Here is a 55,808-nt window from a genome sequence, read left to right on the forward strand (position 1 = left end):
GCGCTTCTGGACCAAGGTCATGCGTGACCTCGGCCTCATCGAGGCCAGCGAGCCCTTCGAGAAGCTGCTGACCCAGGGCATGGTGCTCAAGGGCGCCTTCTTCCACAAGCCCGAGGGCGGCGGCAAGGACTACTACTGGGACCACGAAGTCGACGTCATCCACGACGACAAGGGCGGCATCACCGGCGCCAGGCTGAAGAAGGACGGCACGCCGCTCGAGTACGAGATGACGACCATGTCCAAGTCCAAGAACAACGGCGTGGACCCGCAGGCCCTCATCAACCAGTACGGTGCCGACACGGCCCGCCTGTTTGTCATGTTCGCCAGCCCGCCGGAGCAGACGCTGGAGTGGAACGACGCCGCTGTCGAAGGCGCCCACCGCTTCCTGAAGCGGGTGTGGAACTTCGGCGCGCGCAATGCCGATGCGATCAAGACTGGCGGCGTTGACTTTGCAGCGCTGAACGGCGACGGCAAGGCCTTGCGCCGCGAAGTGCACAACGTGCTCAAGCAGGTCAGCTACGACTACGAGCGCATGCAGTACAACACCGTCGTCTCCGGCGCGATGAAGCTGCTGAATGCGCTGGAAGGCTTCAAGGCCGAAGGCCAGTCGGCCGCCATCCGCGACGGCTTCTCGGTGCTGCTGCGCGTGCTCTACCCGGCCACGCCCCACATCGCCCACCAGCTCTGGCAGGACCTCGGCTTCGCCGCCGAACTCGGCGACCTGCTCGACGCGCCCTGGCCCACGGTCGACGAGGCCGCCCTGGTGCAGGACGAGATCGAGCTGATGCTGCAGGTCAACGGCAAGCTGCGCGGCTCGGTCAAGGTGCCGGCCGCCGCCGACAAGGCGGCCATCGAGGCTGCCGCCCTGGCCAATCCGGAGTTCATCAAGTTCGGCGAAGGCAAGGCGCCGAAGAAGGTCGTCATCGTCCCCGGTCGCCTGGTCAACATCGTCGTCTGATGATGCAGCGTCGCGCAGTACTTCTCGGGCTGACCGCCCTCACCGGCTGCGGCTTCGAGTTGCGTCATGAGCCGGTGCTGTCCTTCCAGACCCTGGCCCTGACCGGCTTCCCGCCCGAGTCACCGCTGGCGGCCGGCCTGAAGCGCCAGATCAAGCGCACGCCGGTGCAACTGGTCGAGGACCCGGCACGCGCCCAGGTCGTGCTGGAAGCCCTGCGCGAATACCGCGACCGCACCGTCGTCGCGTCCACCAGCGTCGGCCAGGTGCGCGAATGGTCGCTGCGCCTGCAGTTCGACTACTTGATCCGCACCGCAGCCGGTGAGCTGCTGGTGCCCAAGGTCGAGCTGCGCCTGAGCCGCGACATGAACTTCACAGAGACCGACGCCCTGGCCAAGGAGCAGGAAGCCGCCAACCTCTACGGCGCCATGCATTCCGACGCCATCGCCCAGGTCATGCGCCGCCTGGCCGCCGTCAGGCTGCAGAACTGATGCAACTGCGCGCCGAAGGCCTCAGCGCCCATCTGAGCAAGGGCCTGGCCCGCATCTACACCGTGCACGGCGACGAGCCCCTGCTCGCCCAGGAGGCGGCCGACCAGATCCGCGCCGCGGCCAAGGCCCAGGGCTTTGGCGAAAGACAGATCTTCACCGTCGCGGGCGCCTATTTCGACTGGGCCCCGGTGATGGCCGCCGCCCAGGCCATGAGCCTGTTCTCCGAGCGCCAGTTCATCGAGATCCGCATTCCCAGCGGCAAGCCCGGCAAGGACGGCTCCGAAGCCTTGCAACGCTATGCCGAGGCCGCGCCCGACGACGTGCTGACCCTGGTGACCCTGCCGCGTCTGGACAAGACCCAGCTCTCGAGTGCCTGGTTCACGGCCCTGGACGGCAACGGTGTGTCCCTGCGCGTCGAGCCCATCGAGCGCCGCCTGCTGCCGGCCTGGCTGGCCCAGCGCCTGAAAGCCCAGGGGCAATCGGTGCCCGAGGGCGAGGACGGCCAGAAGGCCCTGGCCTTCTTCGCCGACCGCGTCGAGGGCAATCTGCTGGCGGCCCACCAGGAACTGCAGAAGCTCGCCCTGCTGCACCCCAAGGGCGAACTGAGCCTGGCCGACATCGAAGCCGCCGTGCTGGACGTGGCGCGCTTTGACGTCTTCAAGCTCAGCGAGGCTGTCTTGTCCGGTGCCGTGCCGCGCATCCTGCGCATGCTGGACGGCCTGGAGGCCGAGGGCGAGGCCGCCGTGCTGGTGCACTGGAACCTCGCCGAGGACGCACGCGCCCTGGCCCGCGTGCGCGCCGCGCTGGACGCCGGCCGCCCGCTGCCCATGGCCATGCGCGAGGCGCGAGTCTGGGGCGCCAAGGAGAGGCTCATCGAGCGCATTGCGCCGCGTCTGGACAGCGCCCAGGCCGGCGCCCTCGTCCAGGCCGCGCAGGTGTGCGATGGCCTGGTCAAGGGCCTGCGCCACCCCGACTGGCCCAGCGACCCCTGGGCCGCGCTGCGGCGGCTGGCCTTGATGCTGGCCGAGACCGCCACCGGCAGGAGCGGCACGGTTCTGGCCGCGCGCTGACTGAGACACCGGGCTGCCGCCGGCGCCAACCCCACCCTCACTTTCCTCACCTGGGATTCAGCCTGGGTGATTGCACGTGTCAATGCTTGTATATTGGATCCAATCATTGGATCCAATCAAGTCTGACATGGACGACAGCGCGCACATCATCGATTCCCACACCGGCGGCGAGCCCACGCGCGTGCTCGTCAGCGGCGGGCCCGATCTCGGCTCCGGCAGCATGGCCGAGCGGCTGGCACGGCTGCGCGACGAGCACGACGCCTGGCGCCGCGCGCTGATCCTGGAGCCGCGCGGCTCCGAGGTGCTGGTGGGCGCTTGGCTATGTCCGCCACGCCAATCCAATGACGATTGGGGCGTGATCTTCTTCAACAACGTCGGCTACCTCGGCATGTGCGGCCACGGCACCATCGGCGTTGTCGCGACGCTGCGCCATCTCGGATTGATCGAACCCGGCACGCTACGCTTGGCCACACCGGTCGGCCCGGTGCAGGCCACGCTGCACGAGGACGGTGCGGTGACGGTGGCCAATGTGCCGTCCTACCGCCTGGCGCGGCAGGTGGCGGTGACGTTCGAGGACGGCCAGACTTTGCATGGCGACATCGCCTGGGGTGGCAACTGGTTCTTTCTCTGCAGTGACCATGGCCAGGCGCTGACGTCGGATCGCACGCAGCCACTGACCTCCTATGCGCTGAAGCTGCGCGTGGCCTTGCAACAGGCCGGCATCACCGGCGCTGACGGCGCGGAGATCGATCACATCGAACTGCTGGGCCCGCCGGCCGACGCTGCCAACGACGGCCGCAACTTCGTGCTCTGCCCCGGTGCGGCCTATGACCGCTCGCCCTGCGGCACCGGCACCAGCGCCAAGCTGGCCTGCCTGGCGGCAGACGGAGCGCTGGCCCCCGGCGCCGTGTGGCGCCAGGAGTCGGTGATCGGCTCGGTGTTCGAGGCGCGCTACGAGCCCGCCGAGGACGGCAGCATCCACCCCTTCATCCGTGGCCGCGCCCATGTCACGCTGGATGCCCGGGTCGTGTTCGACCCGGCGGATGCCATGAGCTGGGGCATCTGAGGCGACGGTATGTCAGCCGAACGGCCGATCAATGCTGAGGCTGGGCTGGGTGAACCAGCGCGGCCCCTGCCCCGTCATGTAGAAATGGTCTTCCAGCCGCACGCCGAAGGCGCCGGGCACGACGATCATGGGCTCGTTGCTGCAGCACATGCCGATCTCCAGCGGCTGGGTGTTGCCGCGCACCAGATACGGGTGCTCATGAAGGTCCAGGCCCACACCGTGGCCGGTGCGATGCGGCAGGCCGGGCAGCTCATAGCCCGGTCCCAGGCCATGGCTCTCCAGCACCGCGCGGGCCGCATCGTCCACGGCCTCGCAAGGCGTACCGAGCTGGGCCGCCGCAAAGGCCGCGGCCTGGGCCTCGTGTTCGATGGCCCAGATGCGCCTCACTTCGGCGCCGGCCTGGCCGTGCACATAGGTGCGCGTCAGGTCCGAGGCATAGCCCTCGACGGAACAGCCGCAGTCGATCAGCACCACGTCGTCATCGGCCAGCGTCTGTGCGTGCTTCACCCCATGCGGATAGCTCGTGGCCTGGCCGAACAGCACGATGCAAAAGCGCGAACCGCCGCCGCCTATGCGCTTGTGGGCCCGGTCAATGAAGTCCTCGACCTCGCACGTGTCCATGCCCGCGCGCAGCACCGAGCGCGCCGCTTGCTGCACGCACAGCGTCATGTCGAAGGCCCGCTGCAGCAACGCGATCTCCGTGGCCGACTTGCGCATGCGCAGCGTGGCGATGAGGTCGCTGCCGTCCACCAGCGGCCAGCTGGGCGCAGCCCGCTGCAGCCGCCAGGCGAAGTTGAAGGGCAGACTGCCGTCCAGCGCGAGACCGTGGCCGCCGCAGGGCAGCGCCTGAGTCACCCGCGCCAGCAGCGCCCACGGATCCTCATGTTCGTCCCACAGCTGCAGCGGCGCGGGCAGCCCCCAGCGGTCCATCAGCGCGTCGCGCTCGAAAGCGGGGGCGATGTAGAGCGCCTCGCCCTCGGCCGGCACCAGCGCCCCGAGCAGGCGCTCGCTGGGATACCAGGGCGTGCCCATGAAATAGCGCAGCGAGCTGCCGGCATGCAGATAGAGGGCCTGCAGCCCTTGGTCGCGCAGCAGCGCCTGCAGCCGCCGCAGCCGCTGGCGGTATTCGTCGGGCTGGATGGGCTGCACGCCGGCGCGCAGGTCGGCCAGGGCGCTCAGCGCCGCGTCAAAGGAAGTCATGTTGTCCATGGGGTGGTGGGATGAGTGAAGCCGCCGAACTGCTGACGCTCGATGAAGTGGCCTACCTGGGGCAGGACGCACTGCGCCTGCTCGAGCATCTGTTCGAGCCGCTCGACGACGTGGTGTATTTCGTCAAGGACGGTGCGGGCCGCTACCGCAGCGCCAACCGCAGCCTGTGGCGGCGCTGCGGCTTGGGCGGCCGCGAGGAGCTGCTGGGCCGCACCGCACGCGACCTCTTCCCGGCGACCATGGGCGAGGCCTTCCTCGACCAGGACCGCCAGGTCATGGCCAGCGGCCAGGCCCTGCACCGCCAGCTGGAGCTGCATGTCTACCCGGACCTGCGCGCCGGCTGGTGCCTGACGCACAAGCTGCCCATCCGCGACACGGCGGGCCGCGTGGCCGGCGTGGCGGGCCTGTCGCGCGACCTCGGCCTGCCCGACCACAGCCACCCGCAGTACCAGTGCATCGCCCACATCGCCGCCTGCATCCGCACGCGCTTCGCCGAGCCGCTGCAACTGGGTGAACTGGGGCGCGAGGCCGGGCTGAGCCCGGACCGCGTGGAGCGCATGTTCCACCGTGTCTTCCAGCTGACGCCGCGCGAGATGCTGGTGCAGGTGCGCGTGAACGCGGCACGGGCCCGGCTGGCTGCGCCTGAGGCCGTCAGCATGGCCGAGCTGGCGCTGGATTGCGGCTATGCCGACCAAAGCGCCTTCACCCGGCAGTTCAAGGCCGCAGTCGGTTTGACACCGTCGCACTACCGCCAGCTCCACGCACTTGGAGAGCGGCCGCCGCCGCCCTCCAAGCGCGAGCGCTGAACATCCAGCTCCCCCCAGCCCCCTCCAAGAAGGGGCTCTAGCAGGAGGTGGGCTCCCTCCAGCCTCCCTCCGAGAGGGAGGCTCCAGCGAGTTTGACGAGCCGGCCTCGCAGCCGGCACGGCCGCATCAACGAACACGCTAGTGCCCTCCTCTCGGAGGAGGGCTAGGAGGAGTCGTCGGACTCGCTGGAGCCCGCTCTCGGAGGGGGCCGGGGGGAGCAGCATGAACCGCAGACGCGGTGCTGGTGGGCTGCTGGAGCAGTCCACCAGCCAACCGCTGCTGCAGAAAACCATAGCTGAGCGCCCACAGCCGCGCCTGCTGCGCCGGCGTCGAGGCACCGGCATGGCCGCCCTCGGTGTTCTCCCAGTACAGCACCTCGTGGCCTTGCTCCTGCAGCCGCGCCACCATCTTGCGGGCGTGGCCGGGGTGGACGCGGTCGTCGCGCGTCGAGCTGGTGTAGAGCACCGGCGGATAGCGCTTGTCGGCGGTCGCGTTGTGGTACGGCGAGTATTTGCCGATGTAGTCCCACTGCGCGGGGATGTCGGGGTTGCCGTACTCCTCGATCCACGAAGCACCGGCCAGCATCTCGTGGTAGCGGCGCATGTCGGTCAGCGGCACCTGGCTGACGACGGCGCCGAACAGCTCCGGCCGCTGCACCAGGGCCACCGAGGTCAGCAGCCCGCCCAGGCTGCCGCCCATGATGCCCAGCTTGTCGGGCCGCGTGATGCCGCGGCGCTGCAGGTCCTCGGCGACGGCGATGAAGTCGTCGAAGCTGCGCTGGCGCTGCTCGCGCAGGGCCGCCTGGTGCCAGCGCGGGCCGAACTCGCCGCCGCCGCGCAGATTGGCCAGCACGTAGACGCCGCCACGCGCCAGCCAGGCACGGCCCAGGATGCCGTTGTAGGCCGGCCGCATCGAGATCTCGAAGCCGCCATAGCCATAGAGCAGCGTCGGTCGGCCACCGTCGGGCACGGGGCCACGTGGGGCGACGATGAAGTAGGGAATCGAGGTGCCGTCGGCGGACCTGGCATGCAGCTGGCGCACTTCCAGGCCCTCGGTGTCGAAGAAGGCCGGCAGCTGCTGCAGGGCGGCGCGCTTGGCCTGGCCGACTTGTGCCGCCTCCAGCCGCGCGGGCTGCAAGAAGCTGCTGCGCGTCAGCAGATAGCGGTTGGAGGTCTGCCCGGCCAAAGCCATGACGGACAGGCTCTCCAGCTCGCCGGTGGGCACGGCGCGGCGCTGCCATTGCTGGCCGGCGGGCCGCCATTCGGCCAGCTGCTGGCGCACGTCCTGCATGCTGACGATGAGCAGCGCGTCGCGCAGCGGCACCAGGCTTTGCAGGGCGCCGTCACGCGCCGGGTCGTGCAGCAGCGTGAACTTCGGTCTACCGTCCAGCCACGCCTGCAATGGCGTGGCGATCACGGCACCCGCCGGGTAGGCGCCCCAGTCCGAGCGCAGCTCCACCAGCGCCTGGCCACCGAACAGCTGGGCTTGGGCATCGTCGGGCTTGGGCAGCTCGACAAGCTTGCCGTCGCGCAGCAGGTATTGCTTGCCGGCGAAGAAGCTGGTGCGGCGCTCCAGCACGAACTGCTGGCGGCCACCCAGGTGCTCGCCCCAGGCCCAGAAGCCGACCTCGTCGACATCGCCTTCCAGCAGCAGGTTGGCGTCCGCCAGCGACGTGCCGCGCTTCCACAGCTTCAACTGGCGCGGGTAGCCCGAGCGCGTCAGGCTGCCGGCGCCAAAGTCGGTGTAGACGCCCAGCGTGTCGGCATCGACCCAGCCCGCGCCACCCTTGGCCTCGGGCAGCGCGAAGCCACCCTCACCGGCCGTGACGAAGCGGCCCTCGACGGTGTCGAACTCGCGCAGCACATGGGCATCGCCGCCGCCGCGGCTCAGGTTGACGAGGCAGCGCCGGGCCTGGGGCGCGAGGCAGTTCGCCCCGGCCCAGACCCAGCGCTCGTCCTCGCTTTTGGCGAGCCGGTCCACGTCCAGCACGGTTTCCCACCGCGGCTGGCCTTTCAGATAGTCCTCGGGCGCACTGCGGCGCCAGATGCCGCGCGGGTGCTCCGCATCGCGCCAGAAGTTGTAGACATGGCGGCCGAGTTGCTCGGCCGGCGCCAGCCGCGCCGGCGAGGCCATGACCTCGGCCAGTTCGGCCTCCAGCTTGGCGAAACCGGGCGACTGCAGCACGGGCGACAGCGTCGGCTGCTGGGCGCGCACCCAGGTCAGCGCGCGCTCGCCGTCGACGTCCTCCAGCCAGCGGTAGGGGTCGGCCATGTCGGCCGGCGGCGTGGCCGCGGCGGCGAGGTTGGCCGCCAGCATCAGGGCAAGCGCACGCATCAGAACTTCACCTCGGCGCTGAGCTTGAGCACGCGGCCATTCAGATTGGGCAGGCCGGCCGGGCGGCGGAACACGGCAGGCTGCTCGTTGAAGGCATTGAAGAGATTGGCCGACAGCGTCCAGCCCTTGATGCCGCTGTACTGCAGCCACATATCGGTGCTGGTCCAGCTGCTGACGCGGCAGTGGCTCTCGGGCTCGCCGCGGTCGGCGCAGCCCTGGGACTGGTAGTAGCCGTCGTCCCACTCGTCCCAGGCCAGCTTGGTGGAACTGCTGTAGTTGACGCGGCTGCCCAGCTTCCAGTCGCCGCGGCTCCAGTTGGCCTTGAGCACGGCGCGCTCGCGCGGCACGCCGTTGTAGCCGATGCGGTTGACGCGCCAGGCCTGCGCATCCGTGTCCCAGTACAGCAGCTTGGACTGGATGTTGGCCTCCAGGTTCAGGTCCAGCTTGCCCCACTCGCCCAGGCCCCAGCGGCTGCGCAGGTCGATGTCGAAGCCGCTGACCCGGGTCCTGTAGAGGTTGCGGTATTGCAGCCGCATGGTGCGGATGGAGCCGGACTGGAAGGCGATGGTCTGGCCGGTCAGCTCCTTGGCGCGCTGCGACCAGAGCTGGTCCTGCACGGAGACGGCGTCGCGCGGCACCAGGCTGGGGTTCTGGTCCTCGTTCTGCAGGATCTGCGTGATGTCGGGCGTGCCGATCTCGTCGCGGCGCTTGATGTTGTAGTAGTCGATGGAGACGCTGACGTTGTCCAGCGCCTGCACGACGATGCCCACCGACGCATTGTTGGAGCGCTCGGGCTTCAGGTCGGGGTTGGGCGTGACGCTGGACGGGAAGCTGACCGAGCAGCCGGAGTTGAAGGCCAGGTTGGCTTCGATCTGGTCGGCGGCGTTGCCGGTCTTGAGCGCGTCACGCAGGGCGCGGGCGGTCTCGCAGCGCTTGGGGTCGTTGAGGCTGTTGTTGAACCAGGAGGCGCCGCCGTTGCCGGTCTCGGGCAGGCTGGGCGCGCGGAAGCCCTGGGTCAGAGTGCCGCGCAGCAGCAGGGCCTTCGTCGGCCGGTAGGCCAGCTGCAGCTTGGGCGTGATGGCACCGAAGCCGTCGAAGACCTTGTCGCCGCGCAGGGCCAGCGTGGCCTCCAATTGCTTGGTGATGGGCGCCGCGAACTCGGTGAAGACGGCCGCCGTGTTGCGCTTGCCCCCGATGTTGACGCCCGAGAAGCCGACGATGCGCGCCTGCAGGATGTTGTCCATGCTGCGATGGAAGAAGTCCTCGTGGCGCAGTTCGGCACCGACGGCCATCATCAGCGGGCCGGCCGGCAGCTGATAGATCTCGCGCGAGCCCTTGAAGTCGGCGAACTGCTGGCGGTAATGGCCCGTGGAGCCCATCTCCGGGAACATCTTGTTCAGCACCTCGGCCGAGTTGACCTGGCCGAACTTGTACTGGCCGCTGGTGACGGCGTCGGTATAGCCATAACGGTCCAGATAGAGGTGCTGGCGCTGCGTCGCGCGCGAACCCATGTCGCCGACGGCGGTGTCGATGTCCCAGCCGCCCAGCGTGCCTTCGACGCCCACCACCAGCCGGTGGTCGAAGGAGGCGCCGACGTTCTTGAACATGTCGGGGTTGTCGACGTAGCGATAGGCCAGCGTGACCGGGAAGTCATAGGGATTCTGCGGATGGCCCACCGGCAGCGCCGGATGGCTGAAGCTCTGCAGTTCGCCCTTCAGCGAGTCGTACCAGGTCGACGTCGTGCCCGCGGCCTGGCTGCGCGGCACATTGGTGTAGTACTTGGCCTGGATGTCGGCGAACTGCAGTTCTGTGAAGGCCGTCAGGTCGTTGCTGAGCTTGTAGCGGCCGCCGAGCATGCCGGTCAGGCGGTCGGCGGCGGGGCGGGCGTCGCTGTCCTTCCAGTAGTCGTAGAGGCAGACGCCGCCGACCAGGTTCTCCGGCGCACAGCGCGGGGCCGGCGTCGTGAAGCTCTTGCCCGCCAGCGCCGGGTCCTTGTAGTTGGCCGGGTAGCGGCCGGTGTAGTTGCCGGGGAATGAGCCCGACGACAGCTGCAGGCGGGCGGGGTTCTGCTCGACATACCAGCCGGGCAGCAGCGGGCGCACGTCGGCGTCCTTGTAGCTGCCGCGCTGGTACATCTCGAGGTGGCCGTAGAGGTTGTAGCCGTCGTCGTCCAGGCTGCCGTGGCCCACGGTGACCGAGCCCGACCTGTCGTGCGCCAGGAAGCTGCGCCGCAGCGACTGCTGGGCGCTGACGGCCAGGCCGACGCCGCGGAAGTCCTTGGTCGTGATGATGTTGATGACGCCGCCGATGGCGTCCGAGCCGTAGATGGCCGAGGCGCCGTCCTTCAGCACCTCCACGCGCTCGATGAGGTTGGCGGGGATGGCGTCGATGTTGCTGAAGTTCAGCTGCAGGCCGTCGGCGAAGCCGTAGCTGGTCAGGCGCCGGCCGTTGAGCAGCGTCAGCGTGCCGCCGGTGCCCAGGTTGCGCAGCGACACGCCCGAGGCACCGCTGGCCCAGGAGTTGGCGCCGCCGAGGTCGCTGATGGCACGGCCGTCGTTGTCGGTCAGGTTGCCCAGCACGTCGCCGACCGTCAGGGCGCCCGAAGCCTTGATCTCGTCGCGCGAGATCGTCAGCAGCGGCTGCGAGCTCTCGGCGTCGGTGCGCTTGATGTTGGAGCCGGTGACGACGATGCGGTCCAGCTTCTCCTTGCTGTCCTTGGCGTCGGTGGGAGCGTCGGCGGCCTGGGCAGCAAGCGCCTGCAGCGCGAGGGCAATGGCGACGGTGCTGCGCGTGAGTTGCGGTGTCTTCAAGAGGACCTCTTAGTCTGGTGGGTCAAAGTGCCACCAGAAACCCCCTGGCAGCTGACCCACCGAACGTTAGAAATCCGTCACGCAAACGTCTTGAAGCCCACCGCAGCCGCGGCGCGGAAATCGGCACAAGGGCCGCGGTCTTCGGGAAGTCCCCGAGGCGAAATCAGGCAGTGCGAGCGCGGCGCTTCTTCGGCGCGGCCTGCTCTGCCTCCTGCGCCTGCATATACGCCGAGTAGCGCTCGCAGGCACCCAGGATGTGCTGGCGCGTCAGGCGTGCCGCCGCCTTGGCGTCGCCCGCCACGCAGGCTTCCAGGATGGCCAGGTGCTCGGCCCGCGCCTGGGCCCGCCCATCGGTCAGCTGCAATTGGTCGACGAGATAGCGCTCGGTGCGGTCCAGCGCCGCCACGGCGGCCTGCAGGTGGTGAGGCATGTCGGCCTCGGCGTACAGCGCGCAATGGAAGTCGCGGTTCAGCTCGCCCCAACGTACCGGGTCGGTCTCCTTGGAGAAGGCCTGGCAGCGCTTCTTGGCCTCGGCCAGGGCGCCGGCCTGCAGACGCGGCACGGCGTTCAGGATCAGCTCACCCTCCAGCAGCGCGCGGAAGCGGCACAGCTCCTCGACCTCGGCGCGGCTGTGCCCCGCCACGGTGTAGCCGTGATAGCGCTTGATCTGCACCAGGCCATGCTGCTCCAGGCGGTTCAAGGCCTCGCGCACGGGGATGCGGCTGGTGTGCAGCTGGCGCGCCAGTTCCTCCTGGCGCAGCGGTTCGCCGTCCTTGAACTGGCCCGTGATGATGGCGCGGTGCAGGGCCTCGTAGACCTGATCGCCCGCCGAAGGGCCGGGCGTGGTGCGGGCAAGCGTGAGAGGCGTGTCGGGCATGGCGTGGCGCGGGCAAAGAGATCATCATTTTGAACCGGCGCCAGCGCCTCGCTCAGGATTGGATCCAAAATCTTGCAGATTGGATCCAATATGCAATATGCTGCGCACCAGTTTCAACCGAACCGGAGCATCACCACCATGTGGCAAGGCGTCTTTCCCGCAGTCACCACCAAGTTCAACGCAGACGGCAGCCTGGACGCCGCCGAGATGCAGCGCTGCTTTGCGCTGCAGATGGCGGCCGGCTGCGACGGCCTGATCGCCTGCGGCTCGCTGGGCGAAGGCCCCATGCTCAGCCATGACGAGCGCCTGCAAGTGTTCCGCCTGGCCAAGGAAGTGGCGGGCAGCAAGCCCGCCCTGCTGACCGTGGCCGAGGCCGGCACGCGCGAGGCCTGCGCCCTGGCCGAGAAGGCCGCCCGCGCCGGCGCCGACGGCCTGATGGTGGTGCCCAGCACCATCTATCACACCGATGTGCGCGAGACCGCCATCAACCTGCGCGCCATCGCGGCCGCGGCCGACCTGCCGGTGATGATCTATTCCAACCGCATCGCCTATCGCGTCGACGTGACGACCGACCTGCTGGAGGAACTGGCCGACGACCGCCGCTTTGTCGCGGTCAAGGAAAGCAGCGACGACATCCGCCGCAGCACCGAGATCCTGACGCGCCTGGGCGATCGCTACGCCGTCTTCACCGGCGTCGACAACCTGGCCTTTGAGGCCTTGTGCGCCGGCGTGCAGGGCTGGGTGGCCGGTCTGGTGGTCGCCTTCCCGGCCGAGACGGTGGCCGTCTACCGCCTCGTCAAGGCCGGCCGCCTGGCCGAGGCGCTCGCCATCTACCGCTGGTTCCGCCCGCTGCTGGACCTGGACGTGTCGAGCTATCTGGTGCAGAACATCAAGCTCGCCGAGGCCCTGGCCATCCAGTCCAACGAGCGCGTGCGCGCGCCGCGCCTGCCGCTGGCCGGCGAGCGCCGCGCCCAGGTCGAGGCCGTCATCCACAAGGCCCTGGCGACACGCCCGACATTGCCCGTCCTCTGAGCATGCAGTTCCGCAGTCTGATTGCCGGCCAGTGGTGGCCGGGTGGCACCGCCGTGCCCAACGACAACCCTTCGGATCAAAACGATCCCGTCGGCACCGCCTTCGAGATCGATGCCGCCGGCATGCAGGCTGCGATCGACGCCGCCGCCGAAGCCGCACCCGCTTGGGGCTTCAGCGGCCCGCAACAGCGCTTCGACGTGCTGGACCGCATCGGCGCCGAGATCCTCGCCCGCCGCGAGGAACTGGGCCGGCTGTTGGCCCGCGAACTCGGCAAGACCCTGGCCGAGTCCACTGCCGAGGTCGGCCGCGCCGGCCAGATCTTCAAATTCTTTGCCGGCGAGGCACTGCGCCAGGCCGGGCAACTGCTCGACTCGGTACGGCCGGGCGTGCGCGTGGAGGTCACGCGTGAGCCGCTCGGCGTCGTCGGCCTGATCACGCCCTTCAACTTCCCGCTCGCCATTCCGGCGTGGAAAGTAGCGCCCGCCCTCGCCTTCGGCAATGCCGTGGTGCTCAAACCCGCCGAGCGCACGCCGGCCAGCGCTTGGGCCCTGGCCGACATCGTGCAGCGCTCGGGCCTGCCGCCCGGTGTCTTCAACCTGGTGCTGGCACGCGGCGCGGTGGCCGGCCCGCTGCTGGTGGACAGCCCGCAAGTGGCGGCCATCAGCTTCACCGGCTCGCAGGCCGTGGGCCGGCGTCTCGCCGCGGACTGCGGCTTGAGGCTGAAGAAGCTGCAGCTCGAGATGGGCGGCAAGAACCCGCTGCTGGTGCTGGACGACGCCGACCTCGATCAGGCCGTGCACTGCGCCGTGCAAGGCGCCTTCTATTCGACCGGCCAGCGCTGCACGGCATCGAGCCGGCTCATCGTCACGGCCGGCATCGCAGCGCGCTTTCGCGATGCTCTCGTCGAAGCCACACGGGCCCTGCGCGTGGGCCATGCGCTGGAGGCGCAGACGCAGATCGGCCCCTGTGTGGACGCCGCGCAGCGCGAGGGCGTCGAGCGCGAGATCGAGGCCGCGCTGGCCGAAGGCGCCGAGGTGCTTTGCGGCGGCGAGCGCCCAGTGCGGCCCACCGTCGGCCATTTCCTCGCCCCGGCCCTGGTGATGCCGGCTCGGCCCGGCACGCGGCTGGACCGCGTCGAGGCCTTCGGCCCGCTGGCCAGCCTGACGGTGGTGTCGGACTTCGAAGCCGGCCTGGCCCTGGCCAACGACACGGAGTTCGGCCTGGCCGCCGGCGTCTGCACACAATCGCTCAAACACGCCGAGGCCTTCCGCCGCCGCGCGCGGGCCGGGCTGGTGATGGTCAACCTGCCGACGGCCGGCGTGGACTATCACGTGCCCTTCGGCGGCCGCAAGGCCAGCAGCCTGGGCTCGCGCGAACAGGGCAGCATGGCGGCCGAGTTCTACACGACGGTCAAGACGGGCTATCTGCTGGCATGACGGACGAGGAGTGGGAGCAGCTGCCGCCGCTGGAGGCAGGCTGCATGCGCGCGGTGCAGACACTGGTGATCGGTGGCGGCATCGTCGGCCTGGCCTGCGCGCTGCGCCTGCAGGCCGCCGGCCAGCAGGTGCTGCTGATCGAGCGCGAGCGCCTCGCCGCGGGCGCCAGCCGCGGCAACGCCGGCGCCCTGGCCTTCTCCGACGTGCTGCCGCTGGCCTCGCCCGGCATCCTGCGCCAGGCGCCACGCTGGCTGCTCGACCCCCTCGGCCCGCTGAGCCTGCGGCCGACCTACGCGCCGGCCATGCTGCCCTGGCTGTGGCAGTTCTGGCGCGCCAGCCAACCGGCCCGCGTGGCCGCCAGCACCCAGGCCCAGGCCGCCTTGCTGGCGCAGTCGGCCGCCGAGTGGCCGGCCCTGCTGCGCCTGGCCGGTGCCCAGGACCAGCTGCACGATGGCGGCAATCTGCATCTCTACGACTCCGAGGCGCAGTGGCGGGCCGCGCAGGCCAGCTGGGCGCAGCGGGCCGAATACGGCATCGCCTTCCAGAACCTCGAGGGCGCAGACGCCCTGGCCGCGCTGCAGCCCGGCCTGAACCCGGCGCTGCGGCACGGCGTGTTCGTGCCGCACTGGCAGACCGTGGACGACCCGCTGCGGCTGTGCCACAGCCTGGCCCAGGCCTTTGTCGCACGCGGCGGGCGGCTGGCGCGCGCCGAAGCTCAAACACTGTTGCGCGAATCGCGCGGCCTGATGCTGCAGTTGGCCGACGGCAGCCTGCTGCTGGCCCAGCGCGTGCTGCTGTGCGCCGGGCCCTGGTCGCACCGGCTGGCGGCCAGCCTGGGCGAGCGCTTTCCACTCGAAGCGGAGCGCGGCTACAACACCACGCTGCCGCCCGGCGCCTTCCCCTTGCAGCGCCAGCTGACCTTTCCCGGCCATGGTTTCGTCGTGACGCCGATTGCCGGCGGCGTGCGCGTCGGCGGCGCGGTGGAGTTCGCCGGACTGGAGGCAGCACCGAACTACGCCCGCGCCGACGCCATGCTGGCCAGGGCCCGGCGCTTTCTGCCGGGGCTGCGCACCGAGGGCGGCACGCAGTGGATGGGCTGTCGCCCTTCGCTGCCGGACTCGCTGCCGGTCATCGGCCCCTCGCCGGCCGACGACCGGCTGTTCTATGCCTTCGGCCACGGGCATCTGGGGCTGACGCAGGCGGCGGCGACGGCCAGGTTGGCCGCGGACTGGGTCCTCGCCCAAGGCAGGCCGCCAGCGGCCTTCGCGCCGTCGCGCTTCCTCTAGGCCACGCCGCAGCCGCAAGCGGTAAAACTGGGGCCGTTCTGGCTGCCCCTTGAGCGCGATTCGGCTATCGTGGGGGCTGGAGCCCCGCCCACATGACGACCGTACGCCGCCTCTGCCTCCTAGCCTTTGCGTTGAGCCCGCTCGCGGCCGCGGCGGTGCCGGTGACTGTGCAGTTGCGCGGCCCCAATGGCCAGCCGCTGGCCGATGCCGCCGTGGCCGTCGAGGTCAAGGGCCGTACCGGCAAGACCAGCAGCGCCAAGGCCGAGATGGGCCAGCGCGACCGCCAGTTCACGCCCCAGCTGCTCATCGTGCAGACCGGCACCTCGGTCAGCTTCCCGAACTTCGACACCGTGCGGCATCACGTCTACTCGTTCTCGCCGATCAAGGTCATCGACATCAAGCTCTACTCGGGCACGCCGGCCGAGCCCATCGTCTTCGACAAGCCCGGCGTCGCCACGCTGGGCTGCAATATCCATGACCGCATGAGCGCCCATATCGTCGTCGTCGACACGCCCACCTTCGGGCGCACCGACCCCAAGGGCCAGCTGTCCCTGGACCTGCCTGCCGGCGAGCATGTCGTCAAGGCCTGGCACGGCGACCAGAAGTCGCCCAGTCTGCAGAGCGCCAAGCTCGACGTGCCGGCAGGTGGGGGCCCGCTGGCCCTGACCCTGGCCGAGTAGCGCATGAACCGCACCCCTCGCCGGCTTCGCCCGCGGTCCCCCGAGGGGACGCTTCAGCGGCTTCGGGCGGCCGGGCGCCACTGACGATGCGCTGGCCAGCCTGGCTGAACCTGCGCCGCCTCGAGGGGCGCATCGTCGCCCTCTTCCTGGCGCTGCTGCTGGTGGTGCAGTTGATCAGCTTCGGCGCCATCCACGCCAGCATCACGCACAACGCCGAGGACTCGCTGGCGGCCGAGCTGCAGACCGGTGAGCGCGTGCTGCGCCGCCTGCTCGACCAGCGCGCCGGCAAGCTGCGCGACGCCGCCGAGCTGCTCGCCAAGGACTACGGTTTCCGCAGCACGGTCGGCCTGTCCCTGGCCGAGGCCGGCACCGTCGAGACCATCAAGGACGCCCTCGTCAACCAGGGCGAGCGCGTCGGCGCCTCGGACGTCGCCTATTTCGATGAGCAGCAGCACCTCGTCGCGGCCACGCGCGACGGCGCGGCCGCCTTCGGCGCGGCCCTGGGCCAGCTGGTGCGCAGCAAGGACGGCGCCGCCCTGGCGGTGCAGGGCAACCGGGTCTACCAGGTCGTCGCCGTGCAGGTGCGCACGCCGGCGCCGGTCGGCTGGGTGCTGATGGCCTTTGCGCTGGACCGCGAGGTGCTCGACGACCTCAAGGCCCTGTCCGAACTGCAGGGCGTCGTGCTGCTGCAGACGCCTAACCAGCCGTGGCTGGGCACGGTCAGCAACCTCGACGGCAATGCCACCGCCGCCCTGCCCGCCCGCCTGGGCCGGGAGGCTCCCGTCGACGGCGTCTTCGAGCTGGCCGGCGAGCGCATGCGCGCCCGCTTCGTGTCCCTGCTCGACGGCGAGCAGCACCTGGGCGTGCTGCTGCTGCGCTCCCTGGACGCCGCGCTCGCGCCCTATCAGCAGCTGCAGCTCATCCTGCTCGGCCTGACGGTGCTGGGCGTGGCCATCTTCGCCCTCGTCAGCGTGCTGCTGGCGCGAGGCATCAGCAACCCCATCACGGCTCTCTCGGCCTCAGCGCGCCGGCTCGAGGGCGGCGACTACGACACCCCCGTGCCGGCCACCGCGCGCCTGGAGGAAGTGCACAAGCTGGCCCTGGCGCTGGAGAGCATGCGCGAAGGCATCCGCCGCCGCGACGCCCTGGTCAACAACCTGGCCTATGTGGACCAGCTGACCCTGCTGCCCAACCGCGCCCGCTTCGCCGAATTCCTGCAGCACCATCTCGCCAACAGCGACACGCCTGGCGCCGTGCTGATGCTGGACCTGGACCGCTTCAAGCATGTCAACGACGTGCTCGGCCATGACGTCGGCGACCGCCTGCTGCAAAGCGTGGCCGAGCGGCTGCAGGCCCTGTGCGCGCCGGCCCACTCGGTGCTGGCGCGCCTGTCGGGCGACGAGTTCGCCATCCTGCTGGCCCATACCGACGCCCATGCCGCCAGCGAGGCGGCGCTGGCCATCCTGAAGGACTTCGAGCGCCCGCTGCAGATCGACAACGAGACCATCGACCTCGGCGCCGGCATCGGCATCGCCCTCTTCCCCGAGCATGGTCACGACGTCAACCTGCTGCTGGGCCGGGCCGAGCTGGCCATGTATGCGGCCAAGAGCCGCCAATGCGGCAGCCTCATCTATCACGCCCAGCTGGATGCCGGCAGCCAGGAGTCGCTGTCGCTGCTGACCGAGTTGCGCCACGCCGTCGAGGACAACGAGCTGCGCCTGTTCCTGCAGCCCAAGATCGACTTGCAGAAGGGTCACGTCGTCGGCGCCGAGGCCCTGGTGCGCTGGCAGCACCCGACGCGCGGCCTGGTGCCGCCCATGCAGTTCATCCCCTTCGCCGAGCAGACCGGTTTCATCCGCATGCTCAGCGCCTGGGTGCTGTCCGGCGCGGCCAGGTTCGCACGCGAGGCCGCGGACGCGGGGCTGGCGCTGCGGCTGTCGGTCAACCTGTCCACCCGCGACCTGATGGACCAGGACCTGCCGGCCAAGATCGAGGCCATGCTCACGCCGCTGCAGGTGGCGCCGGCCTCGCTGTGCCTGGAGATCACCGAGAGCGCCATCATGGACGACCCCGAACGGGCCCTGTCCACGCTGGAGCATCTGCACGCCATGGGCTTCAAGCTGTCCATCGACGACTTCGGCACCGGCTATTCCTCGCTGGCCTACCTGAAGCGGCTGCCGGTGGACGAGCTCAAGATCGACAAGAGCTTCGTCATGGCCATGGAGCGTGATCTCGACGATGCGCGCATCGTGCGCTCGACCATCGAGCTGGCCCACAACCTCGGCCTGAGTGTCGTCGCCGAAGGCCTGGAAACCGTCAAGGCCTGGGCCATGCTGGCCCACCTGGGCTGCGACGAGGGCCAGGGCTATTACATCGGCAAGCCCATGCCGCAGGAGCAGTTCATCGCCTGGGCCAAAAGCTGGCAGCCACCCGACACCTCGGCCGTCACGACCGAGAGCGTCATCGCCAAGCTGGGCTGAGCCCGGACCGAGGGCAGCCCACTGCGGGCTGCCCGACGCCCGGTGAAGGACAAGCCGCTCGCCAGCGGCTTGGCTTAGTTGTCCCGGTCTTCCAGCGCTTCACACAACGCCATCAGCCCCGCCGTCACCGTTTGCAGGCGCACCGCCTGGCGGTCGCCGCTGAAGTTCTCGCGCCAGACCTGGGCCGGCCGACCCGCATGAACAAGAGCCAGCCAGACCGTACCGACCGGCTTGGCCTCGCTGCCGCCCGTGGGGCCGGCCACGCCGGTGACGGCCAGGGCCCAGTCGATGGGCGCATGGGCCAACAGGCCGCGGGCCATGTGCTCGGCCACCTCGGCGCTGACGGCGCCGTGCAGCGCGATCAAGCCCTTGGGCACGCCCAGCAGCTCGGCCTTGGCCTCGTTGCTGTAGCTGACGACGCCGCGCTCGAACCACTGGCTGGAGCCGGACAGGCTGGTGCAGGCCGCGGCGATGAGGCCGCCGGTGCAGCTCTCCGCCGTGCCGATGCGCTCACGCCGCTGCATCAGGGCCACGGCGATGCGGTTGATCAGCTCGAAGTCGTCGGCAAACATGGCATCACCCCAGCAGGTAGCGGTAGAGCGCGATGACGGCAAGCGTACAGCCGGCCGCCACGAAGTCATCGAACAGGATGCCAAAGCCCTGGGCCCAGGTGACCGGAGCGCCGCGCTCGCCCTTGAAGAGACGGTCCGCCCAGCCCACCGGCCCCGGCTTGGCCGCATCGAAGCAGCGGAACAGGCCAAAGGCGATCAGCTGGCCCAGCCAGCCCACCGGGCTGATCAGCCACAGGATGAGCCAGAAGGCCAGCACCTCGTCCCAGACGATGGAGCCGGGGTCGGGCGTGTTCATGTCGCGCGCCGTGCGCGTGCAGGCCCACCAGCCGACAAGAGTGCCGACGCCTATCAGCAGCGCCCAGGCCAGGTCATACATCCACGGCGCGACGACGATAAAGACCAGCCAGGCCCATAGCGTGCCGACGGTGCCGGGCGCCTTCGGGCTGAGGCCGCTGCCAAAGCCCAGCGCGATCCAGCGCGCCGGATGACGCAGCATGAAGGCCGCGGTCGGCCGAATGGGTGCACCGTTCATGAGGCGAAGTGGTCAAAGCTGCGCAGACCGTGCTCGACGCTCAGGCCATGCGCGTCGACGACGCGCAGCCCCGGCTCGGCCTCGATGACACCGATACGCGTCAAGGGCACGCCGACATCGGGCAGCACGGCGCCAGCTAGGGCCGTGAAGACGAGTTCATAGTCATCGCCGCCGGCCAGCAGGCATTCCTGCTGCAGGGCCATGGGCTGGGAAGCCAGCACGCTGCTGCGCGGCAGCGCGTCGACATCGAGCTGGGCCCCCACGCCCGAGGCCGCGAGAATGTGCCCCAGGTCGCCGAGCAGGCCGTCGGAGATGTCGATGGCCGCCGTCGCGATGCCGCGCAAGGCCTGGCCAAGAGCCAGGCGCGGCGTCGGATATTCCATGGCGGCGCGCACGATGTCGAAGCCCGCGCCATCCAGGGCCACCGTGCCGCGAAAGACCTCCAGCGCCAGGCGCGCATCGCCCAGGCGCCCGGAGACCCAGATCTCGTCGCCGATGCGGGCCCCGCTGCGCAGCAGCACCTGCCCCGGCGGCGCCTCGCCGAAGACGGTGATGCAGATGTTCAGCGGCCCCTGCGTCGTGTCACCACCGATCAGCGGGATGCCGCTGGCGTCGGCCAGGGCCCACAGGCCGCGGGCAAAACCCGCCAGCCAGGCTTCGTCAACACGCGGCAGGGCCAGGGCCAATGTGAAGCCTCGTGGCGTGGCGCCGCAGGCGGCCAGGTCGCTGAGGTTGACGGCCAGGGCCTTGTGGCCGAGGCGCTCGGGTGCCACCGTGGAGAGGAAATGCCGGCCTTCGACCAGCATGTCGCTGGAGACGAGCCAGCGCGCGCCCGGCGTGGGGACGAGGACGGCGCAGTCGTCGCCGACGCCGACCTCCACGCCTGGCGCCGCGGGGCGCTGGAAGAAGCGCCGGATCAGATCGAATTCACCCATGGCGGTGATTGTCTCCGTGTGGACATCCACAGCACCCAGGCGCAACCGCGGTGGCATGATTCCCACCCCTCGTCGGCCTTTGTGATGTCCGCCATGACCAGCTCAGAAGAAAAACGCGCCCAACTCCGCCAGGCCGCCCTCGAATATCACGAGTTCCCGACGCCGGGCAAGATCGCCATCGCGGCCACCAAGTCCCTGGTCAACCAGCGCGACCTGGCCCTGGCCTATTCGCCGGGCGTGGCGGCGGCCTGCGAGGAGATCGTCGCCGACCCGGCCAATGCCTTCCGCTACACCTCGCGCGGCAACCTCGTCGCCGTCGTCTCCAATGGCACCGCCGTGCTCGGCCTGGGCAACATCGGCCCGCTGGCGTCCAAGCCCGTCATGGAAGGCAAGGGCGTGCTGTTCAAGAAGTTCGCCGGCATCGATGTCTTCGACCTCGAAGTGGCCGAGAACGACCTCGACAAGCTGGTGGACTGCATCGCCGCACTCGAGCCGACCTTCGGCGGCATCAACCTCGAGGACATCAAGGCGCCGGACTGCTTCTACGTCGAGCGCAAGCTGCGCGAGCGCATGAAGATCCCCGTCTTCCACGACGACCAGCACGGCACGGCCATCGTCGTGGGCGCGGCCTTCCTGAACGGCCTCAAGGTGGTTGGCAAGGACATCAAGAAGGTCAAGCTGGTCACGTCGGGCGCGGGCGCGGCCGCCCTCGCCTGCCTGGGCCTGCTGGTCAAGCTCGGCCTGCCGCGCGAAAACATCTGGGTCACCGACCTGGCCGGTGTCGTCTACGAAGGGCGCACCGAACTGATGGACCCGGACAAGGCGGTGTTCGCGCAGCCGACGGCGCAGCGCAGCCTGCGCGAAGCCATCGCCGGCGCCGACGTCTTCCTGGGCCTTTCGGCCGGCGGCGTGCTGAAGGCCGACATGGTGGCCACCATGGCCGCGCAGCCGCTGATCTTCGCGCTGGCCAACCCGACGCCCGAGATCCTGCCGGAGGAAGTGCAGGCGGTGCGCGGCGACGCCATCATGGCCACGGGCCGCACGGACTACCCCAACCAGGTCAACAACGTCCTGTGCTTCCCCTACATCTTCCGCGGCGCACTGGACTCGGGCGCGACGACGATCAACGTCGAGATGGAAATCGCGGCCGTCCACGCCATCGCTGACCTGGCCCAGGCCGAGCAGAGTGAAGTGGTCGCGGCGGCCTATGTGGGTGCGACGCTGAGCTTCGGCGCCGAATACCTGATCCCCAAGCCCTTCGACCCGCGGCTGATGATGCGCATCGCGCCGGCCGTGGCCAAGGCGGCCGAGGACTCCGGCGTGGCCGCCCGACCCATCAAGGACTGGGACGCCTACCGCGAGAAGCTGCAGAGCTTCGTCTACGCCTCGGGCAACACCATGAAGCCCATCTTCACCGCGGCCAAGCGGGCGCCCAACAAGCGCGTCGCCTATGCCGAGGGCGAGGAGGAACGCATCCTGCGCGCCGCCCAGGTCGTTGTCGACGAGAACCTGGCCCGCCCGACACTGATCGGCCGCCCCGAGGTCATCGCCGAGCGCTGCGAGCGCTTCGGCCTGCGCCTGCAGCAGGGCCGCGACTACGACGTCGTCAACGTCGAGCACGACGACCGCTACCGCGACTACTGGCAGACCTATCTGCGCATGACCGAGCGCAAGGGCGTGACCCAGCAGCTTGCCAAGATCGAGATGCGCCGCCGCTTGACCCTGATCAGCAGCATGCTGCTGCACAAGGGCGAGGTGGACGGCATGCTGTGCGGCACCTGGGGCACGACGGCCACCCATCTGCAATACATCGACCAGGTCATCGGCAAGCGCGCCGGCGTGAAGACCTATGCCTGCATGAACGGGCTGATCCTGCCGGGCCGCCAGGTCATGCTGGTCGACACCCACGTCAACTATGACCCCAGCGCCGAGCAGCTGGCCGAGATCACCATCCTGGCCGCCCAGGAGATGTGCCGCTTCGGCCTGACGCCGAAGGCCGCCCTGCTGTCGCACAGCAATTACGGCACCAGCAACTGCCCGTCGGCCGTCAAGATGCGCGACACCCTGGCCCTGATCCAGCAGCTGGCCCCCTGGCTGGAAGTCGATGGCGAGATGCACGGCGACACCGCCCTGGACGCCGCCTACCGCAAGCAGATCATGCCGCACAGCCCGCTGACGGGCGAAGCCAACCTGCTGGTGCTGCCCAACATCGACGCCGCCAACATCTCCTACAACCTGCTGAAAACGGCTGCCGGCGGCGGCATCGCCATCGGCCCGGTGCTGCTCGGCGCAGCCAAGCCGGTGCATGTCCTGACGCCTTCGGCCACGGTGCGCCGCATCGTCAACATGACGGCCCTGACAGTTGCCGACGCCAACGCCGCGCGCGCCTGATCCTGCTGGCGGCTCCAGCGGGGAACAGGGTAAAAGCGCCCTGACTCCCCCAATTGACAGAAGTTTTCACTGCGAAAACTTCGTCATACACCGGTCATGCAGCGAGAAAAAACAAGCACTTAGCCGAATGTGAGCGCAGGCTCACATGAGCCTATTCCATAGTTCGGCGCCAGGGTCCGGCTTGAGCTTTTCGGGTCGCTTCGGTACCATTACGGTTTCGAATTCAGGGTTAACCCGTGTTTTTGCTCTCGTGGCTGGCGCGCTCTGGCGCCTCGGCGGTCACCACCGCCCTGCTGCTTTCCGGCCTGGCCGGAGGCGTGCAAGCCAAGGAAGCTGTCAATGATAGGCAACCCACCACAACGCCCGTTCTGGCTGAAATCCAGCTGAGCGAGCTGCCCGCCCAGGCCCAGGAAACGCACCGGCTCATTCTCGCCGGCGGCCCCTTTCCCTATGCCAAGGACGGCGTGGTGTTCGGCAATCGCGAGCGCCTGCTACCCCGCAAGGCTCGCGGCTTCTATCGCGAATACACGGTCAAGACTCCTGGCGCACGCACGCGTGGCGCCCGCCGCCTCATCTGCGGCGGCACGCCCCCGACAGCGCCCGAGGTCTGTTACTACACCGACGATCACTATGCCAGCTTCAAGCGCGTCCGCGCCCAAGCGGCCCGGTGAAGGTCGAGGATTCAGCAGTTTTGTGACTTGAAAGGAGGAACGCGACCATGCTTTTGCAGACCGTCCGTCCCAATATCGTGCAGGCCATACGGGCCTACCGGGTCGAGGACTTGATGCAGGCCGCTCATGAGGCGGGCCAGCATTTTCTCTATGCCAACCTGTCGGAGGCGCAGTCCAAGCAGGACGTGCTCGACGGCATTGCGCAGGCCTTCTTGTTTCCAGCGCATTTCGGCAAGAACCTGGACGCCCTGCATGACTGCATGACCGACCTCGTCCACAAGGCCGGCTCCCAGCCGGGCTTTGTCGTGGTGCTGGAGCAGTTGCCCGACAACGTGCGATTCGACCGCGAGGCCCGCGAGCAGTTGCTCGATGTCTTCCGCGATACGGCCGACTACTGGGCCGACAGGAAGATCGCCTTCCGGTGTTTCTATTCTTTTCAGTAGCCCGCTCCCAAGAAAACGGGTCATGGGAGCGGGCTGCTGAGGTGGCCCCGGTGGTTGAAAAGCCTGCGCCGAAAAGCGCGAAGTCGACAATTGGCAACCCCAACTTCGGCATGAACATGCCGATGATGTGCAGTGCCTTCGATACCTCGATGTGGTTGAACGCCGCCTGATGCGGCGCTGACCCTCGAGAACAGGAACGGGACCCTCGGGTCCCGTTTTTCATTTCTGGCCCTGGACTTCCAGGGCCAGCGCGACGAACTCGTCGACCGGCACTTCCTCGGCGCGGCGCTGCAGATTGAAGTGGCCCGCGTAGCCGCGCTCGGTCAGCCAGTGGCCCAGGCTGTGGCGCAGCAGCTTGCGGCGCTGCGAGAAGGCGCTGGCGACCAGTTCGCCGAGCAACGTCGGGTTCACGGCCGGCGGCATTTTCAGCGGCTGCATGCGCACGATGGCCGAATCCACCCGCGGCGGCGGGTCGAAGGCCTCGGGCGGCACGTCCAGCACGGACTCGATGTCATAGCGCCACTGCAGCATGACGCTCAGACGCCCATAGTCCTTGCCGCCCGGCCCCGCGGCCATGCGGTCGACGACTTCCTTCTGCAGCATGAAATGCTGGTCGACGACATCGTCCACCGCCTCCAGCAGATGGAAGAGGATGGGCGTGGAGATGTTGTAGGGCAGGTTGCCGACGACGCGCAGCTTCGCGCCCTTGGTGGCAGCCAGGGCCTTGAAGTCGACCTTGAGCACGTCGCTCTCGATGACCTCGACGTCATCGCGCTTGCGCAGGCGCGCCGCCAGATCACGGTCCAGCTCGATGACGGTCAAAGGCTTGTGGCGCTCCAGCAGCGGCAGCGTCATCGCGCCCAGGCCGGGGCCGATCTCGACCAGGGTCTCGCCCGGCTGCGGATCGATCAGGTCGACGATGGCGTCGATCAGGACCGTATCGGTCAGGAAATGCTGGCCGAAGCGCTTGCGGGGGATGTGTTGGGGCATGGATTGATCCCTATCGGTCCTGCCTCATGCCCGCCGGCTTGCAAGCCGGCGGTCCTTCACTGGGCGTCGTGCAGTGCGCAGGCACTGCACTCGGTCCCAGTTCAGTCCAGCCATTCCCGGACTTCGACGAAAGCCTTGTTGCGGAGGTCCTTGACCCATTCCTGGTAGGCCTCGTCGTACTTCTGCTCGCGCAGTGCGCCGCGGGCCTGGTCGCGCAGCTGCTTCAACTCGACCTCGACGGTGCGGCGCTCCAGCACCTGGATCAGGTGCACGCCGAAGCGCGACACGACGGGGCCGGAGATGCCATTCAGCGGCAGGGCATTCATCGCTTCCTCGAACTCGGGCACGAAGCCGCCGGCCCCCATCCAGCCCAGGTCGCCGCCCTCGGGAGCGCTGCCGTCCTCGGAGTTGTCGCGGGCGATCTGCTCGAACTTGGCCTTGCCGGTCTCGATCTGGCGCTTGTATTCGGCCAGGCGACGGGCCGCGACCTCGGCCGTCAACTGGGCCGAGGGGCGCAGCAGGATGTGGCGGGCATGGGTCTGCGTGCTTTGCGTCAGGGAGGCAGCACCCTGGCGCTCGACCACCTTGAGGATGTGAAAACCCGCACCGCTGCGCAGCAGCTGGGGCGCCACCTCGCCGGTCTTCAGGCCCTTGACGGCATTGACGAAGATATCGGGCAGTCGGTCGGCCGGACGCAGACCGATCTCGCCACCGCGGGCCTTGTTGCCGTCCTCGGAAATCTCGCGGGCGACGCGGGCGAAGTCCTCGCCGTCCTTGATGCGGGCCAGCGCGCCTTCAGCCCGGGCACGGCGTTCGGCGACGATGGCCTCAGTGGCGCCCTCGGGCACGGGCACCAGCACCTGGGCCAGGTTGATCTGGCCGCCCTGCTCCAGCGCGGCGCGCCGCTTGTCGAGGAACTCGTCGATCTCGGCGTCGGTCACCTTGATGCGGCCCTGCACTTCGCGCTCGCGCACGCGCTCCGTCATCATCTGGTCGCGCAGGTTTTCGCGGAAGCTCTTGTAGTCGGTACCGTCCGCCTTGAGCCGCTCGCGCAGCTGGGCCATGGTCAGCTTGTTCTGGGCCGCCACGTTGGCGACGACCCGATCCAGCTCGGCCTCGTCGATGCGAGCGCCGTTCTCGCGGGCATAGGTGACGAGGACGCGATCCTCGATCAGCGCCTCCAGCGCCTGCTTGCGCAGGCCGGCCGTCTCGGGCATGACCTCGCCGCGCTGGCGGGCTTCCTGACGCAGCCTTTCGGTGCGCTGGATGACCTCGCTGGCGGCGACGACGTCCTGGTTGACGACGGCGGCGATGTAGTCCCCCGGCTGCAGCGTGGGCGCGCTCTGGGCCGAGGCAGAAAGGGCGGCCAGGGCCAGCGTCACGGCAAGAAAAGGGGGAGCTAGGCGATGCATCATGGTTGGAAATCTGAACTCGGCGAGCGGTCGGAGCTCAACCTTCGGTAACCGGGCACATTGTCCTTCAAGACCTTGAGGGCGTTCGAACCCAGCTGCGACAGGCCGACGAGCTCGAGCTGCAGCATCAGCCGCGTGTTGGTTTCGGCCCGGCCGGTGGACAGGCGCTCGACGCCCCAGCGCAGCACCCAGCAGCCCGCGTCGTATTCGAAGCCCATGACCGAATCGGTCAGGCGCTTGTCGCGCAGCGAGTACTGCACGCGGCCGGCGCTGTACCAGGCACCACCGCAGGCCTTGCTGTCGGCGCCGCGCGAAGTGACGGGCGTGCCATAGATGGGCCATTGCCAGGCCAGCTCGACCTGTTCGCTCTGGGCCCGCGCCAGGCGGTAGGCGACGCTGACCGTCTTGTAGGGGCCAGGCGAATAGCGCGCGCGCAGCACCGAGCGCACCGAGCGGTTGGTCTCGGAGTTGAATTGCAAGGTGCCATCGGCCCACCACTTCTCATCCAGATGAGCGGCGGCGGCCAGCAGCAGGTCGGAGAAGCGCTGCTGACTGACGGGCTGTTCGTCCGGCGTGATCCTCTGGTCGCGGAACAGGAAGCGCTGCACGGCGCCCAGGCGCAGGATCTCCTCGCCCGTGTTGGTCCCGATCCAGCGGCTGGTCACACCCGCGCTCAGCGCATGCAGGTCCGCCACCCGGTCCACACCCGAGAAGGGGTTGTCGGTGTAGATGGAGTCGAAGTTGAAGTCCTTGGGCGCCGAATCGAACTTGGGCATGTTCGTCTGGTCGCGGAAGGGCGTGTTGACGTAAAGCAGGCGTGGTTCCAGGCTTTGGCGGTAATCGCGGCCCAGCAGCGTCGTGTCGCGTTCGAAGACCCACCCGTGGTCGATGCTCAGCGTCGGGATAACGCGGTGCATGCGCGTGCGTCCATCCGGCTGCGGGCGGTCCAGGTCATAGGCCGCCGCATTGAACGACACGCGCGGGATGAACCACCAGGCCTCGCCCCCCAGCGGCGCGGCCAGATGGCCCAGGGCATGCACGCGCTGGCCGCCGCGCTGCTGGCCGGGCAGGGCCGAGCTGGGCAGGTCGAAACGGTTGTATTCCAGCTCCAGCCCGCCCTCCAGCCTGGCCTTGCGGCCCCAGGGGCGGAAGCTGTCCAGCACCGCCTCGTCGGCCGCCGTCGTCAGGCGCACGCCGATCTGCGGGCTGCGCTGGAAGGGCGAATCGAAAGGCGCGTCGACGCCCTGCAGAACCTGCCAGCGCTGCACGCGGGCATAGGTGTCGATGACGCCCCAGGACAGCTCCTTCTGGCGGTTCAGCGTGAAGTCGCTGGCCAGCAGGCGCGGCGTCTGGCTTTCGACGCGGCGCGACATGTCCTTCCAGTAGTCGTCGTCCGACACCCGCTCGCTCTTGAGGCGATAGCGCCAGTCGCCGAAGACATGGCCGTCGTTGTTGAGCTTGAGGCTCCAACGCGAGCTGCCGAAGACGCGGTCGCTGGGCAGCAGGTCGACGTTGATGCGGCCAGCGTGGCCAGGCTCCAGGTAGCGGAACTCGCTGTCCAGGCCGACGCCGCGCTTGGTCAGCACGAAGGGCGTGAAGGTCGCATCGCGCTGCGGGGCGATGTTCCAGTAGTAGGGAACACCGAACTCGAGGCCGCTGCGGTTGTCCAGGAAGAGGTTGGGCGGCAGCCAGCCCGACTTGCGCGCCGAGCTGAGCGGGAAGCTCAGGGACGGTGCGGCCAGGATGGGCACGCCCAGGAAGTGCAGCACGGCGCCGTCGGCCTGGCCCTCGTTGGCCGCCAGGTCCATGCGCAGGTTCCTGGCAGTGATCTGCCAGGCCGGTTCCTGGTTCTCCACGGCCGGGCAGCTGGTGTAGCTGCCGTCGGTGGCGCTCATGTGCTCGCTGTCCTGGAACTTCAGCAGCTTGGCCTTGCCGGCGCCGCCGGTGGCCGCAAGGAAGAAGCGCGGTGTCAGGAACTCGCCCTCGAAGCGGCTCACATAGAGCTGCAGCAGCGGGCCGGTGAAGACGTTGCCGTTGTGGTTGATGCGCACCTGGCCTTCGGCCCGGGCGAAGTCATCGACGACGCTGTAGTCCAGCTTGTCGGCATTCATCACCAGCTCGCCATAGCGCAACTCGACATCGCCCTGCCCCTCGGCCTTCTGGTCCATCTGGGCCGAGACCTTGTTGGCGCTGATGACCAGGGCCGGCTTGGCGGCCGACTTGGAGGCCGGGCCGAGCACCCGGCTGCCGCGCAAGGGCAGGGACTCCTCGGCGCCGGCCTGCTGGGCTGACGCCTGCCCCCAGGCGCACAAGGCCAGGGCGACGAGGGTGGACAGCGGAGCTTGGGAGAAGGGCAGCGAGCGCGGCACGGGCGGCGGGAGCGGCAAGGGCTCGGAGTCGGTGAGGATGCCGGGGCCGGCGGTTCTTAGAATTTCATTATCCACGAGGGATTTCCTCTCCATGACCTCCACCCTGATTGCCGACCTCCTCGCCCACCCCGCCGATGCCGACCGCCTGATGCGTGAGGCCTGCGCGGCCTTGCGCGCCCGGCCCGCGCCGCTGGTGCCGCCGGACCCCACCACGCTGCGAACTGGCCTGGCGCGCATCGCCCAGAACGGCATCGACAGCGGGCTGGACGCCGTGCTGCACCGTCTCATCGACGACGCCCCCAAGGGTAGCGTGACAGACGAACTGGCCGCCCTGCTGCGCCCGCCCGAGTTGGCCTGGGACGAAGCCCAGGAGATCGACTGGGCCGCGCGCCACTGGGACGCCTGCCGCAAGGAGGGCCAGCTCGACGAGGAGCTGGCCGCAGATTTCGGGGAGTACTGGCGTGAGCTGGAATGGAGTGCCCTGCGCCAGCATCTGGTGCGGATCGGCCACGGCCACGCCGAGGAGCGTCGGCTGCTGGCCCATATCGCCAAGACGTCCAGCCGCTATGTCGCCTTCGGGCCGCTGAAGCGGGCCATGGAGACGCGCTTCCCCGAGTTCTTCGAACCGGGCTTCACCTTGAGATAGCGCTTACCTGTTGCCCCCACTGAGGGCCGGCGCCGGGCCGTTCCCAAGCCGGTCCTCAGGCGATGTGCAGGCGGCTCAATGCCGCTTGCATCGCCGTCCCCTCGGGGGACCGACCAGGTTCGCGCGCGTTCAGCGCAGCGAAACTGGGCGAGGGGCTCACGGACACGTTGCGCATCCCGCCGCGACCAGCCACGGATCCTTGTCCTCACCGCCGAAGATCTCGAGCAGGAAGTCCAGGAAGGCCCGCGTGCGCGCCGGCACGTATTTGCGCGTCGGCATGCCCGCCCACAGCGTCGTGCCAAAGAGGCGCCATTGCGGCATGACGCGCTCCAGGGCCTGCTCCAGCAAAGCATCCTCGACCATGAAGCTGGGCAACCCGGCCACGCCCAGGCCGTGCAGGGCGGCGGCGTAGTTGGTGTCCATATGCGTCGTCGACAGCGTCGCGCGCGAGGGCACGATGGGCAGGGTGATCTCTTCCTGGCCGTCGCCGCGCTGCAGCGTCAGGCCGCGCATCAGGGCGGGCGTGGGGGGCAGCAGGGCGTCGTGCTGCTTCAGATCGCTGGGGTGCTGGGGACGGCCGCGCTGGTCCAGATAGTCGGGCGAGGCGCACATGATGAACTCGCTGCGCGCCAGGCGGCGGGCGATGAAGTCGCCGTCGGGCACCTCCCGGGTCAGGAAGATGGTCAGGTCGTAGGCATCGTCCACCGTCTCGACCGGGCCGGGCGAGGTCAGCTCCAGCGTCACCAGCGGGAACTCGCGGTGGAACTTGGGCAAATGCTTGGCGAGCTGGTGCACGGCAATGGCCGGCGGGCAGAGCACGCGCAGCAGGCCCCGCACCTCCTGCGTCGCCGACGCCGCCAGGGCCGCGGCCTCGTCGACGTCGGCCAGGATGCGCCGCGCCCGCTCGAGGTAGGCCTCGCCGATCTCGGTCAGCGACAGCCGCCGCGTCGTGCGGTTCAAGAGCCGCGTGCCGAGATGCTCCTCCAGCTCGGCCACCAGCCGCGTGACGACGGCCGGCGCCAGGTCCAGCGCCCGCGCTGCGGCGGCGAAGCTGCCCTCGTCGATGACGCGGACGAAAACCTTGATGGCGCGGAGCTGATCCATTCAGTCAGGGATGGGCAGCCATGACCTGGGCGACGGCGGCGGTCAGCCGCTTGCCATAGGGCACATGCAGGAACTCGTTGGGGCCGTGGGCGTTGCTCTTGGGGCCGAGCACGCCGCAGACCATCATCTGCGCCTTGGGGAAGCCCTTTTGCAGCATGCTCATCAGCGGGATGGTGCCGCCCTGACCGATATAGCCGACCGGCGCGCCGAAATGGGCCTGGCTGGCCTCGTTCAGCGCCTGGCTGAGCCAGGGCGACAGCTCGGGCGTGTTCCAGCCCGTCGCGCCATAGGCGCCGGCGCGGCCGTCGGGCGTGAAGGTCACCTTGGCGTTGTAGGGCGCGTTGTCCTCCAGCAGCGTCTTCAGTCGCAGCGCCGCCTCGTTGCCGTCCACCAGCGGCGGCAGGCGCAGCGACAGCTTGAAGGCCGTGTAGGGCCGCAGCACATTGCCGGCGTTCTTCAGCTCGGGGAAGCCATCCGCGCCGACGACGGACAGCGTCGGCCGCCAGGTGCGGTTCAGCAGCACCTCGACCGGGTCGGTCGTCACGGGCAGCACCGGGCCGCCGTCCGCACCGCAGGCCCAGGGCATGCGCTTGTAGACCTCCTCCTTCAGGATGGCCGCCGTCGCCCGGGCCTGCTCCAGGCGGGCACCCGGCACTTCGCAGTGGAAGCTCTCCGGCAGCAGGCGGCCGGTCTTGCTGTCCTCCAGACGGTCCAGCACCTGGCGCAGGATGCGGAAGGACGAGGGCACGACGCCCGAGGCGTCGCCGCTGTGGATGCCTTCGGTCAGCACCTCGACCTTCAGCACGCCCGACACCATGCCGCGCAGCGAGGTCGTCAGCCAGAGCTGGTCGTAGTTGCCGGCGCCGGAGTCCAGGCAGACGACGAGGGAGACATTGCCCAGGCGGGGCTTGAGGATGTCGAGGTAGGCGGGCAGGTCGAAGCTGCCGCTCTCTTCGCAAGTCTCGATGAGGCCGACGCAGCGCGGCCGCGGGATGCCCTGCTTGTCCAGGGCCATGATGGCCGTCAGCGACGCATAGACCGCATAGCCGTCATCGGCGCCGCCGCGGCCGTAGAGCAGGCCGTTCTCGTACTTGGGCGTCCAGGGGCCGAGGTCGCTGCGCCAGCCGCTGAACTCGGGCTGCTTGTCCAGGTGGCCGTAGAGGACGACGGTGTCCGGGGAGGCCGCCTTGGTCGCCGGCACCTCGAAGAAGATGACCGGCGTGCGGCCCGGGATGCGGATGACCTCGAGCTTGAGGCCGGCAACCTTCTTACTCTCCACCCAGGCAGCGGCCTGGGTCAGCACCTTCTCGATATGGCCGTTCTTCTCCCAGTCGGCATCGAACATGGGGCTCTTGGCGGGAACGGCGATGTAGTCGGTCAGCGCGGGGACGATTTCCTCGTCCCAGACACGTTCGGCGAAGGCACCCAGGGCGGTTGCCTCGTCGGCTTGCAGGGGCAGGTTGGGATCACGTGCGTTCATGGCGTACTCCTGGCGCTGGTGGCGCGATCCGCCAGTTTAGGCTTGCACGCCAAGCGCTTCATGCCGCCTGGGATAACTACCGGCAACGTCCAAGGCATCCACCGCTTAGGCTCGCCGGCATGCGCCTGTTACTGATTGTTCTGCTTGCGCTGCTGACCGGCTGCGCCGCCGCGCCCAAGTTCACGGTCGACGACGGCCGCAAGGTCGACGAGACCCTGCTGGCCGGCATGCGCGCCTATGGCGCCGGCGAGCGCCTGATCCGCCCGGCCATCGCGCGCAGCGCGGCGCTGAAGGACAAGGACTGCGACAAGCAGTGGGAGCTGCCCTTCGCCGTCGCCACCAGCGCCGGCTGGAACGACAACGACCGCGTCGCGTGGGCGCGCGCCCTGCAGGTGGACGAGCGCCTGACCGTCATCGCGGTGACCCAGGATTCGCCCCTGCCCATGGGCACGCGCATCAACCATGTGGCCGGCCAGAACAACGACGACGGCGAGAAGCTGCTGGAATGGCTGGCCGAGGCGCGCGACAACGGCAAGCCCTTCACCGTCGGCACGGCGGCTGGCAAGGCGGTGCAGATCAGGCCCTTCGAGGTCTGCCGCGGCTACACGCGCTTCGCGCCGCCCAACACGCCGCAACTGCAGGACTACCACTGGTTGCTCAGCCTGCATCCGCTGGAAGTGACGCTGGCCGAGCCCACGCCCGAGGAGGCGCTGTGGATGGTGCTGTGGACCCAGGGCCTCTCGGAAGAGGGCGGGGCCCGCATGAAGACCTATCACTACGCGCTGAAGATCGGCGGCACCCTCTACAACCTCGCGACCCTGGCCTCGGGCGTCAAGGCCGCGGCTCTGGCTGCCGATGCCGCCATCAGTGCCGCCAAGAGCGCCGCCGCCAACGTGGCCAGCGAGTTGCTCAAGCAGCAGCTCATCGAGCAGGGCAAGGCCATTGCCGCGCAGAAGATCCGCGAGGGCCTGGTCGACGCCGCACAGCAGCTGACCCGCCAGCAGGTCGTCAACGTCATGCAGGCCGCGGCCGCCAACCGCGGTTCGCTGTCTGGCATCTCGCGCATCGCGGCCACCACCTTCGACTACGCCGACAGCTGGGCCTTCACGCGCATGGCGGCCCTGGGCGCATCGCCGCTGGCCGGCTTCTCCCTGCATCAGAAGCTGGTCGAACGCGGCCTGGCCGCCAATGCCTTCCTGTTCGACGCCGAGCGCCTCGCGGCGCTGAACAAGGTCGCCGCGGCGCGCGGCTTCGAGGCCGAGGTCGTCGCTCTGCTCGGCGGCTTCAAGGCCGATTCCCTGGCCCGCGAGATTGGCGCCATGCCGCTGGCCTCGGCCCAGGGCAGCTTCAGCTTCGACAGCCCCGAGGACCCCGGCGCCAGCCGCTTCTCGCGCGGCCTGGTTGACGCCATGCTTGAGATGCCCGCCGAATCTGGGGCCAAGAAGAAATGAGGCTGGCCAACGTTCTGCTGCTGTTCATCACCGGTCTGGCGCAGGCGCAGACCCCTCGTGAAGCCGCCGCCTCGGCTCCGGAGCCGGCCGCCTCAGAACCCGTGCCCGCGCCGGCCCCGCCACCGCCCAGCTGCGCCCAGCTGAGCAGCCGCGCCCTGTCGGCCGACCTGCGCGCCGCCACCGCCCAGTCGCAGAACCAGCCGCTGCAGGCCCTGGTCAAGCTGCACGACGAGGCCGTCGCGGAATGGGGGGCGGCCATCGCCGCCTGCGACGGCCGCGCCCGCGAGCGCGCCCAGCGCAACCTGGCCGACAGCCAGAAGACCCGCGACGCCCTGGCCGAGAAGCTGCAGGCCGGCAGCCAATGCGAGACCGCCCATCGCGACGCCGCCTCCTTGCAGGACCTCGCCCGTGCGGCCTTCGGCGAGCGACGCTTTGCCGACGCCGCCAGCCTCTATCGCAAGGCCGAGGGCATGTGGGAGCTGGCCGGCGAGCAATGCAGCGGCAGCCAGCAGCAGACTGCACAGCGCCGCCGCGAGCAGAGCGAGATCGACGGCCACAACGCCGAGTTCTGCGCCCCGCCCTTCGAGCGCGCCCGCGAGTTCTCGACCAAGCTGCGCAACAGCGGTGCCGCCCTGCCGCTGGCCGAGCGCCAGACCCAGAGCCAGATCGGCGAGACGCTGTGGCGCGACACGGCCAAGGCCTGCAAGGGCAGCGCCCAGGAACTGGCCCTGAACAACGCCCAGGCCCTGGCCCGCGAGCGCGGCACGCCCTGGGTGGCCACACCGCTGCCGGGCACCCCGGTGCCGACGCCCGCGCTGGTCGCCACCGCGCCCAAACCCGGCACCGCTGCGGCGCCCCCGGGCGCCAAGCCGGCCGCTGTCCCGGCCCCGCCGGCGGCCGCGCCGCTGCGCCAAGCGGCCGCCGCGCCGATCACCCCGCTGGCCGCCGCACCGGCGCCCGCGCCCGAACCCAAGCTCTTCGACCGCACCGCCGGCGACACGCGCTATGTCGGCCAGTTCGTGCGCGAGAACGACGACACCGTCAGCGGCACCGGCCGCGTCGAGTGGAAGAACGGCGATGTCTACGAAGGCCCGCTGACGCACAGCCAGCGCCAGGGCGTCGGCGAGATCCGCTGGGCCGGCGGCCAGCGCTACAAGGGTGACTGGGCCGGCGACCGCGCCACCGGCCGCGGCGTGATGACTTTTGCCAACGGCAACCACTACGAAGGCCTGGTGCTGGACGGCCAACCCGAAGGCGAGGGCAAGCTGACCTATGCCTCGGGCGACGTCTACACCGGCCAGCTGCGCCAGGGCCTGCCGCACGGCAAGGGCAGCTATATCTGGATGAGCGGCCAGCGCTACGAAGGTGATTGGGTCAACGACAAGCCCCAGGGCGTCGGCAAGATGCGCTTCGCCAACGGCAACCAATACGAGGGCCAGATGGCCGCCGGCCTGCCCCAGGGCACAGGCCGCATGGTCTTTCCCAACGGCGACACCTACGAAGGCCAGTTCGAGGCCGGCAAGGCTCATGGCCAGGGCAAGTACGCCTGGAAGACCGGCGAACGCTACGAAGGGGCCTGGTCGCGCGGCCTGAAGCACGGAAGCGGCGTTTTCTTCTGGCCCACCGGCGACCGCTGGGAAGGCGTTTTCAAGGAGGATGAGCGCACGGACGATGGCGCCATGATCCGCAAAGGGAGCTAGGCAACAGGCCTCGGAAGGCTGGCTCCGTTACGCTCGCGCCATCTGCTTTTCTTTTGGAGATCCGAGATGAAGACCCTGCTCACCGCCCTCATCACCGCCATCGCCATCGCCGCCCCCGCCGCCGAGGCGCGCGTGCCCACGCATCACAAGACCGGCCAGGTCAGCAGCGGCGTGCACGCCAAGACGGCCGCCAAGAAAAAAACCACGGCCAAGCACAAGAAGGTCGCCAAGAAGGGCCACAAGAAATCGGCCTGATCACGGCCTGACGAAATAGCGCGCCGGGATGGCGCGCGTCGCATCGCTGAGATCGGGGTTGGCGATCTGCAGCACCCGTCGCTCGGCCAGCCGCGCACGGGCCAGCGCTCCATGGGCCACCGGATCGGTGGCAAACATGGCCTGGAAACTGCCGTCCTCGAAGGCCTGGCCCAGGCCCTCGGCGATGGCAGCGCGGCGCGCTTCATCGCCGCGGCGCACGAAGAACAGGCGCGCAAAGGGATAGACCAGGGCCAGATGGGGCTCGATGACGGCGTCCGGCGCCAGCGCCTGGTGCTGGCGCACAAAGCCGTGGGCCTCGTTCAGGCCCAGCGGCAGGTAGTCGAAACGCCCCGCCTGCAGCAGGCGGAACAACAGGTCCAGCCGGTCCGCCGTGACGACCGGCAGGCTCGCGCCGCGCAACAACTGCACATCGGGCCAGTCGCTGCCTTGCCCGGCACGCAACAGCGCCAGCTCCTCCAGGCGCTGCACGGTCGCGAACCTGGCCACCGCGTCAGCGCGGATGACCAGCAGCCGCCAGCCGCTGAGGCCACGGTCGATGGGCAGATGGATGGGCAGGAAGCGCTGCTCCATGGCAGCGCTGCTGCCCAGGTCCATGACGCTCAGCTCCCCGCGCTCCAATGCCCGCAGCGAGCGCGGGATGTTGGTGGGGTCGGGCGCCATCTTCAGCTCAAAGGGCCGCCCCCACTTCTGCAATGCCAAGGCCAGCGCGCGGAAGCCGAAACCCGCCTCGCCCAGACCATTGACGTTGGGGTAGATGAAGCGCAGCCCTGCCGGCTCGCCCCGCACCCACGGCGCCACGCCGGCGGCCAACAGGGAAGCGAGGAAGCGGGCGCGCTGCATGCGCACCAGCCTAGCGACTTGCCGGCCGCCCGGGGCTAGGGTTTGAGTCCGTTGCGCACGGACGACTCGCTCACTCGCGTTCGAACTTGAAGACGGCCACGCTGGCCATCAGGTTGGGCAGCGATCGCACCACGCCGCCGTCCTGCAGGCCGAAGCTGTCCAGGATCTTGAGCCGGTTCTTGCGCGCCAGCACGCCGAAGTCGGCAAAGGTGCCGACGCGGATATTGGGTGTGTCGTACCACTCATAGGGCAGGGCCCGCGTCACCGGCATGCGGCCGAACAGCACCTGCAGGCGGTTGGGCCAGTGGGCGAAGTTGGGAAAGCTGACGATGCCCAGCTTGCCCACCCGCGCCGTCTCCTTGAGCATCTGCTCGGCATTGCGCAGATGCTGCAGCGTCTCCAGCTGCAGCACGACGTCGAAGCTCTGGTCCTCGAAGATGGACAGGCCCTCTTCCAGATTGCGCTGGATGACGTTGACGCCACGCTTCACGCAAGCCAGCAGGTTGGCGTCGTCCAGCTCCACGCCGTAGCCGGTGCAGCCCTTGTGCTTGATGAGGTGCTCCAGCAGCTCGCCGGTACCGCAGCCGAGGTCGAGCACGCGCGAACCCGGTGGCACCAGGGCCGCGATGGCGGGATCAAAGCTCATACCGCCACCCCCTTGATCTGCAGCGGCCGGGCCGCGGGGCACAGATTGCCGGCGATGCGCTCGAAATAGGCCCCCAGCACGCCGTGATAGCGCGGGTCGTCGAGCAGGAAGGCGTCGTGGCCATGGGGCGCATCGATCTCGGCATAGGACACATCCAGCCGGTTGTCGAGCAGGGCCTTGACGATCTCGCGCGAGCGGTCGGGCGAGAAGCGCCAGTCGGTCGTGAAGCTGGCGATCAGGAACTTGGCCCGCGCGCTGGCGAAGGCTCGCGTCAGGTCCCCGCCATGCTCGGAGGCCGGGTCGAAGTAGTCCAGCGCCCGCGTGATCAGCAGATAGGTGTTGGCGTCGAAGTAGTCGCTGAACTTGTCGCCCTGGTAGCGCAGATAGCTCTCGATCTGGAACTCGATGTCCTGGGTCGAGTAGCCCAGGGCGCCCCCCTTGAGCTCGCGACCGAACTTCTCGGCCATGACGTCGTCGGACAGATAGGTGATGTGGCCGATCATGCGCGCCACCCGCAGGCCGCGCTTGGGCACCACGCCGTGGGCGTAGAAATGGCCGCCGTGGAAGTCGGGGTCGGTCACGATGGCGCGGCGCGCCACCTCGTTGAAGGCGATGTTCTGGGCCGACAGATTCGGCGCCGTCGCGATGGCGATGCAGTGGGCCACGCGCTCGGGATAGCGCAAGGCCCAGTCCAGGGCCTGCATACCGCCGAGGGACCCGCCCAGCACCGCGGCCAGCTTCAGGATGCCGAAGCGCTCGATGACGCGGGCCTGGGCATCCACCCAGTCCTGCACCGTGACGACGGGGAAGTCCGCGCCCCAGGCCCGGCCGGTCGCCGGGTTGACGTGCATGGGCCCCGTGGAGCCGAAGCAGGAGCCGAGGTTGTTGACGCCGATGACGAAGAATTTGTCGGTGTCCAGCGGCTTGCCCGGGCCGATGAGGTTGTCCCACCAGCCCTCACTCTTGGCCTGGCCGGCATAGCTGCCAGCGACATGGTGGCTGGCATTCAGCGCATGGCAGACCAGCACCGCGTTGCTGCGCTCGGCGTTCAGCTGGCCATAGGTCTCGACCATCAGGTCGTAGGGCCCGAAGCTGGTACCGCTGCGCAGCGGCAGCGGCTCGTCGAAATGAAAACTCTGCGGCGATACGTCGCCGACGCTACGGCCCGTCATGGCCTACTCCAGAAAAACAAAACCGGCGGCCACTTGCGGGACGCCGGTTGATCTCGGAGCCCTGTTTAGCGGCATTTATTGAGCGCCCGCAATCCGGAACAAATCGGCGCTGTGCGAAGAGTATAGCGATTGGCCACTTAAAACTAGGGATTGCCCGACCCGCGTTTCGAGGTGGCGACTGCAGAACCCCAGGCAGAAACTCGGCCCGGGTTCGTCTACATGCGGCGTCCATGCCGATACAGGCGCACCAACAAGAGCAACCAACCCATCGGGGGACATTCCGCATGAAGATCAAGTCGCAGCTCGCGACCGCTGTGATGGCGCTCGCCTTTCCTTTGGCGACCAGCGCCATGCCGGTCATGTGGCAGTTCAGCGGGCATCTCGATGCCGTGTCGGGCAATGTCGGTGTTCCCATTTCAGCGGGCAACGCCTTCACCATCGATGTGAGTTTCGACACCAGCGCCAACCTTCTTGGCCAGGCCGGCGGACGCTACCGCTACGACCCTTCCTCAATCAACTTCAGCATCATGATCGGCGGCCTCGGCCCCTTCACCTCGGGCTTCAATCCCGCCGCCGGTGGCAGCCTCTTCGTGCGAAACGACGCCGTGCCGCCCGAGGCTTCGGCACCGCCCCTGGTCGACGGCCTGACCTTCGGGTTGAACGACTTCAACGCCGAAGGCGGCATGTCCGCCCTCAGCGTCATCATGCGCAGCGGCGACCTCGGCATCTTCAACAGCGGCGCTCTGCCCACGCTGCCCGATCCGCGCCTGTTGGCGGGCTATGTGCACAGCTTCCAGTTCTGCTCCAGCAGCGCCAACGACCCCAACAGCTGCGACCTCGCCCAGGTCGACGGCACGCTCGAGGCCGTGCGTCTGCTGCCCGAACCCGCCGGCCTGGCGCTGCTGGCGACAGGCTTCGCCGCCCTGGCCGCGACCCGGCGTCGCCGGGCCTGAGCCAGGCGGCGGCCGCGCCCTCAGGCGCGGGCATCCAGCCTGAACTGCGCCACCGCCCCCGTCAGCAGCTGCAGCTGCTGCTTGAGGCTTTCCGCCGCCGCGGCGGACTCTTCCACCAGGGCCGCGTTCTGCTGCGTCATGCGGTCAAGCTGCGTGACGGCACCATTGATCTGACCAATGCGCGAGCTCTGGTCGGCGGCGCCCTCGGCCACCTCGCCGATCATGTCGCTGACCTTCTGCACGTTGTCGACGATCTCCTGCATGGTGTGGCCGGCATGCTGGACGAGGCGGGAGCCGGCCTCGGTGCGCTCCAGGCTGGCGCCGATCAACGACTTGATCTCGCGCGCCGCGCCGGCCGAGCGCTGGGCCAGGGCGCGCACCTCGCTGGCAACGACGGCGAAGCCGCGGCCCTGCTCGCCCGCGCGCGCCGCCTCGACGGCCGCGTTCAGGGCCAGGATATTGGTCTGGAAGGCAATGCTGTCGATGAGGCCGAGGATGTCGCCGATGCGGCGCGAGCTGTCGTTGATCTGGTCCATGGTCGCAACGACCTCGGCCACCTCCTTGCCGCCACGGCGGGCCACCTCGGCCGCGCCCTCGGCCAGCTGGCGTGCCTTGCCGGCCGCGTCGGCGCCATGGCGCACGCCGCTTGTCAGGTCTTCCATGGAGCTGGTCGTCTGCTGCAGGCTGGCGGCCGCCTGCTCGGTGCGCTGGCTCAGGTCCTGGTTGCCCGACGCCACCTCGCTGCTGGCCGTTTCTATGCTCTGGGCCGAATCCTTGACCTGGCGCACCAGCTCGCGCAGGCTGGACTGCATGGCATCCAGCGCGCGCAGCAGCTCGGAGGCCTCGTCGCGGCCTTCGACACGGATGACGTTGTTCAGGTCCCCGCTGGCGATGGACTGGGCCACGGTGCCGGCATAGCGCATCGGGCTGGTGATGGTGCTGGAGTTGACCAGCGTCAGCGGCACGACCAGCACCATGACGAGGACGAGGACGGCCAGCGAGCGCCAGCCGATGCGGGCCATCTCGGCGGCGAACTCGGCCTCGGTGGCCTTGGCCTGCTGGTCGATGAGGCCGCCGATGGCTTCCACGCGCTTCTCGATCTCGCGCATCGCGGCCTTGGGGCGGTTCAGCATGCGGTCGGCCACCTTGGCGGTGTCAAAGCCCCCGGCCTCGATCTGGTTGAGCACCGGCTGGGCTGCCGTGCGGTAGTCCTGCAGGAATTTCAGCGCCTCGGCGGCGACGGCCTTGTTCTCCTCCTGCTTGCCCTCCTGCAGGCCCTGCAGGGGCTGGGTCAGGCGCTGGGCCGCGGCGTCCCAGCGCAGGCGGAACTGCTTGACCTGGTCCGGGTCCTCATAGGCGATGACCATCTGCTTCTCCTCCAGTCTCACATCGGCGAGGGCCTGGCGGATGGCGGCGAGATGGCGAAGATCCTGCATCGCATGCGTCGTGACGTCGACATTGAGCGTCATCAGCTGGCGGCCGCCGAGCAGGCCGGTCAAGCCCAGGGCCGCAAACATCAGCAGCACCAGGGCGATGGCGCCCTGCATGCGGGTGCGGATGGTGAAGCTGCGCATCCAGGTGGCGAGGTTCATGGGCACGTCTCCTAGCTGGGCCGCTAGGGCGCGGCCTTGTTGCCTGCATGCTAGTGAAGCGGCCACTGATGGCAAGCGACCTTTTGCCGCAACTTGTGGTTACTGAACACTTGACCAATAATCGAGAGCATGCCCCGCCCCAGCCAGGATCAGGACCAGGCCTTGCTCAGCGCCGGCGCCGCCCTCTACCCCGCCCTGGGCTGTGCCGGTCTGTCGGTGCGCCGCGTGGCCGAGGCGGCCGGCGTCAACCCGGCCATGGTCCACTACCACTTCGGCAGCAAGGACGCCTTCCTGCGCGCCCTGCTGCAGCAGCACTACGAGGAGATGTTCAGCGCGCTGTCGCTGCACAGCCAGGGCGAGGCCGACGTCATGGAGCGCCTGGCCGCGGCCCTGTTGGGCGTGGCGCGCTTCGTGCGCGAGCACCGGCCGCTGATCGCGCGGGTCTGGGCCGACGCCCAGGGCGGCGAGGCCGTCGCCCAGGATTTCCTGCGTGCCAATGCGCCGCGCCATCTGGGCGTGCTGATGGCCCTGCTGCAGGAGGCCGAAAGCCGGGGCCGCTTGCCGCAGCGCCCGCTGCTGACGCGGTTTTCCTTCCTGATGGGCGCCGTCGTCGCGCCGCTGATCCTGGTTGGCGGCATGAAGTCCATCGATGCCGTCCCGCCCGCCCTGCTGGCTGCCGTGGACGAGGACGTGCTGTCCGACGCCGCGCTGCAGCGCCGTATCGAATGGGCGCTGCTGGGCCTGGCGAGCGGCGTCTGATGGAGAAGCCGATGAGAACCTCCCCCCTCCTGATCCTGGCCCTGCTGGCCGGCTGCAGCGACAAGCCTCCGCAGGGCTGGACGGGCTATGCCGAGGCCGAGCTGGTCTATATCGCGCCGCCGGTGGCCGGGCGGCTCACCCACCTGGCGGTGCGCTCCGGTCAGGCCGTGGCCGCCGGCCAGGCCCTGTTCGAGCTCGACGCCACGCCCGAGCTCGCCGCCGATGCCGAGGCACGTGCACGCGCCCAGAGCGCCCAGGCTCAGGCCCAGGACGCCGACAAGGGGCGCCGCATTCCCGAGCTGGCCGTCACCCAGGCCCAGCTCGACCAGGCCCGCGCCGCCGAGCGCCTGGCCAACATCGACCTGACCCGCCAGCAGGAGTTGCTGGCCAAGGGCTTTGTCGCCCAGGCCCGTGTGGACGACGCCGCGACGGTATTGGCCCAGGCCCGCGCCCGCGTCATGGAGCTGGACGCCGCCCTGCAGGTGGGCCGGCTGCCGGCGCGTGACGACGAGCGCGATGCAGCCCGGGCACTCGCGCAGGCGGCCGAGAGCGGCCGCGCCCAGACGGCCTGGCGCGTCGAGCAGAAGCGCCAGAGCGCGCCTATGCCGGCCCGCGTGCAGGACGTCTTCCTGCGCCCAGGCGAATGGGTGGGCGCCGGCCAGCCGGTGCTGGCCCTGCTGCCGCCGGCCAACCGCAAGGCGCGCTTCTATGTGCCGCAGTCGGCGGTCGGCGGGCTCAAGCTGGACGCGGCCGTCAATCTGCACTGCGACGGCTGCGGCGCGGCCATTCCCGCGCGCATCAGCTTCATTGCCGCAGGGCCGGAGTACACGCCGCCCGTCATCTACTCCAACCAGCAGCGCGACAAGCTGGTCTTTCTTGTCGAGGCAAGGCCGGTGAAGGCCGAGGATGCGGAGAAGCTGCATCCGGGCCAGCCGCTGGACGTCACGCAATGACTGATCTGGCCATCGACGTGAAGGGACTGTCCAAGTCCTACGGCGGCCGCAAGGTCGTCGATGGGGTCGACATGCAGGTCGCCACCGGCCGCATCGTCGGCTTCCTCGGTCCCAACGGCAGCGGCAAGACCACCTCGCTGCGCATGCTCTGCGGCCTGCTGACGCCCGATGCCGGCGAAGGCCAGGTGCTGGGCCTGGACTTCCGCCACCAGGCCGCCGAGGTCAAGCGCCAGGTCGGCTATATGACGCAGAAGTTCGGCCTCTACGAAGACCTGTCCATCCGCGAGAACCTGGACTTCATCGCGCGGCTGTTCTCGATGGAGAACCGCAAGGAGGCCGTCGATGCTGCGCTGGAGCGCCTGGGCCTGAAGACACGCGAAAAGCAGCTGGCCGGCGCGCTATCCGGCGGCTGGAAGCAGCGCCTGGCCCTGGCCGCCTGCCTGCTGCATAGGCCGAAGCTGCTGCTGCTCGATGAACCCACCGCCGGTGTCGACCCCAAGGCGAGGCGCGAGTTCTGGGACCAGATCCACCACCTCGCCCAGGAGGGCATCACGGTCCTCGTCTCCACCCACTACATGGACGAGGCCGAGCGCTGCGACGAGCTGGTCTACATCGCCTACGGCCGCGTGCTGGCGCGCGGTACGGCAGCGGCCATCGTCAAGGAGGCCGATGCCGGCGACCTCGAAGACGCCTTCGTCAAGTTGGTGGGGCAAGCCACCGACAACTTCAGCGAAGCCGCCTGATGCAAGCCCTGGCCCGCATGTTCGCCATCGCGCTGAAGGAAGTGCAGCAGATGCTGCGCGACAAGCTGACCTTTGCGATGGCCGTCGGCGTGCCCATCATGCAGCTGGTGCTGTTCGGCTATGCCATCAACACCGATCCCAAGGGATTGCCGACAGCCATCGTGTCGCAGGACACCAGCCCGATGGCACGCAGCCTCGTCGCGGCCTTGCAGACCAGCGGCTATTTCCATGTCGTCGAAAGCGGCATCGCGGAGTCGCGTGGAGACGCGCTGCTGCAAAGCGGCGACATCCAGTTTCTCGTCGTCGTGCCGGACGACTTCGGTGCCCGCGTCGTGCGCGGCGAGAAACCGGCCGTGCTGATCGCCGCTGATGCCACCGACCCCTCGGCGGCCGGCAATGCCATTGCGGCGCTGAGCCAGCTCGGTCAGACGGCGCTGAACCGCGACCTGCGCGGCGCGCTCGCGTCAAGGGCGCCTCAGCCCCTGCCCTTCGAGGTGCGCATCCAGCGCCGCTACAACCCCGAGGGCCTGAGCCGCTACAACATCGTGCCCGGCCTGGTCGGCACCATCCTGACCATGACCATGGTCATGCTGACGGCCCTGGCGATGACGCGCGAGCGCGAGCGCGGCACGATGGAGAACCTGCTCGCCACGCCGGTGCGGCCCTTCGAGGTCATGGCCGGCAAGATCCTGCCCTATGTGGTGCTCGGCTATGTGCAGCTGGGCGTCATCCTCGGCGCGGCCTTTGCACTGTTCAACGTGCCCATGGTGGGCAGCGTGACGCTGCTGCTGGCCATGATCGGCGTCTTCATGCTGGCCAATCTCGGCGTGGGCTTCACCTTCTCGACGCTGGCCAAGAACCAGCTCCAGGCCCTGCAGCTGACCTTCTTCTTCTTCCTGCCGTCCATGCTGCTGTCGGGCTTCATGTTCCCTTTCCGCGGCATGCCGCGGTGGGCGCAGTACCTCGGCGAGGTGCTGCCGCTGACGCACTTCCTGCGCATCGTGCGCGGCGTCATGCTCAAGGGTTCGGGCGGGGCCGAGCTGCTGCCTGAGCTGTGGCCCATGCTGGCCTTCCTCGCGGTGGCCGGCAGCGTGGCCTTGCTGCGCTACCGGCAGACCTTGGATTAATAGACCGGATCGGCCAGCTTTTCCTTGGCGACGACGCGCTGCACCGCCGGCCGCTCAAAGACCCGCTTCAGATAGGCGCCCAGGGCCGGCCGCGTCTTGGCCGGGTTGGCCTGCATGCGCGTCCAGCGGCACAGCATGAAGGCTAGCGCGTCGACGGCCGTGTACTGCTGGCCCAGGAACCAGTCGCCGCCATGGCGGGCCAGCTCGGCGTCCATCTGGTCCAGCAGCGGGGCGATCTGGGCCTCGGCGCGCGCCTTGACCTCATCGGCGTTGCTGGCCATGCGGTCGGGGTAGAAGTAGTGGATCAGCATGGCCTGCAGGGTGTTGGTCAGCCAGACCATCCATTTGTAATACTGGGCCCGCTCGGCCGTGCCCGGTGCCGGCGCAAAGCCAGGGTGGCAGTCGGCCAGATGCATCAGGATGGCGGCCGTCTCGTAGAGCACCAGGTCGCCGTCGATCAGCACCGGGATCACGCCGTTCGGATTGAGCTTCAGATAGGCCGGCGACTTGTGTTCGTTGTTGGCCCGGTCCACCTGGCGCAGCTGGTAAGGAATGCCCATTTCCTCGAGCAGGATATGGGGCGCGAAGCTGGCGTTGCTGGGGTAGTAAAGCAGTTCGATCATGGCGAGACAGCGGGGCGACAGGAGGAAGCGGCGAACTTTACGTTGCCGCAATGCGCCGGCAGTGCACCCACGCGACGCTGGTGACGTTGGCCATCCACCCTGACTTCGGGTTGAAGACGATGAAGAAGACCTGGTTCCAAGCCTCCGCTGCGGCCGCGCTCGCCCTTTGCGCCGCCTTCAGCGCCCCCGCCGCCCACGCCGATGTGCGCGTGCGCGCCAACATCGGCATGGTGTTCGACAACCGCTACCACCATGACCACTACTACCCCGCCCCCGGCTATGTGGCCCCCCACGTGCCCTATGGCGCCGTCGTCGTGGGCTCAGGCCCCGGCCGCTACTGGTTCCACGGCGGCGTCTGGTACCAGCCCTATGGTCCGCGCTACCGCGTCGTGCTGCCACCGGTCGGCCTGGTCATCCCGCTGCTGCCGCCGGCCTATGTGACGCTGACCCTGGGCGGCCTGCCCTATTACTACGCCAACGGCGTCTACTACCGCGCCGTGCCCGAGGGCTACGCCGTCGTCACGCCGCCACCCGATGTGGCAACGGCGCAGGTCGCTCCGGCCCCGCCCCCGCCCGCGCCCAAGGCCGAGCCCGTCATCTACCCGCGCAACGGCCAGGCGCCCGAGCAGCTGGAAAACGACCGCCGCGAGTGCAACCGCTGGGCGACGACGCAGCCCAACGCACAAGCCGACGCCAGCGTGTTCAACCGAGCGGTGGAGGCCTGCATGGACGGCCGCGGTTACACCATGAAGTGAGTCAAACGGCGCAGCCGGCCTCGGGACGAGCGCCGGCCGCGCGATAGCGCACCGCGGTCATCTCGGCCAGGATGCTGAGGGCGATTTCCGGCGGCGTGCGCGCGCCGATGTCCAGACCCACGGGGCCGTGCAGGCGATCGAGTTCGGCCTCGCTCAAGCCGAAATGCTCGGCCAGGCGGGCGCGACGCTTGGCCTGGTTGACGCGCGAGCCGATGGCGCCAACATAGAAGGCCGCCCCCTTCAACGCCTCCATCAGCGCCAGGTCGTCGAGCTTGGGGTCGTGCGTCAGCGCGACGATGGCCGTCGCGCCGTCGGGCTTGAAGCCGATGACGACGTCGTCGGGCATGTCGCGGGTCAGCGTGACACCGGACAACTTGAAGCCGCCGGCGTATTCCTCGCGCGGGTCGCAGACCGTCACGCCATAGCCCAGGGCCAGGGCCATCTGGGCGAGGTAGTCGGTCATCTGGCCGGCGCCGATGACAAGCAGCCGCCATTGCGGGCCGTGATGGCTGACGAGCTGGGTGTCGGTCAGCGTCAGCGTGTCGGCACCGGGTTCGGCGTCGGACAGCGTGGCGGCGCCGCTGGCCAGGTCCAGGGTGCGGCGCACGCGCTCGCCGCGCTCCAGCCGGTCCAGCAGTGCATCGACGCCCGACTGCGGCCCCAGCGGCTCCAGCATCAGCTCCAGCGTGCCGCCGCAGGGCAGGCCGAAGCGGCGCGCCTCCTCGGCACCGACACCGTAGCGCAGCGGCGTGGGCCTGGCCAGCGTCAGACTGCCGGCGCGCAATTGGGCGACGAGGTCATCCTCGATGCAGCCGCCCGACACCGAACCGGCAATCAAGCCGTCGTCCCGCACCGCCACCAGCGAGCCCACCGGCCGCGGCGCCGAGCCCCAGGTGCGCGTGATGGTGCCCAGCACGACGCCGCGCGCCTCGGCCCGCCAGCCGGCGGCCGTGCGCAGCACGCTGAGATCGAGGTTGTCCATGGACCTGCATCCCCAAACGAAATTTCAACAAGGGTAATCGGCAATCACAAGGCCCGGGTGCGGCCCGAGCATGACCCCACAACCCGACGGAGACAAGCGATGAAGATCCAGCTCACGGTCAACGGCCGTGCGGTCAGCCGCGACGTGGCTCCCGATCAGCTGCTGGTGCAGTGGCTGCGCGAAGACCTGGCCCTGACCGGCACCCATGTCGGCTGCGACACCGCCCAGTGCGGCGCCTGCACCGTCCACCTCAACGGCCGCGCCATCAAGGCCTGCAGCATGCTGGCCGTGCAGGCCGACGGCGCCAGCCTCACCACCATCGAGGGCCTGGCCGCCAAGGACGGCAGCCTGCACCCCATGCAGGCCGCCTTCAAGGAATGCCACGGCCTGCAATGCGGCTTCTGTACGCCGGGCATGGTCATGAGCGCCATCGACCTGGTGCAGTACCACGACTGCTCCAGCGAGGCCGCCATCCGCGAGGGGCTGGAGGGCAACATCTGCCGCTGCACCGGCTACCAGAACATCGTGCGCGCCGTGCAGGCGGGCGCGGCAGCGATGAAGGGGGTGTGACATGAACTCACCCAAGGAAGGCTTTATCGGCCAGAGCGTCAAGCGCCGCGAGGACGCGCGCTTCCTGACCGGCCGCGGCCAGTACACCGACGACATCGTTCTGCCGCGCCAGACCTATGGCGTCTTCGTGCGCAGCCCCTATGCACACGCCAGGCTCAAGCGCGTCGACACGGCCGCGGCCCTGGCGGCCGAGGGCGTGCTCGGCGTCTACACGGGCGAGCATTTCCGCGATGTTGGCGGCCTGCCCTGCGGCTGGCTGATCACCAGCATAGACGGCACGCCGATGAAGGAACCCAAGCACCCCATCCTGGCCGACGGCAAGGTGCGCTATGTGGGTGACGCCCTGGCCCTGGTCGTGGCCGAGACGCTGGCCGAAGCCAAGGCCGCGGCGGCGTTGGTGGAGGTGGATTACGACGAGCTACCCGCCGTTGCCGACACCGCGGCCGCCATCGGCCACAAGGGCAGCGTGCATGACGAGGCTGCAGACAACCGCTGCTACACCTGGGGCTGCGGCGACAAGGCCGCGACCGACGTCGCCATGGCCTCGGCGCCCCACGTCACCAAGCTGGAGTTCCGCAACAACCGGTTGATCCCCAACGCCCTCGAGCCGCGCGCCGCCAACGCCAGCTACAACCCGGCCGACGACGCCTACACCCTCTATGTCGCCAACCAGAACCCGCATGTCGAGCGGCTGTTGATGTGCGCCTTCGTGCTCGGCATTCCGGAGCACAAGCTGCGCGTCGTGGCGCCGGACGTCGGCGGCGGCTTCGGCTCCAAGATCTTTCTTTATGCGGAGGAGACGGCCCTGGTCTGGGCCAGCAAGCAGCTGGGCCGGCCCATCAAGTGGACGGCCGAGCGCAGCGAGAGTTTCTTGAGCGACGCCCATGGCCGCGATCATGTGACGACGGCCGAGCTGGCCACCGACGAGGCCGGCCGCTTCCTGGCCATGCGCGTGCACACGACGGCCAACCTCGGCGCCTATCTGTCCACCTTCGCGTCCTGCGTGCCGACCATCCTCTACGCGACCCTGCTGGCCGGCCAGTACACGACGCCCAGGATCTACGCCGAGGTCACCGGCGTGTTCACCAACACCGCGCCGGTGGACGCCTACCGCGGCGCCGGCCGGCCCGAGGCGACCTATGTGGTCGAGCGCCTGGTGGAAACGGCCGCGCACGAACTCGGCATCGACCCCGCCGAGATCCGCCGCCGCAACTTCATCAAGGAGTTCCCGTACGCGACGCCGGTGGGCCTGACCTATGACACCGGCGACTACGACGCGACCCTGACCCAGGTGCAGAAGATCGCCGACGTCGCCGGCTATGCGGCGCGCAAGGCGGTCAGCGCCGCCAAGGGTCTCAAGCGCGGCATCGGCTACTCGACCTATATCGAGGCCTGCGGCCTGGCGCCATCGAACGTGGCCGGCGCCTTGGGCGCCCGCGCCGGCCTGTTCGAGGCGGGCGAAGTGCGTGTTCATCCAACGGGCAAGGTCACCGTCTTCACCGGCAGCCACTCGCATGGCCAGGGCCACGAGACGACCTTCGCGCAGATCGTCGCCGACCGCCTGGGCATCCCGCTGGAGGACATCGACATCCAGCATGGCGACACCGGCAAGATCCTGTTCGGCATGGGCACCTATGGCAGCCGGTCCCTGGCCGTTGGCGGCACGGCCATCCTGAAGGCGGTGGACAAGGTCATCGCCAAGGGCCGCAAGATCGCCGCCCATCTGCTCGAGGCCGGCGAGGGCGACATCGAGTTCAAGAACGGCGAGTACCGCATCGCCGGGACCGACCGCGCCATCCCCTTCGCCCAGGTGTCGCTGACGGCCTATGTGCCGCACAACTACCCGCTGGACAAGCTGGAGCCCGGCCTCAACGAGAACGCCTTCTACGACCCCAGCAACTTCACTTACCCGGCCGGTAGCTATGTCTGCGAGGTCGAGGTGGACCCGACGACAGGCGTCGTGCGCATCGACCGTTTCAGCGCCGTGGACGACTTCGGCAACATCGTCAATCCGATGATCGTCGAAGGCCAGGTGCATGGCGGCCTGGCCCAGGGCATAGGCCAGGCCCTGCTGGAGCATGGCGTTTACGACCCCGACTCGGGCCAGTTGCTGTCGGGCAGCTATATGGACTACGCGATGCCGCGTGCCGACGACCTGCCGTCCTTCAATGTGCAGACGGCCAAGGGCACGCCCTGCACCCACAACCCGCTGGGCGTGAAGGGTTGCGGCGAGGCCGGCGCCATCGGCTCACCGGCGGCGGTCATGAACGCCGTCTGTGACGCCATCGGCGTCAAGGACCTGCCGATGCCGGCGACACCCTGCACGGTGTGGACGGCGCTGCAATCCGTGAAGTGAGGAGGGAACCATGAACTACCAAGCCGCATCCTCCCTCGCCGCCGCCCGCCTCGGTACCGACGACAAGTTCCTGGCCGGCGGCCAGTCCCTGCTGGGCGCCATCAAGCTCGGTCTGGCCTCGCCCAGTGGCCTGGTCGATGTGCGAGGGCTGGCCGAATTGCAGGGCATCACTGTCGACGGCAAGACCGTGCGCATAGGTGCCGCGACGACGCATGCCACCGTCGCTGCTTCGACCGACGTACGGCGTGCCATTCCGGCGCTGGCCGATCTCGCCGGCCGCATCGGCGACCGTCAGGTGCGCAATGTCGGCACCCTGGGCGGCAGCCTGGCCAACAACGACCCCGCGGCCTGCTATCCGGCCGCCACCTTGGGGCTGGGCGCCACCCTCCACACCAGCAGCCGCCAGATCGCGGCTGACGACTTCTTCCAGGGCCTGTTCACGACGGCCCTGCAGGAGGGCGAGCTGATCACGGCGGTCAGCTTCCCCGTCCCGAAGTCGGCCGGCTGGCAGAAGTTCAAGCAGCCGGCCTCGCGCTTCTCGCTGGTGGGCGTCTTCGTCGCGCGCTTCGATGTTGGCGTACGGGTGGCCGTCACCGGCGCCGGGCCGGGCGTGTTCCGCTGCAGCGAGCTGGAGGCCGCCTTGGCGCGCGACTGGAGCCCGGCGGCGGCGCGGGCGGTCAAGGTCAGCGCCGCGGGGCTGAGCAGCGATCTGCATGGCACGGCGGCCTACCGAGCCGCGCTGATTCCGGAGCTGGCGGCGCGGGCCGTTGAAGCGGCCTAACTGGCGGTCCGCTCGTTCTCCTGCGCGGCGACGATGGCTTCGCGCCACAACCGTGCCGGGATGAAGGTGCGCAGCTGTTCCATGGCCTTGTCGATCAGGGCCGGGTGCAGGCTGTGGTCGATATGGGGCAGCAGGTCGGCGGTCACGTCGGCGCCGAGGTCGACCAGGGCCTGGGCCGCGTCGACGACATGGTGATAGGGGAAGCGCTCGTCGGCCAGGCCGTGCAGCAGATGCACGCAGACATCCTGCGGCGCATGCTCGGGCCGGGCCAGATAGCCGCCGGCAAAGGCCAGCACGCGGCCCACCAGCTCGCCTTCAGCCTGCACGGCTTCCAGGGCCAGCAGGGCGCCGTCGCCAACACCGGCCAGGGCGACGCGCTGCCAGGGCAGATCGAACTTCTTCGCTTCCATCCGAAGGCGGTCGATGAGGTGCGGCAGGGCCGCGTTGACGCCTTCGGGGCTGGGCACGGCGTCTTTCCACCAGCGGCAGCGCCCCTCGGCGTCACGCAGCGGCGGGTGCAGGTTCAAGGTGAGGGCATTGGGGTACTGGGCATGCAGGGCAGCAGCGAGCGCCGCCAGCGTGTCGGGGCCATCGGGGGCGATGCCGCTGTCGGGCAGCAGGGCGAACAGCAGCTCGGGCGCTGTTGCATCTTGGGGGAAGCTCATGGCCGTATTTTCGACCTTGACCGCTATCCTGGGCTGCTGTTTTGATGTTTCGCCCCACCCCGGGCCCGTCTCGATGGAACTGAAAGTAAACGGCCAGACCATGCTGCTCCCCGAGATCGCCGGCGACCCGGCGATGCCGCTGCTGTGGGCGCTGCGCGACGGCCTCAACCTGACCGGCACCAAGTTCGGCTGCGGCATCGCCGCCTGCGGCGCCTGCACCGTGCACATCGACGGCCAGGCCACGCGCTCCTGCGTCACGCCCCTAGGCGCCTGCCAGGGCAAGGCCATCACGACCATCGAAGGACTTAGGGCCCCCACGCCTGCGAGTACGCAGGCTGCCCCCCGAGGGGGCGCCGCCGGGCTAGGGAGCGGCCCGGCGCCCGGCGAGGGCGACAAGGACCACCCCCACCCCCTGCAACTCGCCTGGCTGGCCGAGCAGGTGCCGCAATGCGGCTATTGCCAGAGCGGCATGCTGATGGCGGCTGCGGCCCTGCTGGCCAGGAACAAGGCCCCGAGCGACGCCGACATCGATGCGGCGATGACGAATCTCTGCCGCTGCGGCACCTACCCACGTGTGCGCGCGGCCATCAAGCAAGCCGCCAGGGGCTTGAAGAAATGAAGCGCCGCACCTGGTTGCTGACGGGCGCCGGCGCGCTCGGCGCCCTGGTTGTGGGCTGGGGCGCCATGCCGCCGCGCTCGCGCCTGGGCGACGCCCACACCCTGCCGGCCGTGGACGGCCAGGTCGCGCTGAACGGCTGGATCAAGATCACCAGCGACGGCACGGTGCTGCTGGCCATGAACCGCAGCGAGATGGGCCAGGGCGTGCACACGGCCCTGTCGCAGCTGGTGGCCGAGGAGCTGGATGTGCCGCTGCACAGCGTGCGCCTGGCCGAAGCGGGCTTCGATGCCATCTACGGCAATATCGCCACCTTCCTCGGCAATGTGCCCTTCGGGCCGCGCGACCATGGGCGCGCCGTCTTCAAGTTCTCCAACTGGATCACGGCCAAGGTCGGGCGCGAGCTGGGGCTGAACCTGACGGGCGGCTCCTCCTCCACCGCCGACGCCTGGGACACCCTGCGCCTGGCCGCCGCGACGGCCCGCGCCCAGCTGCTGGGCGCCGCCGCACTCAAGCACAAGCTGCCGGTGGACGAGCTGACGGTCAAGGCTGGCACCATCCACCACGCCAGCGGCGCGCTCAGCCACTACGGCGAGCTGGCCGCCCAGGCGGCGCTGACGCCGCCGGGCGAGGTCAGGATCAAGGATCGCAAGCAGTGGACGCAGATCGGCCGGGCCCTGCCGCGCAACGATCTGGCCGCCAAGCTGAACGGCAGCGCCCGCTTCGGCCTGGACGTGCGCCAGCACGGCCAGGTCTTCGCCGCCATCCGCCACTGCCCCATGCTGGGCGGCGGCCTGGGGCCCGCCAATGTGGACGCCATCCGCGCCCGGCCCGGCGTGCTGCGCGTGGTGGCCCTCGGCCCGGTCGCCGGTTCGACGGCTGCCTATGCCGTCGTGGCGCGCACCACCTGGCATGCCCGCGAGGCCGCCCGGGCCCTGGACGTGGCCTGGCAAGACCCGCCCAACGGCCGCCTCGACTCCAGGGCCATCCTGGCGTCGCTGGAGGCCGAGGCCCGGCGCGCCCACGCGGCCGGCGAGGGTTTTGCCTTCCTCAAGCAGGGCGACGTGCCCGCCGCCCTGGCCGGCGCAGCCACCCGGCTGGAAGCCGTCTACAGCGCGCCTCATCTCGCCCACACGACCATGGAGCCGATGAACTGCACGGCCCAGGTCCTGGACGGCCATGTCACCGTCTGGGCGCCCACCCAGGTACCGGGCTTTGCCCGCGACGTGGCCGCGCGCGTCGCCGGCGTGCCGCCAGAGAACGTGACCGTGCACGTGACCTATCTCGGCGGCGGCTTCGGGCGGCGCCTGGACGTCGACTTCGTCGGCCAGGCCGTGCGCATCGCGCTGGAAATGGCCGGGCTGCCGGTGCAGCTGGTCTGGTCGCGCGAGGAAGACATGGCGCATGACTTCTACCGCCCGGCCGAAGTCGCCGTCATGCAGGGCGGGCTGGACGGCGCGGGCCAGCCGGTGGCGCTGGCCGTCACGAACGCCGCCGACGCCATCGTGCCGCGCTGGTCCGAGCGCGTCATGCCGGGCCTGGCGCCGACACTGGACATTCTCAACCGCAACAACTTCCCCGACGGCCGCGCGCCGGCAGCCCTGTTCAGGCGCGGCGACGCCCCGGACAAGACCGCCTCGGAGGGCCTGTTCGAGCTGGCCTATGCCATCCCGAACGCCCGCATCGCCCACCAGGCCACGCACAGCGGCGTGCCTGTCGGCATGTGGCGCGGCGTCGGCCATTCCCACCACGCCTTCTTCATGGAAGGTTTCATCGATGAACTGGCCCATGCGGCCAAGGCCGACCCGGTGGCCTTCAGGATGAAACTGCTCGAGGGTCTGCCGCGCCACCAGGCGGTGCTCAAGCGCGCCGCCGAGGCCGCCGGCTGGGGCCAGCCCCTGCCCGCTGGCGTGGCGCGCGGCGTCGCTGTGCACGAGAGCTTCGGCAGCGTCGTGGCGCAGGTCATCGAGGTGGCCAGGCAGGACGGCAAGCCACGCGCGCGCCGCGTCGTCTGCGCCATCGATTGCGGCACGGTGGTCAACCCCGGCATCGTCGTGCGCCAGATGGAGAGCTGCATCGTCTTCGGCCTGACGGCGGCCCTGTGGGGCCGCATCGACATCGTGGGCGGCGAGGTACAGCAGAAGAACTTCCCCGACCATCCGCTGCTGACGCTGGCTCAATGCCCCGTCATCGAGACCCATCTCGTACCGAGCGAGGGCCCGCCCACCGGCGTCGGTGAACCGGGCCTGCCGCCAGTGGCACCAGCCCTGGCGAATGCCTGGTTTTCACTGACGGGTGAGCGCCGGCGCCGCCTGCCGCTGGCGGCCTGACCTACGAGCGGTCGAAATCGTCGCAAGAGGCGCGCGGCAATGCGTTGTGCCAACGCGACGTTTGAACGGTTGCCCATCCCAGCCGGCAAGACCTCGCCCGGCCTGTGGATTCGGCACCAGATCGGGGCTGGCCTGTCCCGTGCCCTGGGGACACCCCCCTAGTTCTACAAGAAGGTAAAAGTCACCAAGCCTGTGAAGGCTTGTCAAGGGGGACATGCCTGTCTTTGCCCGCCGCGAAGGCGGCCGTCAGACTTCCATGACGTATTTCACCCACCTTCACCCCCATGAAATCCTCCGGACACATTCCAAAGCTTGCCGTCACGCTGACCGCCCTGGCCGCCCAGGCCTTCTGCGGTCAGGCCTTCGCCCAGACCCAGCTCGAGCGCGTCGAAGTCACCGGTTCCAACATCAAGCGCATTTCTCGCGAAACCACCTCTCCCATCGACGTCATCACGGCCAAGGACATCCAGGCCAGCGGCGCCCGTACCGCCCTGGACATCATGAAGATGATCCCGGCCATCGGCAACGACGGCTACAACGACACGCCGGCCCAGAACGGCTTCTCGCGCGGCGTGGCCACCGTGTCGCTGCGCAATCTGTCGGCCACGTCGACCCTGGTGCTGATCAACAGCCGCCGCATGGCGCCCGCCGCCTACGCCAACCCCAACAACGGCACGTCGACGCTGTATGACCTGAACACGATTCCGGCCGCTGCGATCGAGCGCATCGAAGTGCTGAAGGACGGCGCCGCCGCCGTCTATGGCTCCGACGCCATCGCCGGGGTCATCAACTTCATCCTGAAACAGAACTTCCAGGGCCTGGAGGCCAAGGTCGTCGCTGGCATGAACGATGCCAACGAGTACAAGCGCCAGACCCTGAGCGTGACCGCCGGCATGGGTGACCTGGCACAGAACGGCTACAACGTCTTTGTCGGCCTGGACTACACCCACAAGGGTCGCAGCATGGTCAACGACAAGACGGACGAGGACATCTCCGCCGCCGACTATCGCGCCATCAACCTGCGCCGCAACCCCTACGGCAGCTTCCTGTACAACGACTTCGCTTGGTTCACGCGCGAATCCCAGCCCAACAACCGCAGCTTCCCGCAGACCAATGCGGCCAATATGGTCACCAAGGCCACCTGCGCGGACTCGGAGAAGATCACCAACACCACCAGTGACGTCTACGGCATAACGACGGGAGCCCTGGCCAACCGCACCTTCTGCAACTACAACCTCGACCAATTTGTCGAGATGCAGAACCCCGGCAATGACCTCAACGTCATGAGCCGCGGCACGCTGAAGGTGACGGACGACTTCACCGCCTTCGCCGAAGTGGGCTATTCGCGCAACAAGCGCCAATACCTGGCGGCCCCGCGCACCATCAGCGGCCTCAGCCCCGCCAGCAGCTTCATGCTGGGCGCTGCGGCCCCGACCTTCCAGGCCATCCTGGAGGTCGGCCATCCCGACAACCCCTTCCCGAACGCGCGCGCCGCCGTGCAGATGCGCTTCCCGAACGCGCCGGGCGGCTATAACCTGACCAACACCGGCGCCCGCGCCCTGGTCGGCGCCAAGGGCACGATCCGCAACGACATCGACTGGGAATCCGCCGTCCTGTGGAACCGCACCGAGCGTGACGAGTACTACTACGGCTTCCTGCGCCTGCCGGTGCTGCGCCAGATGCTGGGCCCGCAGTCCGGCGGCACCAACCGCTCGCTGTCGTCGATCGCGAACGACCCCGACCTGTCGCGCCCGCTGCTGAACAACGCGGCCTCCTCCATCGTGCAATGGGACCTGAAGGCCAGCACGGAAATCGGCAAGCTGCCGGGCGGCCCGATCGGC

Annotated in this window: 47 protein-coding genes, 1 pseudogene and 1 riboswitch (2 of these 49 running past the window's edge); of the genes and pseudogenes, 29 read left to right on the plus strand and 19 right to left on the minus strand. The window is 69.1% G+C overall.

Annotated features, from left to right (window positions below):
• From leuS to J2X20_RS12110, 4 genes are all read left to right on the plus strand, one after another.
• On the plus strand, positions 1-958 hold the final stretch of the coding sequence (gene leuS / locus J2X20_RS12095) for a leucine--tRNA ligase (RefSeq protein WP_310264854.1). The gene continues 1,673 nt to the left of window position 1, outside the view; 958 of the gene's 2,631 nt are visible here — the last part of the coding sequence; the start codon falls outside the window, past its left edge; it ends in the stop codon at positions 956-958.
• Positions 958-1,446, plus strand: coding sequence for an LPS-assembly lipoprotein LptE (locus tag J2X20_RS12100; protein ID WP_310264857.1), 489 nt, complete (start codon positions 958-960; stop codon positions 1,444-1,446). The genes leuS and J2X20_RS12100 overlap by 1 nt, the downstream gene beginning before the upstream one ends.
• The gene (gene holA / locus J2X20_RS12105; protein ID WP_310264858.1) at positions 1,446-2,516 is read left to right on the plus strand and encodes a DNA polymerase III subunit delta; all 1,071 of its coding nucleotides are present in this window, start codon (positions 1,446-1,448) and stop codon (positions 2,514-2,516) included. The genes J2X20_RS12100 and holA overlap by 1 nt, the downstream gene beginning before the upstream one ends.
• 127 nt (positions 2,517-2,643) lie before the next feature.
• Positions 2,644-3,582 carry a proline racemase family protein gene (locus J2X20_RS12110; RefSeq protein WP_310264861.1) on the plus strand — a complete coding sequence of 313 codons (939 nt, stop codon included), beginning with the start codon at positions 2,644-2,646 and terminating at the stop codon, positions 3,580-3,582.
• 12 nt (positions 3,583-3,594) lie between these two features.
• Here J2X20_RS12110 and J2X20_RS12115 read toward each other — a convergent pair whose 3' ends face one another.
• The gene (locus J2X20_RS12115; protein ID WP_310264863.1) at positions 3,595-4,791 is read right to left on the minus strand and encodes a M24 family metallopeptidase; all 1,197 of its coding nucleotides are present in this window, start codon (positions 4,789-4,791) and stop codon (positions 3,595-3,597) included.
• A gap of 11 nt (positions 4,792-4,802) precedes the next feature.
• Here J2X20_RS12115 and J2X20_RS12120 point away from each other — a divergent pair, with 11 nt between their 5' ends.
• A complete protein-coding gene (locus J2X20_RS12120; RefSeq protein WP_310264866.1) occupies positions 4,803-5,597 on the plus strand; it encodes an AraC family transcriptional regulator in 795 nt (264 codons plus the stop codon).
• A gap of 138 nt (positions 5,598-5,735) precedes the next feature.
• Here J2X20_RS12120 and J2X20_RS12125 read toward each other — a convergent pair whose 3' ends face one another.
• From J2X20_RS12125 to J2X20_RS12135, 3 genes are all read right to left on the minus strand, one after another.
• Complete coding sequence (locus tag J2X20_RS12125; RefSeq protein ID WP_310264869.1) at positions 5,736-7,931, minus strand: prolyl oligopeptidase family serine peptidase; 2,196 nt, start codon at positions 7,929-7,931, stop codon at positions 5,736-5,738.
• Positions 7,931-10,741, minus strand: coding sequence for a TonB-dependent receptor plug domain-containing protein (locus J2X20_RS12130; RefSeq protein WP_310264870.1), 2,811 nt, complete (start codon positions 10,739-10,741; stop codon positions 7,931-7,933). The genes J2X20_RS12125 and J2X20_RS12130 overlap by 1 nt, the downstream gene beginning before the upstream one ends.
• A 163-nt stretch (positions 10,742-10,904) precedes the next feature.
• Positions 10,905-11,618 (minus strand): GntR family transcriptional regulator, encoded by a 714-nt coding sequence (locus J2X20_RS12135; protein ID WP_310264872.1) that lies wholly within the window; start codon positions 11,616-11,618, stop codon positions 10,905-10,907.
• Positions 11,619-11,756: 138 nt separating this feature from the next.
• Between J2X20_RS12135 and J2X20_RS12140 the strand changes: the two genes are divergently transcribed.
• From J2X20_RS12140 to J2X20_RS12160, 5 genes are all read left to right on the plus strand, one after another.
• Positions 11,757-12,650 carry a dihydrodipicolinate synthase family protein gene (locus J2X20_RS12140; protein WP_409034148.1) on the plus strand — a complete coding sequence of 298 codons (894 nt, stop codon included), beginning with the start codon at positions 11,757-11,759 and terminating at the stop codon, positions 12,648-12,650.
• 2 nt (positions 12,651-12,652) lie between these two features.
• Positions 12,653-14,086, plus strand: a complete 1,434-nt coding sequence (locus tag J2X20_RS12145) for an aldehyde dehydrogenase family protein (RefSeq protein WP_310264874.1) — start codon at positions 12,653-12,655, stop codon at positions 14,084-14,086.
• Positions 14,083-15,372 carry an NAD(P)/FAD-dependent oxidoreductase gene (locus J2X20_RS12150; protein WP_310264876.1) on the plus strand — a complete coding sequence of 430 codons (1,290 nt, stop codon included), beginning with the start codon at positions 14,083-14,085 and terminating at the stop codon, positions 15,370-15,372. Before J2X20_RS12145 ends, J2X20_RS12150 begins: the two co-directional genes overlap by 4 nt.
• Before the next feature lie 92 nt (positions 15,373-15,464).
• Entirely contained in the window at positions 15,465-16,052 is a 588-nt protein-coding gene (locus tag J2X20_RS12155) for a methylamine utilization protein (protein ID WP_310264878.1), read from the plus strand.
• 86 nt (positions 16,053-16,138) lie between these two features.
• Entirely contained in the window at positions 16,139-18,532 is a 2,394-nt protein-coding gene (locus J2X20_RS12160) for a putative bifunctional diguanylate cyclase/phosphodiesterase (RefSeq protein WP_310264880.1), read from the plus strand.
• Positions 18,533-18,606: 74 nt separating this feature from the next.
• Here the strand turns inward: J2X20_RS12160 and J2X20_RS12165 are convergent, their stop codons facing one another.
• Genes J2X20_RS12165 through thiL form a run of 3 tightly spaced genes read right to left on the minus strand, consistent with a single transcriptional unit; the run spans position 18,607 to position 20,571 of the window.
• The gene (locus J2X20_RS12165) at positions 18,607-19,104 is read right to left on the minus strand and encodes a CinA family protein (RefSeq protein ID WP_310264882.1); all 498 of its coding nucleotides are present in this window, start codon (positions 19,102-19,104) and stop codon (positions 18,607-18,609) included.
• Between the two features lie 4 nt (positions 19,105-19,108).
• A complete protein-coding gene (locus J2X20_RS12170) occupies positions 19,109-19,636 on the minus strand; it encodes a phosphatidylglycerophosphatase A family protein (RefSeq protein WP_310264884.1) in 528 nt (175 codons plus the stop codon).
• Complete coding sequence (gene thiL, locus J2X20_RS12175; protein WP_310264886.1) at positions 19,633-20,571, minus strand: thiamine-phosphate kinase; 939 nt, start codon at positions 20,569-20,571, stop codon at positions 19,633-19,635. Before thiL ends, J2X20_RS12170 begins: the two co-directional genes overlap by 4 nt.
• Before the next feature lie 93 nt (positions 20,572-20,664).
• On the opposite strand from thiL, the gene J2X20_RS12180 reads away from it, so the two are divergent.
• The 3 genes from J2X20_RS12180 to J2X20_RS12190 all read left to right on the plus strand — a co-directional run bounded on the left by J2X20_RS12180 (position 20,665) and on the right by J2X20_RS12190 (position 24,076).
• Complete coding sequence (locus tag J2X20_RS12180) at positions 20,665-22,962, plus strand: NADP-dependent malic enzyme (protein ID WP_310264888.1); 2,298 nt, start codon at positions 20,665-20,667, stop codon at positions 22,960-22,962.
• Positions 22,963-23,198: 236 nt separating this feature from the next.
• Complete coding sequence (locus J2X20_RS12185; RefSeq protein ID WP_409034149.1) at positions 23,199-23,633, plus strand: guanyl-specific ribonuclease; 435 nt, start codon at positions 23,199-23,201, stop codon at positions 23,631-23,633.
• 47 nt (positions 23,634-23,680) lie between these two features.
• Positions 23,681-24,076, plus strand: coding sequence for a barstar family protein (locus J2X20_RS12190; RefSeq protein WP_293500580.1), 396 nt, complete (start codon positions 23,681-23,683; stop codon positions 24,074-24,076).
• 219 nt (positions 24,077-24,295) lie between these two features.
• Here J2X20_RS12190 and rsmA read toward each other — a convergent pair whose 3' ends face one another.
• The 3 genes from rsmA to J2X20_RS12205 all read right to left on the minus strand — a co-directional run bounded on the left by rsmA (position 24,296) and on the right by J2X20_RS12205 (position 28,865).
• Positions 24,296-25,066, minus strand: coding sequence for a 16S rRNA (adenine(1518)-N(6)/adenine(1519)-N(6))-dimethyltransferase RsmA (gene rsmA / locus J2X20_RS12195; protein ID WP_310264896.1), 771 nt, complete (start codon positions 25,064-25,066; stop codon positions 24,296-24,298).
• Positions 25,067-25,167: 101 nt separating this feature from the next.
• A complete protein-coding gene (locus tag J2X20_RS12200) occupies positions 25,168-26,481 on the minus strand; it encodes a peptidylprolyl isomerase (protein ID WP_310264899.1) in 1,314 nt (437 codons plus the stop codon).
• On the minus strand, positions 26,478-28,865 hold the full coding sequence (locus J2X20_RS12205) for an LPS-assembly protein LptD (protein ID WP_310264902.1): 2,388 nt from the start codon (positions 28,863-28,865) through the stop codon (positions 26,478-26,480). Before J2X20_RS12205 ends, J2X20_RS12200 begins: the two co-directional genes overlap by 4 nt.
• 73 nt (positions 28,866-28,938) lie before the next feature.
• Here J2X20_RS12205 and J2X20_RS12210 point away from each other — a divergent pair, with 73 nt between their 5' ends.
• Entirely contained in the window at positions 28,939-29,493 is a 555-nt protein-coding gene (locus J2X20_RS12210; RefSeq protein ID WP_310264904.1) for a hypothetical protein, read from the plus strand.
• 156 nt (positions 29,494-29,649) lie between these two features.
• On the opposite strand, the gene J2X20_RS12215 is transcribed toward J2X20_RS12210, so the two are convergent.
• Both J2X20_RS12215 and J2X20_RS12220 read right to left on the minus strand, forming a co-directional pair.
• Positions 29,650-30,597: a LysR family transcriptional regulator gene (locus J2X20_RS12215; RefSeq protein WP_310264907.1), complete on the minus strand. Its 948-nt coding sequence runs from the start codon at positions 30,595-30,597 to the stop codon at positions 29,650-29,652.
• A 4-nt stretch (positions 30,598-30,601) separates the two neighbouring features.
• Complete coding sequence (locus J2X20_RS12220; protein WP_310264910.1) at positions 30,602-32,077, minus strand: M20 family metallopeptidase; 1,476 nt, start codon at positions 32,075-32,077, stop codon at positions 30,602-30,604.
• 119 nt (positions 32,078-32,196) lie between these two features.
• Here J2X20_RS12220 and J2X20_RS12225 point away from each other — a divergent pair, with 119 nt between their 5' ends.
• From J2X20_RS12225 to J2X20_RS12235, 3 genes are all read left to right on the plus strand, one after another.
• On the plus strand, positions 32,197-33,528 hold the full coding sequence (locus J2X20_RS12225; RefSeq protein WP_310264913.1) for a hypothetical protein: 1,332 nt from the start codon (positions 32,197-32,199) through the stop codon (positions 33,526-33,528).
• A complete protein-coding gene (locus tag J2X20_RS12230) occupies positions 33,525-35,228 on the plus strand; it encodes an MORN repeat-containing protein (protein WP_310264916.1) in 1,704 nt (567 codons plus the stop codon). The genes J2X20_RS12225 and J2X20_RS12230 overlap by 4 nt, the downstream gene beginning before the upstream one ends.
• Positions 35,229-35,294: 66 nt before the next feature.
• A complete protein-coding gene (locus tag J2X20_RS12235) occupies positions 35,295-35,483 on the plus strand; it encodes a hypothetical protein (protein WP_310264919.1) in 189 nt (62 codons plus the stop codon).
• Here the strand turns inward: J2X20_RS12235 and J2X20_RS12240 are convergent, their stop codons facing one another.
• From J2X20_RS12240 to metX, 3 genes are all read right to left on the minus strand, one after another.
• Complete coding sequence (locus J2X20_RS12240; protein ID WP_310264921.1) at positions 35,484-36,344, minus strand: hypothetical protein; 861 nt, start codon at positions 36,342-36,344, stop codon at positions 35,484-35,486.
• 70 nt (positions 36,345-36,414) lie between these two features.
• Positions 36,415-36,990 (minus strand): methionine biosynthesis protein MetW, encoded by a 576-nt coding sequence (gene metW, locus J2X20_RS12245; protein WP_310264923.1) that lies wholly within the window; start codon positions 36,988-36,990, stop codon positions 36,415-36,417.
• Positions 36,987-38,162, minus strand: coding sequence for a homoserine O-succinyltransferase MetX (metX, locus tag J2X20_RS12250; RefSeq protein ID WP_310264925.1), 1,176 nt, complete (start codon positions 38,160-38,162; stop codon positions 36,987-36,989). The genes metW and metX overlap by 4 nt, the downstream gene beginning before the upstream one ends.
• Positions 38,163-38,206: 44 nt before the next feature.
• Positions 38,207-38,282: riboswitch (SAM riboswitch) on the minus strand.
• A gap of 164 nt (positions 38,283-38,446) precedes the next feature.
• Between metX and J2X20_RS12255 the strand changes: the two genes are divergently transcribed.
• Positions 38,447-39,115: a PEP-CTERM sorting domain-containing protein gene (locus tag J2X20_RS12255; RefSeq protein WP_310264926.1), complete on the plus strand. Its 669-nt coding sequence runs from the start codon at positions 38,447-38,449 to the stop codon at positions 39,113-39,115.
• Between the two features lie 20 nt (positions 39,116-39,135).
• Here the strand turns inward: J2X20_RS12255 and J2X20_RS12260 are convergent, their stop codons facing one another.
• Positions 39,136-40,707 (minus strand): methyl-accepting chemotaxis protein, encoded by a 1,572-nt coding sequence (locus tag J2X20_RS12260; protein ID WP_310264928.1) that lies wholly within the window; start codon positions 40,705-40,707, stop codon positions 39,136-39,138.
• A 129-nt stretch (positions 40,708-40,836) separates the two neighbouring features.
• Between J2X20_RS12260 and J2X20_RS12265 the strand changes: the two genes are divergently transcribed.
• From J2X20_RS12265 to J2X20_RS12280, 4 genes and pseudogenes are all read left to right on the plus strand, one after another.
• On the plus strand, positions 40,837-41,466 hold the full coding sequence (locus J2X20_RS12265; RefSeq protein WP_310264930.1) for a TetR/AcrR family transcriptional regulator: 630 nt from the start codon (positions 40,837-40,839) through the stop codon (positions 41,464-41,466).
• Positions 41,467-41,477: 11 nt separating this feature from the next.
• Positions 41,478-42,419, plus strand: coding sequence for an HlyD family secretion protein (locus J2X20_RS12270; protein WP_310264932.1), 942 nt, complete (start codon positions 41,478-41,480; stop codon positions 42,417-42,419).
• Positions 42,416-43,078: pseudogene (ccmA, locus tag J2X20_RS12275) on the plus strand (heme ABC exporter ATP-binding protein CcmA); the annotation flags it as partial. The gene J2X20_RS12270 and the pseudogene ccmA, both read left to right, overlap by 4 nt.
• A gap of 83 nt (positions 43,079-43,161) precedes the next feature.
• Positions 43,162-44,289, plus strand: coding sequence for an ABC transporter permease (locus J2X20_RS12280; protein WP_310264935.1), 1,128 nt, complete (start codon positions 43,162-43,164; stop codon positions 44,287-44,289).
• Here the strand turns inward: J2X20_RS12280 and J2X20_RS12285 are convergent.
• The gene (locus tag J2X20_RS12285) at positions 44,286-44,912 is read right to left on the minus strand and encodes a glutathione S-transferase family protein (RefSeq protein WP_310264937.1); all 627 of its coding nucleotides are present in this window, start codon (positions 44,910-44,912) and stop codon (positions 44,286-44,288) included. The two genes, J2X20_RS12280 and J2X20_RS12285, sit on opposite strands and share 4 nt — an antisense overlap.
• 50 nt (positions 44,913-44,962) lie before the next feature.
• On the opposite strand from J2X20_RS12285, the gene J2X20_RS12290 reads away from it, so the two are divergent.
• Entirely contained in the window at positions 44,963-45,667 is a 705-nt protein-coding gene (locus J2X20_RS12290) for a DUF6515 family protein (protein WP_310264939.1), read from the plus strand.
• 1 nt (position 45,668) lies between these two features.
• On the opposite strand, the gene J2X20_RS12295 is transcribed toward J2X20_RS12290, so the two are convergent.
• The gene (locus J2X20_RS12295; protein WP_310264941.1) at positions 45,669-46,649 is read right to left on the minus strand and encodes an XdhC family protein; all 981 of its coding nucleotides are present in this window, start codon (positions 46,647-46,649) and stop codon (positions 45,669-45,671) included.
• A gap of 99 nt (positions 46,650-46,748) precedes the next feature.
• Between J2X20_RS12295 and J2X20_RS12300 the strand changes: the two genes are divergently transcribed.
• The 3 genes from J2X20_RS12300 to J2X20_RS12310 are packed head-to-tail and all read left to right on the plus strand — an operon-like array spanning position 46,749 to position 50,356.
• Positions 46,749-47,219: a (2Fe-2S)-binding protein gene (locus J2X20_RS12300; RefSeq protein ID WP_310264943.1), complete on the plus strand. Its 471-nt coding sequence runs from the start codon at positions 46,749-46,751 to the stop codon at positions 47,217-47,219.
• A 1-nt stretch (position 47,220) separates the two neighbouring features.
• Positions 47,221-49,575, plus strand: a complete 2,355-nt coding sequence (locus J2X20_RS12305; protein ID WP_310264945.1) for a xanthine dehydrogenase family protein molybdopterin-binding subunit — start codon at positions 47,221-47,223, stop codon at positions 49,573-49,575.
• 10 nt (positions 49,576-49,585) lie between these two features.
• A complete protein-coding gene (locus tag J2X20_RS12310) occupies positions 49,586-50,356 on the plus strand; it encodes an FAD binding domain-containing protein (protein WP_310264947.1) in 771 nt (256 codons plus the stop codon).
• Here J2X20_RS12310 and J2X20_RS12315 read toward each other — a convergent pair.
• Positions 50,353-51,021 carry an alpha/beta hydrolase family protein gene (locus J2X20_RS12315; protein WP_310264949.1) on the minus strand — a complete coding sequence of 223 codons (669 nt, stop codon included), beginning with the start codon at positions 51,019-51,021 and terminating at the stop codon, positions 50,353-50,355. The two genes, J2X20_RS12310 and J2X20_RS12315, sit on opposite strands and share 4 nt — an antisense overlap.
• A gap of 73 nt (positions 51,022-51,094) precedes the next feature.
• On the opposite strand from J2X20_RS12315, the gene J2X20_RS12320 reads away from it, so the two are divergent.
• The 3 genes from J2X20_RS12320 to J2X20_RS12330 form a co-directional block, all read left to right on the plus strand.
• Complete coding sequence (locus J2X20_RS12320) at positions 51,095-51,640, plus strand: (2Fe-2S)-binding protein (protein WP_310264950.1); 546 nt, start codon at positions 51,095-51,097, stop codon at positions 51,638-51,640.
• Complete coding sequence (locus J2X20_RS12325; RefSeq protein WP_310264952.1) at positions 51,637-53,967, plus strand: xanthine dehydrogenase family protein molybdopterin-binding subunit; 2,331 nt, start codon at positions 51,637-51,639, stop codon at positions 53,965-53,967. Before J2X20_RS12320 ends, J2X20_RS12325 begins: the two co-directional genes overlap by 4 nt.
• 284 nt (positions 53,968-54,251) lie before the next feature.
• Positions 54,252-55,808, plus strand: partial view of a TonB-dependent receptor plug domain-containing protein gene (locus tag J2X20_RS12330; RefSeq protein ID WP_310264954.1) — the 5' portion only. It continues 1,401 nt past the right edge of the window; the window shows 1,557 of its 2,958 coding nt (coding positions 1-1,557); its start codon is at positions 54,252-54,254; the stop codon falls past the right edge of the window.

This window comes from Roseateles saccharophilus (genome assembly GCF_031458095.1).
GTDB classification, from domain to species: Bacteria; Pseudomonadota; Gammaproteobacteria; order Burkholderiales; family Burkholderiaceae_C; genus Pelomonas; species Pelomonas saccharophila_A.

Bases quoted from the DNA above. Each gene is read 5' to 3' on its own strand.
- J2X20_RS12325 (WP_310264952.1), top strand. From the start codon at position 51,637: ATGAAGCGCCGCACCTGGTTGCTGACGGGCGCCGGCGCGCTCGGCGCC.
- J2X20_RS12125 (WP_310264869.1), bottom strand. From the start codon at position 7,931: ATGCGTGCGCTTGCCCTGATGCTGGCGGCCAACCTCGCCGCCGCGGCC.
- J2X20_RS12285 (WP_310264937.1), bottom strand. From the start codon at position 44,912: ATGATCGAACTGCTTTACTACCCCAGCAACGCCAGCTTCGCGCCCCAT.
- J2X20_RS12240 (WP_310264921.1), bottom strand. From the start codon at position 36,344: ATGCAGCGCGCCCGCTTCCTCGCTTCCCTGTTGGCCGCCGGCGTGGCG.
- J2X20_RS12200 (WP_310264899.1), bottom strand. From the start codon at position 26,481: ATGATGCATCGCCTAGCTCCCCCTTTTCTTGCCGTGACGCTGGCCCTG.
- J2X20_RS12140 (WP_409034148.1), top strand. From the start codon at position 11,757: ATGTGGCAAGGCGTCTTTCCCGCAGTCACCACCAAGTTCAACGCAGAC.
- J2X20_RS12270 (WP_310264932.1), top strand. From the start codon at position 41,478: ATGAGAACCTCCCCCCTCCTGATCCTGGCCCTGCTGGCCGGCTGCAGC.
- J2X20_RS12310 (WP_310264947.1), top strand. From the start codon at position 49,586: ATGAACTACCAAGCCGCATCCTCCCTCGCCGCCGCCCGCCTCGGTACC.
- J2X20_RS12290 (WP_310264939.1), top strand. From the start codon at position 44,963: ATGCGCCGGCAGTGCACCCACGCGACGCTGGTGACGTTGGCCATCCAC.
- J2X20_RS12210 (WP_310264904.1), top strand. From the start codon at position 28,939: ATGACCTCCACCCTGATTGCCGACCTCCTCGCCCACCCCGCCGATGCC.
- rsmA (WP_310264896.1), bottom strand. From the start codon at position 25,066: ATGCCCCAACACATCCCCCGCAAGCGCTTCGGCCAGCATTTCCTGACC.
- J2X20_RS12260 (WP_310264928.1), bottom strand. From the start codon at position 40,707: ATGAACCTCGCCACCTGGATGCGCAGCTTCACCATCCGCACCCGCATG.
- J2X20_RS12180 (WP_310264888.1), top strand. From the start codon at position 20,665: ATGACCAGCTCAGAAGAAAAACGCGCCCAACTCCGCCAGGCCGCCCTC.
- J2X20_RS12115 (WP_310264863.1), bottom strand. From the start codon at position 4,791: ATGGACAACATGACTTCCTTTGACGCGGCGCTGAGCGCCCTGGCCGAC.
- J2X20_RS12315 (WP_310264949.1), bottom strand. From the start codon at position 51,021: ATGAGCTTCCCCCAAGATGCAACAGCGCCCGAGCTGCTGTTCGCCCTG.
- J2X20_RS12165 (WP_310264882.1), bottom strand. From the start codon at position 19,104: ATGTTTGCCGACGACTTCGAGCTGATCAACCGCATCGCCGTGGCCCTG.
- J2X20_RS12305 (WP_310264945.1), top strand. From the start codon at position 47,221: ATGAACTCACCCAAGGAAGGCTTTATCGGCCAGAGCGTCAAGCGCCGC.
- J2X20_RS12320 (WP_310264950.1), top strand. From the start codon at position 51,095: ATGGAACTGAAAGTAAACGGCCAGACCATGCTGCTCCCCGAGATCGCC.
- J2X20_RS12215 (WP_310264907.1), bottom strand. From the start codon at position 30,597: ATGGATCAGCTCCGCGCCATCAAGGTTTTCGTCCGCGTCATCGACGAG.
- J2X20_RS12220 (WP_310264910.1), bottom strand. From the start codon at position 32,077: ATGAACGCACGTGATCCCAACCTGCCCCTGCAAGCCGACGAGGCAACC.
- metX (WP_310264925.1), bottom strand. From the start codon at position 38,162: ATGACGGGCCGTAGCGTCGGCGACGTATCGCCGCAGAGTTTTCATTTC.
- J2X20_RS12170 (WP_310264884.1), bottom strand. From the start codon at position 19,636: ATGAACGGTGCACCCATTCGGCCGACCGCGGCCTTCATGCTGCGTCAT.
- J2X20_RS12225 (WP_310264913.1), top strand. From the start codon at position 32,197: ATGCGCCTGTTACTGATTGTTCTGCTTGCGCTGCTGACCGGCTGCGCC.
- J2X20_RS12230 (WP_310264916.1), top strand. From the start codon at position 33,525: ATGAGGCTGGCCAACGTTCTGCTGCTGTTCATCACCGGTCTGGCGCAG.
- J2X20_RS12160 (WP_310264880.1), top strand. From the start codon at position 16,139: ATGCGCTGGCCAGCCTGGCTGAACCTGCGCCGCCTCGAGGGGCGCATC.
- J2X20_RS12265 (WP_310264930.1), top strand. From the start codon at position 40,837: ATGCCCCGCCCCAGCCAGGATCAGGACCAGGCCTTGCTCAGCGCCGGC.
- J2X20_RS12150 (WP_310264876.1), top strand. From the start codon at position 14,083: ATGACGGACGAGGAGTGGGAGCAGCTGCCGCCGCTGGAGGCAGGCTGC.
- J2X20_RS12190 (WP_293500580.1), top strand. From the start codon at position 23,681: ATGCTTTTGCAGACCGTCCGTCCCAATATCGTGCAGGCCATACGGGCC.
- thiL (WP_310264886.1), bottom strand. From the start codon at position 20,571: ATGGGTGAATTCGATCTGATCCGGCGCTTCTTCCAGCGCCCCGCGGCG.
- J2X20_RS12145 (WP_310264874.1), top strand. From the start codon at position 12,653: ATGCAGTTCCGCAGTCTGATTGCCGGCCAGTGGTGGCCGGGTGGCACC.
- J2X20_RS12255 (WP_310264926.1), top strand. From the start codon at position 38,447: ATGAAGATCAAGTCGCAGCTCGCGACCGCTGTGATGGCGCTCGCCTTT.
- J2X20_RS12135 (WP_310264872.1), bottom strand. From the start codon at position 11,618: ATGCCCGACACGCCTCTCACGCTTGCCCGCACCACGCCCGGCCCTTCG.
- metW (WP_310264923.1), bottom strand. From the start codon at position 36,990: ATGAGCTTTGATCCCGCCATCGCGGCCCTGGTGCCACCGGGTTCGCGC.
- J2X20_RS12120 (WP_310264866.1), top strand. From the start codon at position 4,803: ATGAGTGAAGCCGCCGAACTGCTGACGCTCGATGAAGTGGCCTACCTG.
- J2X20_RS12235 (WP_310264919.1), top strand. From the start codon at position 35,295: ATGAAGACCCTGCTCACCGCCCTCATCACCGCCATCGCCATCGCCGCC.
- J2X20_RS12155 (WP_310264878.1), top strand. From the start codon at position 15,465: ATGACGACCGTACGCCGCCTCTGCCTCCTAGCCTTTGCGTTGAGCCCG.
- holA (WP_310264858.1), top strand. From the start codon at position 1,446: ATGCAACTGCGCGCCGAAGGCCTCAGCGCCCATCTGAGCAAGGGCCTG.
- J2X20_RS12300 (WP_310264943.1), top strand. From the start codon at position 46,749: ATGAAGATCCAGCTCACGGTCAACGGCCGTGCGGTCAGCCGCGACGTG.
- J2X20_RS12295 (WP_310264941.1), bottom strand. From the start codon at position 46,649: ATGGACAACCTCGATCTCAGCGTGCTGCGCACGGCCGCCGGCTGGCGG.
- J2X20_RS12100 (WP_310264857.1), top strand. From the start codon at position 958: ATGATGCAGCGTCGCGCAGTACTTCTCGGGCTGACCGCCCTCACCGGC.
- J2X20_RS12280 (WP_310264935.1), top strand. From the start codon at position 43,162: ATGCAAGCCCTGGCCCGCATGTTCGCCATCGCGCTGAAGGAAGTGCAG.
- J2X20_RS12110 (WP_310264861.1), top strand. From the start codon at position 2,644: ATGGACGACAGCGCGCACATCATCGATTCCCACACCGGCGGCGAGCCC.